Origin of the sequence: Absicoccus porci, from assembly GCF_003725415.1 — a bacterium.
Lineage (GTDB): Bacteria > Bacillota_I > Bacilli_A > Erysipelotrichales > Erysipelotrichaceae > Absicoccus > Absicoccus porci.
Map to the genome: position 1 here is coordinate 1 of NZ_RJQC01000005.1, position 57,671 is coordinate 57,671.

Annotated in this window: 62 protein-coding genes and 1 pseudogene (1 of these 63 running past the window's edge); 13 read left to right on the forward strand and 50 right to left on the reverse strand. The window is 39.7% G+C overall.

Features of this window, described 5'->3' with window-relative positions; genetic code table 11:
• Positions 1 to 7: 7 nt before the first annotated feature.
• Positions 8 to 523, reverse strand: a complete 516-nt coding sequence (locus EDX97_RS10705) for an NAD(P)-dependent oxidoreductase (protein WP_128521154.1) — start codon at positions 521 to 523, stop codon at positions 8 to 10.
• A gap of 91 nt (positions 524 to 614) precedes the next feature.
• Here EDX97_RS10705 and EDX97_RS10710 point away from each other — a divergent pair, with 91 nt between their 5' ends.
• Positions 615 to 1,532: an AEC family transporter gene (locus tag EDX97_RS10710; protein WP_183164347.1), complete on the forward strand. Its 918-nt coding sequence runs from the start codon at positions 615 to 617 to the stop codon at positions 1,530 to 1,532.
• Here EDX97_RS10710 and EDX97_RS10715 read toward each other — a convergent pair.
• The 28 genes and pseudogenes from EDX97_RS10715 to EDX97_RS10855 form a co-directional block, all read right to left on the reverse strand.
• Positions 1,514 to 2,002 carry a hypothetical protein gene (locus EDX97_RS10715; RefSeq protein ID WP_128521156.1) on the reverse strand — a complete coding sequence of 163 codons (489 nt, stop codon included), beginning with the start codon at positions 2,000 to 2,002 and terminating at the stop codon, positions 1,514 to 1,516. The genes EDX97_RS10710 and EDX97_RS10715 overlap by 19 nt on opposite strands.
• Positions 1,999 to 2,826 carry a carbon-nitrogen hydrolase family protein gene (locus tag EDX97_RS10720; protein ID WP_221175949.1) on the reverse strand — a complete coding sequence of 276 codons (828 nt, stop codon included), beginning with the start codon at positions 2,824 to 2,826 and terminating at the stop codon, positions 1,999 to 2,001. Before EDX97_RS10720 ends, EDX97_RS10715 begins: the two co-directional genes overlap by 4 nt.
• A gap of 34 nt (positions 2,827 to 2,860) precedes the next feature.
• Positions 2,861 to 3,463: a PIN domain-containing protein gene (locus tag EDX97_RS10725; protein WP_128521158.1), complete on the reverse strand. Its 603-nt coding sequence runs from the start codon at positions 3,461 to 3,463 to the stop codon at positions 2,861 to 2,863.
• Positions 3,463 to 4,251 carry a hypothetical protein gene (locus EDX97_RS10730; protein ID WP_128521159.1) on the reverse strand — a complete coding sequence of 263 codons (789 nt, stop codon included), beginning with the start codon at positions 4,249 to 4,251 and terminating at the stop codon, positions 3,463 to 3,465. Before EDX97_RS10730 ends, EDX97_RS10725 begins: the two co-directional genes overlap by 1 nt.
• Positions 4,252 to 4,260: 9 nt before the next feature.
• A complete protein-coding gene (recG, locus tag EDX97_RS10735) occupies positions 4,261 to 6,240 on the reverse strand; it encodes an ATP-dependent DNA helicase RecG (RefSeq protein ID WP_128521160.1) in 1,980 nt (659 codons plus the stop codon).
• Positions 6,209 to 6,895 carry a hypothetical protein gene (locus EDX97_RS10740; protein WP_128521161.1) on the reverse strand — a complete coding sequence of 229 codons (687 nt, stop codon included), beginning with the start codon at positions 6,893 to 6,895 and terminating at the stop codon, positions 6,209 to 6,211. The genes recG and EDX97_RS10740 overlap by 32 nt, the downstream gene beginning before the upstream one ends.
• Before the next feature lies 1 nt (position 6,896).
• Positions 6,897 to 7,706: an LD-carboxypeptidase gene (locus EDX97_RS10745; protein WP_183164348.1), complete on the reverse strand. Its 810-nt coding sequence runs from the start codon at positions 7,704 to 7,706 to the stop codon at positions 6,897 to 6,899.
• A gap of 132 nt (positions 7,707 to 7,838) precedes the next feature.
• Positions 7,839 to 8,573, reverse strand: a complete 735-nt coding sequence (locus tag EDX97_RS10755) for a hypothetical protein (protein ID WP_128521164.1) — start codon at positions 8,571 to 8,573, stop codon at positions 7,839 to 7,841.
• Positions 8,574 to 8,699: 126 nt separating this feature from the next.
• The gene (locus tag EDX97_RS10760) at positions 8,700 to 9,461 is read right to left on the reverse strand and encodes a hypothetical protein (protein ID WP_128521165.1); all 762 of its coding nucleotides are present in this window, start codon (positions 9,459 to 9,461) and stop codon (positions 8,700 to 8,702) included.
• Positions 9,452 to 10,156, reverse strand: coding sequence for an ABC transporter ATP-binding protein (locus tag EDX97_RS10765; RefSeq protein ID WP_128521166.1), 705 nt, complete (start codon positions 10,154 to 10,156; stop codon positions 9,452 to 9,454). Before EDX97_RS10765 ends, EDX97_RS10760 begins: the two co-directional genes overlap by 10 nt.
• Entirely contained in the window at positions 10,149 to 10,520 is a 372-nt protein-coding gene (locus EDX97_RS10770; RefSeq protein ID WP_128521167.1) for a GntR family transcriptional regulator, read from the reverse strand. The genes EDX97_RS10765 and EDX97_RS10770 overlap by 8 nt, the downstream gene beginning before the upstream one ends.
• Before the next feature lie 88 nt (positions 10,521 to 10,608).
• Positions 10,609 to 11,073, reverse strand: coding sequence for a MarR family winged helix-turn-helix transcriptional regulator (locus tag EDX97_RS10775; protein WP_128521168.1), 465 nt, complete (start codon positions 11,071 to 11,073; stop codon positions 10,609 to 10,611).
• A gap of 2 nt (positions 11,074 to 11,075) precedes the next feature.
• Positions 11,076 to 11,651, reverse strand: coding sequence for a histidine phosphatase family protein (locus tag EDX97_RS10780; RefSeq protein WP_128521169.1), 576 nt, complete (start codon positions 11,649 to 11,651; stop codon positions 11,076 to 11,078).
• A complete protein-coding gene (locus EDX97_RS10785) occupies positions 11,648 to 12,202 on the reverse strand; it encodes a histidine phosphatase family protein (protein ID WP_128521170.1) in 555 nt (184 codons plus the stop codon). Before EDX97_RS10785 ends, EDX97_RS10780 begins: the two co-directional genes overlap by 4 nt.
• A gap of 901 nt (positions 12,203 to 13,103) precedes the next feature.
• Positions 13,104 to 13,475, reverse strand: a complete 372-nt coding sequence (locus tag EDX97_RS10790; RefSeq protein WP_128521171.1) for a hypothetical protein — start codon at positions 13,473 to 13,475, stop codon at positions 13,104 to 13,106.
• 137 nt (positions 13,476 to 13,612) lie between these two features.
• Positions 13,613 to 14,641 carry a hypothetical protein gene (locus tag EDX97_RS10795; protein ID WP_128521172.1) on the reverse strand — a complete coding sequence of 343 codons (1,029 nt, stop codon included), beginning with the start codon at positions 14,639 to 14,641 and terminating at the stop codon, positions 13,613 to 13,615.
• Positions 14,642 to 14,772: 131 nt separating this feature from the next.
• Entirely contained in the window at positions 14,773 to 14,985 is a 213-nt protein-coding gene (locus EDX97_RS10800) for a hypothetical protein (RefSeq protein WP_128521173.1), read from the reverse strand.
• Positions 14,976 to 15,209: transketolase C-terminal domain-containing protein (locus EDX97_RS10805; RefSeq protein WP_276330017.1), on the reverse strand; the 234-nt coding region annotated here is incomplete at its 5' end. The genes EDX97_RS10800 and EDX97_RS10805, both read right to left, overlap by 10 nt.
• 1 nt (position 15,210) lies before the next feature.
• Positions 15,211 to 16,006 (reverse strand): annotated as a pseudogene (locus tag EDX97_RS10810) (transketolase family protein); the annotation flags it as partial.
• Positions 16,006 to 16,824 carry a transketolase gene (locus tag EDX97_RS10815; protein WP_128521174.1) on the reverse strand — a complete coding sequence of 273 codons (819 nt, stop codon included), beginning with the start codon at positions 16,822 to 16,824 and terminating at the stop codon, positions 16,006 to 16,008. The gene EDX97_RS10815 and the pseudogene EDX97_RS10810, both read right to left, overlap by 1 nt.
• A 103-nt stretch (positions 16,825 to 16,927) precedes the next feature.
• A complete protein-coding gene (gene nudC / locus EDX97_RS10820) occupies positions 16,928 to 17,755 on the reverse strand; it encodes an NAD(+) diphosphatase (RefSeq protein WP_128521175.1) in 828 nt (275 codons plus the stop codon).
• Between the two features lies 1 nt (position 17,756).
• Complete coding sequence (locus EDX97_RS10825; RefSeq protein WP_128521176.1) at positions 17,757 to 18,407, reverse strand: potassium channel family protein; 651 nt, start codon at positions 18,405 to 18,407, stop codon at positions 17,757 to 17,759.
• 1 nt (position 18,408) lies between these two features.
• A complete protein-coding gene (locus EDX97_RS10830; protein WP_128521177.1) occupies positions 18,409 to 19,731 on the reverse strand; it encodes a TrkH family potassium uptake protein in 1,323 nt (440 codons plus the stop codon).
• A 14-nt stretch (positions 19,732 to 19,745) separates the two neighbouring features.
• Entirely contained in the window at positions 19,746 to 21,365 is a 1,620-nt protein-coding gene (locus EDX97_RS10835; protein ID WP_128521178.1) for a putative manganese-dependent inorganic diphosphatase, read from the reverse strand.
• Between the two features lie 75 nt (positions 21,366 to 21,440).
• Positions 21,441 to 22,637 (reverse strand): Sapep family Mn(2+)-dependent dipeptidase, encoded by a 1,197-nt coding sequence (locus EDX97_RS10840; RefSeq protein WP_128521179.1) that lies wholly within the window; start codon positions 22,635 to 22,637, stop codon positions 21,441 to 21,443.
• Positions 22,634 to 23,002 carry a PTS glucitol/sorbitol transporter subunit IIA gene (locus EDX97_RS10845; RefSeq protein WP_173446994.1) on the reverse strand — a complete coding sequence of 123 codons (369 nt, stop codon included), beginning with the start codon at positions 23,000 to 23,002 and terminating at the stop codon, positions 22,634 to 22,636. Before EDX97_RS10845 ends, EDX97_RS10840 begins: the two co-directional genes overlap by 4 nt.
• Positions 22,999 to 23,655 carry an HAD family hydrolase gene (locus EDX97_RS10850; protein ID WP_128521181.1) on the reverse strand — a complete coding sequence of 219 codons (657 nt, stop codon included), beginning with the start codon at positions 23,653 to 23,655 and terminating at the stop codon, positions 22,999 to 23,001. The genes EDX97_RS10845 and EDX97_RS10850 overlap by 4 nt, the downstream gene beginning before the upstream one ends.
• Complete coding sequence (locus EDX97_RS10855) at positions 23,634 to 24,785, reverse strand: phosphopentomutase (protein ID WP_128521182.1); 1,152 nt, start codon at positions 24,783 to 24,785, stop codon at positions 23,634 to 23,636. Before EDX97_RS10855 ends, EDX97_RS10850 begins: the two co-directional genes overlap by 22 nt.
• An 81-nt stretch (positions 24,786 to 24,866) precedes the next feature.
• Here EDX97_RS10855 and EDX97_RS10860 point away from each other — a divergent pair, with 81 nt between their 5' ends.
• From EDX97_RS10860 to EDX97_RS10880, 5 genes are all read left to right on the forward strand, one after another.
• Positions 24,867 to 28,301, forward strand: a complete 3,435-nt coding sequence (locus tag EDX97_RS10860) for a pyruvate carboxylase (RefSeq protein ID WP_128521183.1) — start codon at positions 24,867 to 24,869, stop codon at positions 28,299 to 28,301.
• Positions 28,302 to 28,371: 70 nt separating this feature from the next.
• Positions 28,372 to 29,244: a DegV family protein gene (locus EDX97_RS10865; RefSeq protein ID WP_128521184.1), complete on the forward strand. Its 873-nt coding sequence runs from the start codon at positions 28,372 to 28,374 to the stop codon at positions 29,242 to 29,244.
• A gap of 189 nt (positions 29,245 to 29,433) precedes the next feature.
• Positions 29,434 to 29,652 carry a hypothetical protein gene (locus EDX97_RS10870; protein ID WP_128519420.1) on the forward strand — a complete coding sequence of 73 codons (219 nt, stop codon included), beginning with the start codon at positions 29,434 to 29,436 and terminating at the stop codon, positions 29,650 to 29,652.
• Between the two features lie 35 nt (positions 29,653 to 29,687).
• Positions 29,688 to 30,656 (forward strand): IS4 family transposase, encoded by a 969-nt coding sequence (locus EDX97_RS10875; RefSeq protein WP_183164349.1) that lies wholly within the window; start codon positions 29,688 to 29,690, stop codon positions 30,654 to 30,656.
• A gap of 202 nt (positions 30,657 to 30,858) precedes the next feature.
• Entirely contained in the window at positions 30,859 to 31,038 is a 180-nt protein-coding gene (locus EDX97_RS10880) for a hypothetical protein (RefSeq protein ID WP_128521186.1), read from the forward strand.
• A gap of 760 nt (positions 31,039 to 31,798) precedes the next feature.
• Here EDX97_RS10880 and EDX97_RS10885 read toward each other — a convergent pair.
• From EDX97_RS10885 to EDX97_RS10895, 3 genes are all read right to left on the reverse strand, one after another.
• Positions 31,799 to 32,287 carry a hypothetical protein gene (locus tag EDX97_RS10885; RefSeq protein ID WP_128521187.1) on the reverse strand — a complete coding sequence of 163 codons (489 nt, stop codon included), beginning with the start codon at positions 32,285 to 32,287 and terminating at the stop codon, positions 31,799 to 31,801.
• Between the two features lie 335 nt (positions 32,288 to 32,622).
• Positions 32,623 to 32,835, reverse strand: coding sequence for a TetR/AcrR family transcriptional regulator C-terminal domain-containing protein (locus EDX97_RS10890; RefSeq protein ID WP_338076169.1), 213 nt, complete (start codon positions 32,833 to 32,835; stop codon positions 32,623 to 32,625).
• The gene (locus EDX97_RS10895; RefSeq protein ID WP_128521189.1) at positions 32,836 to 33,153 is read right to left on the reverse strand and encodes a hypothetical protein; all 318 of its coding nucleotides are present in this window, start codon (positions 33,151 to 33,153) and stop codon (positions 32,836 to 32,838) included.
• A gap of 78 nt (positions 33,154 to 33,231) precedes the next feature.
• On the opposite strand from EDX97_RS10895, the gene EDX97_RS10900 reads away from it, so the two are divergent.
• Positions 33,232 to 33,855, forward strand: a complete 624-nt coding sequence (locus tag EDX97_RS10900) for an NAD-dependent epimerase/dehydratase family protein (protein ID WP_183164350.1) — start codon at positions 33,232 to 33,234, stop codon at positions 33,853 to 33,855.
• Position 33,856: 1 nt separating this feature from the next.
• Positions 33,857 to 34,249, forward strand: a complete 393-nt coding sequence (locus EDX97_RS10905) for a Rossmann-fold NAD(P)-binding domain-containing protein (RefSeq protein ID WP_148039811.1) — start codon at positions 33,857 to 33,859, stop codon at positions 34,247 to 34,249.
• Here the strand turns inward: EDX97_RS10905 and EDX97_RS10910 are convergent.
• Positions 34,242 to 35,591 carry an MATE family efflux transporter gene (locus EDX97_RS10910; protein WP_128521192.1) on the reverse strand — a complete coding sequence of 450 codons (1,350 nt, stop codon included), beginning with the start codon at positions 35,589 to 35,591 and terminating at the stop codon, positions 34,242 to 34,244. The two genes, EDX97_RS10905 and EDX97_RS10910, sit on opposite strands and share 8 nt — an antisense overlap.
• Before the next feature lie 38 nt (positions 35,592 to 35,629).
• The gene (locus tag EDX97_RS10915; protein WP_148039812.1) at positions 35,630 to 36,100 is read right to left on the reverse strand and encodes a GNAT family N-acetyltransferase; all 471 of its coding nucleotides are present in this window, start codon (positions 36,098 to 36,100) and stop codon (positions 35,630 to 35,632) included.
• Between the two features lie 77 nt (positions 36,101 to 36,177).
• On the opposite strand from EDX97_RS10915, the gene EDX97_RS10920 reads away from it, so the two are divergent.
• The 3 genes from EDX97_RS10920 to EDX97_RS10930 all read left to right on the forward strand — a co-directional run bounded on the left by EDX97_RS10920 (position 36,178) and on the right by EDX97_RS10930 (position 39,292).
• A complete protein-coding gene (locus EDX97_RS10920) occupies positions 36,178 to 37,134 on the forward strand; it encodes a sugar-binding transcriptional regulator (RefSeq protein ID WP_128521194.1) in 957 nt (318 codons plus the stop codon).
• A 12-nt stretch (positions 37,135 to 37,146) separates the two neighbouring features.
• Positions 37,147 to 37,626, forward strand: a complete 480-nt coding sequence (locus EDX97_RS10925) for a phosphatase PAP2 family protein (protein ID WP_128521195.1) — start codon at positions 37,147 to 37,149, stop codon at positions 37,624 to 37,626.
• A 292-nt stretch (positions 37,627 to 37,918) separates the two neighbouring features.
• A complete protein-coding gene (locus tag EDX97_RS10930; protein WP_128521196.1) occupies positions 37,919 to 39,292 on the forward strand; it encodes a transposase in 1,374 nt (457 codons plus the stop codon).
• Positions 39,293 to 39,470: 178 nt separating this feature from the next.
• Here EDX97_RS10930 and EDX97_RS10935 read toward each other — a convergent pair whose 3' ends face one another.
• The 9 genes from EDX97_RS10935 to EDX97_RS10975 all read right to left on the reverse strand — a co-directional run bounded on the left by EDX97_RS10935 (position 39,471) and on the right by EDX97_RS10975 (position 47,124).
• Positions 39,471 to 41,396, reverse strand: coding sequence for a DUF2207 domain-containing protein (locus EDX97_RS10935; RefSeq protein WP_128521197.1), 1,926 nt, complete (start codon positions 41,394 to 41,396; stop codon positions 39,471 to 39,473).
• Positions 41,359 to 41,901 (reverse strand): LemA family protein, encoded by a 543-nt coding sequence (locus tag EDX97_RS10940; protein ID WP_320853370.1) that lies wholly within the window; start codon positions 41,899 to 41,901, stop codon positions 41,359 to 41,361. The genes EDX97_RS10935 and EDX97_RS10940 overlap by 38 nt, the downstream gene beginning before the upstream one ends.
• A 339-nt stretch (positions 41,902 to 42,240) precedes the next feature.
• Positions 42,241 to 42,552 carry a glycine zipper domain-containing protein gene (locus EDX97_RS10945; protein ID WP_128521199.1) on the reverse strand — a complete coding sequence of 104 codons (312 nt, stop codon included), beginning with the start codon at positions 42,550 to 42,552 and terminating at the stop codon, positions 42,241 to 42,243.
• Positions 42,553 to 42,606: 54 nt separating this feature from the next.
• Positions 42,607 to 43,476, reverse strand: coding sequence for a YihY/virulence factor BrkB family protein (locus EDX97_RS10950; RefSeq protein ID WP_128521200.1), 870 nt, complete (start codon positions 43,474 to 43,476; stop codon positions 42,607 to 42,609).
• Between the two features lies 1 nt (position 43,477).
• Positions 43,478 to 44,233 carry a DeoR/GlpR family DNA-binding transcription regulator gene (locus EDX97_RS10955; RefSeq protein WP_128521201.1) on the reverse strand — a complete coding sequence of 252 codons (756 nt, stop codon included), beginning with the start codon at positions 44,231 to 44,233 and terminating at the stop codon, positions 43,478 to 43,480.
• Between the two features lie 41 nt (positions 44,234 to 44,274).
• Positions 44,275 to 44,988, reverse strand: a complete 714-nt coding sequence (locus EDX97_RS10960; RefSeq protein WP_128521202.1) for a tRNA threonylcarbamoyladenosine dehydratase — start codon at positions 44,986 to 44,988, stop codon at positions 44,275 to 44,277.
• A 57-nt stretch (positions 44,989 to 45,045) separates the two neighbouring features.
• A complete protein-coding gene (locus EDX97_RS10965) occupies positions 45,046 to 45,408 on the reverse strand; it encodes an Hsp20 family protein (RefSeq protein ID WP_128521203.1) in 363 nt (120 codons plus the stop codon).
• A 142-nt stretch (positions 45,409 to 45,550) separates the two neighbouring features.
• Positions 45,551 to 45,973, reverse strand: coding sequence for an Hsp20/alpha crystallin family protein (locus EDX97_RS10970; RefSeq protein WP_128521204.1), 423 nt, complete (start codon positions 45,971 to 45,973; stop codon positions 45,551 to 45,553).
• A gap of 146 nt (positions 45,974 to 46,119) precedes the next feature.
• On the reverse strand, positions 46,120 to 47,124 hold the full coding sequence (locus EDX97_RS10975) for a glycerol-3-phosphate dehydrogenase (protein WP_128521205.1): 1,005 nt from the start codon (positions 47,122 to 47,124) through the stop codon (positions 46,120 to 46,122).
• Positions 47,125 to 47,182: 58 nt separating this feature from the next.
• Here EDX97_RS10975 and EDX97_RS10980 point away from each other — a divergent pair, with 58 nt between their 5' ends.
• Complete coding sequence (locus EDX97_RS10980) at positions 47,183 to 47,998, forward strand: MurR/RpiR family transcriptional regulator (RefSeq protein WP_128521206.1); 816 nt, start codon at positions 47,183 to 47,185, stop codon at positions 47,996 to 47,998.
• On the opposite strand, the gene EDX97_RS10985 is transcribed toward EDX97_RS10980, so the two are convergent.
• Positions 47,943 to 49,136 carry an L-serine ammonia-lyase, iron-sulfur-dependent, subunit alpha gene (locus EDX97_RS10985; RefSeq protein ID WP_128521207.1) on the reverse strand — a complete coding sequence of 398 codons (1,194 nt, stop codon included), beginning with the start codon at positions 49,134 to 49,136 and terminating at the stop codon, positions 47,943 to 47,945. The genes EDX97_RS10980 and EDX97_RS10985 overlap by 56 nt on opposite strands.
• Positions 49,137 to 49,191: 55 nt before the next feature.
• Between EDX97_RS10985 and EDX97_RS10990 the strand changes: the two genes are divergently transcribed.
• Positions 49,192 to 50,313, forward strand: a complete 1,122-nt coding sequence (locus EDX97_RS10990; RefSeq protein WP_128521208.1) for a PP-loop family protein — start codon at positions 49,192 to 49,194, stop codon at positions 50,311 to 50,313.
• 51 nt (positions 50,314 to 50,364) lie between these two features.
• Here the strand turns inward: EDX97_RS10990 and EDX97_RS10995 are convergent, their stop codons facing one another.
• From EDX97_RS10995 to EDX97_RS11020, 6 genes are all read right to left on the reverse strand, one after another.
• Positions 50,365 to 51,423 (reverse strand): zinc-binding dehydrogenase, encoded by a 1,059-nt coding sequence (locus tag EDX97_RS10995; RefSeq protein WP_183164351.1) that lies wholly within the window; start codon positions 51,421 to 51,423, stop codon positions 50,365 to 50,367.
• A 136-nt stretch (positions 51,424 to 51,559) separates the two neighbouring features.
• The gene (locus EDX97_RS11000; RefSeq protein ID WP_128521209.1) at positions 51,560 to 53,143 is read right to left on the reverse strand and encodes a xylulokinase; all 1,584 of its coding nucleotides are present in this window, start codon (positions 53,141 to 53,143) and stop codon (positions 51,560 to 51,562) included.
• Positions 53,144 to 53,155: 12 nt separating this feature from the next.
• Entirely contained in the window at positions 53,156 to 55,129 is a 1,974-nt protein-coding gene (locus EDX97_RS11005; protein WP_128521210.1) for an oxidoreductase, read from the reverse strand.
• Positions 55,130 to 55,295: 166 nt separating this feature from the next.
• Complete coding sequence (locus EDX97_RS11010) at positions 55,296 to 56,489, reverse strand: MFS transporter (protein WP_128521211.1); 1,194 nt, start codon at positions 56,487 to 56,489, stop codon at positions 55,296 to 55,298.
• Between the two features lie 14 nt (positions 56,490 to 56,503).
• On the reverse strand, positions 56,504 to 57,559 hold the full coding sequence (locus EDX97_RS11015; RefSeq protein WP_128521212.1) for a 2-hydroxyacid dehydrogenase: 1,056 nt from the start codon (positions 57,557 to 57,559) through the stop codon (positions 56,504 to 56,506).
• 10 nt (positions 57,560 to 57,569) lie between these two features.
• Positions 57,570 to 57,671, reverse strand: the 3' end of a protein-coding gene (locus tag EDX97_RS11020; RefSeq protein WP_128521213.1) for an iron-containing alcohol dehydrogenase family protein. Its footprint extends 1,056 nt past the window's final position; 102 of the gene's 1,158 nt are visible here — the last part of the coding sequence; its start codon lies beyond the right edge, outside the window — the gene reads right to left on this strand; its stop codon occupies positions 57,570 to 57,572.

Here is a 57,671-nt window from a genome sequence, read left to right on the forward strand (position 1 = left end):
CTATTTCTTAAATAAAACCACCTAAAATCTTAAATACAAAAAAAGAGTGGAATCCACAAATTAGTGAAATCCCACCCAAAATCTTAAATACTCTTAAATAGAACGAATCCAATGCTAATAATTCTTGTTGCCATCCTTCCTTTGTAGGCGGTTCATCTTCAAATACATCCGCTGCATAGGCTTTTATTCCCTTATATTTGAGGGCTTCCAATGCATCTTTATCTTTGACGATTCCCCCACGAGATGCATTGACAAGAATTGCGGATTCTTTCATTGTTTTCAATTCTTCCATGCCAATCAAGCCAGTTGTTTCTTTCGTTAAAGGGACATGAATGGTAATATAATCGGAGGTTTGGAGGAGGTCTGGTAATGTACATTGTTTAGCCTTACATGACTTCAGTACTTCTAACGGAATAGGGAAGGCTTTGATAAATGCAGCGCCTGCTTTTAACGCATCTAAGCTTTCTGAATATGTGGTGCAACCCGGACTATATGGAATTTGATACAAATTGGCAATTTTCATAACTTCTGGCTCATAATTGGGGGAGCACCATGCAAAGACATGCTTTTTTTATTACTTTCAAATGTTTATACTTATTGAAGAGAGAATCCTTATGTCTACAATCTTAGTTTTTGAACAAATGATGGTCATCTTGCTTCTGATGTTAGTGGGTGCTCTTACCCAAAAGATCAAGAAGATTGATCAATCTCAACAACAATTACTTTCGTGGCTGGTCGTCAATGTCTTCAATCCTGCATTGAGCATTTCCAGTGTCTTATCCAATGATGCACCAGGCAATCTTACATATATTGCCTATACCTTTTGGATTGCCATTTTGATGTATGGCAGTTTTATTCTGCTTGGAAAAATCGTTACACGATGGATCAAAGATCCCTATGAAAGCATCATCTGGCAATGCATGATCAACTTTCCCAATGTCGGCTTTATTGGCATACCCGTTGTACGCGGTCTTCTTGGGAGTGAATATGTGATTTATGTTGCTTGTTTTGGCTTGGTTTTCAATGTATTGTTTTATACCTATGGCTTATCGTTGATCAAAGATCGTGACCATTCCTACAAACAGATCTTTAATATTGGAACGCTTTCCTCTGTTTGTGCCTTAGTTCTTTTTCTTTTCAACATTCGCCTTCCTTATGTATGTGCACAAACCCTCAATTATTTAGGAGAAGTATCCATTGCCTTGCCTTTAATGATCACGGGGATGACACTTGCTCAAGAAAAGGATCTTAAAAAGATGTTGTTGGATGGAAAAATGTATGGATTTACCTTCGCAAAGATGGTCATTTTTCCACTCATCGCTGGTCTATTCATGATACTGGCCCATGTCCCACAAGATCTTCAAGTGGTATCCTTATTGATGTTTGGTATGCCCGTTGCCAATCTTCCTCTCATTGTACTATCTGAAAAAGGATGGCCAACCAAACTTTGTTCCGAAAGCATTATTCTAACGACCCTATTATCCGTCGTGACCATCCCTCTTGTATTTATGATTTATGATTGTTTATTATGAATCTGCATCAAATACATCATAGAAAGAATGCCATTGACCAACATGCCAAAGATACCAATGACCAATAAAATGATCATGTGATTCATCTTGGCTTGTTTAAGATCCATGATACTTAATAAATGCAACATCGTTGGATGGAGCAATACCTGATGAACCTGATTGAGGGTTGGCCAAGCCAAGGTACATACAACCAAACAAATCCATGTTAAACCAATAGGGATCCAATCCTTGATGGATTTTTTATGATCTGGCACCAAATGGATGATCCAAACCATGGACAAAATCAAAAGAGCCAAGATATTTGATTTGACTAACCACAAATAATTGGATACCTTGCTCATAGCACTAACGGTTGGTGCAGCACTTAATGTCGATAATAAATAAATCCCGACAAAACAAGTCGCAAGACCGAGTAAACCACCCACGACACAAGCCATCAAACTGTTGCGATAAGAAAATATCTTTTTCATTGTTTCACCCACTTTTTCAATTCATAGACATCCTCTCTTCGAGCCGTCATCAAAGGCAATTGTCGACGAATATTTTCGACTTCCCGCAAATCGATATCGATCACTTTGGCACATCCTTTCTCATCCATTTCACTGACGATACTGCCCCAAGGCGATACGACCATCGAATGGCCCCAAGATACATAGCTTGCCTTTTCATCTCTGGCATCGGATGTAGCCACTACAAAACATTGATTGTCCATACCACGAGAGCGCAACATTAATTCCCAATGAGCCGGGCCTGTGGTCATGTTGAAAGAGGCTGGAACTAAGATGACTTTGGCTCCTTCTAAAGCCATCAATCGCACAAACTCTGGAAAGCGGCAATCAAAACAAATACAAAGACCCATCTTACCAAATTCGGTATCAAAGGTCGTACATTCATTCCCGGCTGTCAAGGTGTCGGATTCATGAAAGTGTTGACCCCCATCGATATCCACATCGAAAAAGTGGACCTTTCGATGTTTCGCAATCTGTCGCCCCTGTCGATCAAATACATAGGCTGTATTGTATATATGTCCCTTATCATCTTTTTCCGGAACCGAACCGGCTGATAAATAAACCCCAAACTTTGCGGCAATCGAAGACAATCGCGCCCATGTCGCTTCTTTCTCTTTTTCCGCATATTTAGGAAAACAATCCGTTTGATACGGACAATCAAACATTTCCCCAATCGTCACCAAATCAATCTTTTGATCCTTGTATTCATTGATTTTCGCTTCCAATGCATCTAAATTCTTTTCTTTTTCTTTATATACATGTGCTTGAATTTGTAGAATTCGCATTTTTATCATTCCTCACTGTAAAAAAAGCCACTATTTAGTGGCAGACTTCATTTTGTTTGTCTTGTTGGGCAGCCAGTTTAATTTCTGGCTTTAACTGCTTGTACATGACACTTCCCTTTTTCATGCCAAAGGTTTGTACCAATTCATTGTGGATATCCAATAACTCCTCATGATTCCGGGCTAAAATGTCCCGGACAATTTTGGCATCTTGATCATCCATGGTAGTAAGTGAAGTGGTTTGTGCCTTTGATTTGGTTTCCTCTTTCTTTTGTTGCTCAAAAGAAACGGCATCCAATCGCTGAACACTATAGCCTTTCTCACTCCAAAAAGAAACCAAGGCATCATATCCTGTATCTTTGGAAAAAATACAATATTGCGTTTTCGGTGCACTCTTGACTAAAAAACCCAGATACGAAGCCAATTGAAAATCTAAAGCATTCTTACCTGTACAACAAGGAATCGCTTCAAACGCATTTGGATATTGTACGATTTCCAACATATCCGCATAAGAAATATGTGGAGAATTCTCCGTATAAAATAAATAAATCTTATCATTTTTCGTTTTCTTTTCTAATAAGATCTTCCAAGATGATCCGACATTTTCGGTATCGACTAAATAAATGATTCGTTGTGGCATTATTTGATCTCCTCTATGGTATAACCAGAACCATATACACGCGAAACATACTCGCTATATTGTTTATTCTTGATTTCATCCTCCGACATCGTTGCTTCTTCACCATAAATATCATCCGTGACCACTTCTTTGGAATCATTGATTCTTGGTACGATCACCGTATAGTAAATGGTATAGTCGGTATCATTAACACGATATTGTAGATTGTGCATCTCTAAAATACGATCGCTATTGCCCTTCTTTTTGGATTTTAAGAAAGCTCGATAGATCGTCTGATTGGAACGCAACTTCACATTCGCATTGGATTGATTCAATTCGATGCGGAAAATATCTTCTTCATGATCGTCAATATACGTATCTGCAGCCGCATAGATATCTTGTAAATAAGATTTGGGAATCTTGGATACCGTCGCATATTGATCCGGCAAACCCGAAACCTTGATAGTCGTTGTGGTATGCGTTGGATGAAAATTATATTGACGCGCTAGACTTTTATCATACGTAGCTGTGATTTTCACTCGATCCCCATTGGATAAATCTGTATTCGGATCGGCTTTATATTTTACCGACTCTAAAAACGTTCGTGTTCTTTCATTGATATTAGTTGCCGGATTGGTCACGACCAAAGACGCATTCCCATTTTCACCTGTATATTCGAGTTTCATATTTTGGGTGACATCCACATTCACTTGCCGCATGAAAAAAGCATAACCAATCAATGTCAAGATGGCGATCATCGCCCCCACACTCACAAAATACAATAGTTTTTTTCGAATTCTTTCGTTCATGACTCTATTTTAATCAAAATACTGGGCATTGGCTATAGCTTTAGAAATAAAATCCAACATCGGCTGATCAATCTTTTGCTGTAAGATTTCCTCGGCATTCTTTACACATTCGTCCATCATGGCTTTATCTTTTTCCAAATCACCCAAGACAAAATTCGGTAAACCACTCTGTCGAACGCCTAAAAAATCACCAGGCCCACGTAAGCGCAAGTCATATTCCGTAATCGCAAAACCATCCGTGATCGTTTCCAATTTCTTTAAACGCTCGATGGCTTGGGAATCTTTCGAATCCGACAATAACCAACAATACCCTTGTTCCTTACCACGTGCTACACGCCCACGCAACTGATGCAACGTACTTAACCCAAAACGATGTGCATCATAAATAACCATCAACGTCGCATTGGGCACATCAATACCCACCTCAATGACCGTTGTCGAAACCAATACATCCAATTCCTTATTCACAAATTGATTCATCATAGCTTCTTTTTCTTCACTGGTCATCTGTCCATGCAACAAACCAATTCGTTTATCTTTCAACGTTTTTTTCATGCCTTCGTACACTTTGGTGGCCGATCGCATCGAAACTTCTGTCGAATCTTCAATCGCTGCACATACCACATAACACTGCCGACCCTCCTGTAATCCTTGGAGAATATCTTTAAGAATTGGTTTCATCGAAGTGCCTTTGACATATTTGGTTATGACTGGCTTTCGATGGGGTGGCATTGTCTTGATATTGGAAATATCCATATTGCCATAAATAAAATGGGCATAGGTACGCGGAATTGGTGTCGCTGACATCATCAAAAAATCCACATTTTTTCCTTTTTCCAACATCGAACGTCGCTGACGCACACCAAACCGCTGCTGTTCATCCGCAATCACTAAACCTAACTTTGAAAAATGCACTTGGTCTTGGAATAAGGCATGAGTACCCACAAAAATCAACATTTCACCCGAAGCCATGCCATCTAAAATAGTTTGTTTCTCTTTGGCAGAAAGCGCCGATACATACAATTGGGCATCCAAACCAAGAGCCCTCATCTTTTCATAATGTTGACGGGCTAAGATTTCCGTAGGCGCTAAGAAAGCCGATTGATATCCCGCTAGATACGAAGCATAAATCGCTGCCATCGCCACTATGGTCTTGCCACAACCCACATCACCTTGTACCAAACGAAACATCGTTTTACTACTATGCAGATCTTCACACACATCATCAATGGCCTGGGCTTGATCTTTGGTCAATGGATATGGTAATTGATGGATCCATGCATCAATCAAACTTTCATCAAAGATCTTCGGATCTTTCGAAGCACTGGTTGCTTGATTTTGTGTAGCTTGCATGACACATTGAAAACATAAAAACTCCTCATATTTTAAAGTGCGTAGAGCATATCGCAAATGCTTCGAATCCTGGGGATGATGTACCCATAATAAAGCTTGTCCATGTTCCAATAAACGATATTTTTCACGATACCGATGCGGAATCACATCTTCCACTTCATAGCGAAAAGCTAAGGCTTGATCCATGATCTTTTGAAATTCTTTTTGATGCATACCTTGCGGTAAGGTATACACCGGATGCATGCCTAATTGTTTGGATAAAGGTTCAAAATTATAGTTGGTGGCCGTAAATTTATTCTTTCCTTTGTATTGACCAAATACCGTAATATCTTTGCCAAAGGTAAATTGTTGGGTCCACGGACGATTAAACAACGTCACTTCAATTTCTTGATCATACGAAATAACTGTAAATTTCGTCATGGAACGATTCTTCCCAAAACGAATGACTCGTGCCAGACTACAAATCAATCCTTCAAAACAAACATGATCATTTTCTTGCCATTGGGAATATGGAATGATTTCGATGGTTTCATAACGAAAGGGATAAGTCGACAAAAGATCTTCGACCGAATCAATTCCCATCTTAACCAATAAGCCATGCCGTCTACTTGTGAGCTTTAATACGCTTAAATCCATTCTCTTTACCTATTTGATTGACTACATATAACCAAATGCCACTTTCGAAAAGACTCAACACAAAATAAATGACAATCACGATCAAGGCCATACCAATCGCCGATGCAAAATGCACCTGCATCCAAGTGACCATGGTCCAACCAAACCACGTATTATTGGCCAAAGCCATAGATTTGGCCACACTTTCTAATGATGTCAACGCATAGACATTTCGCGTCAATGTATCCAAACCTACCAAAATGATCAAATAGGCGGTACAACCTTTCCACAATCCCATCTTTTGTGGTTTTTTCTGCTTCGCCAATCGATAGTTCACACCAATTTGTACTGGCATCCACAATAAAACGATCAAACCATATGCCACCTGTAAGACAATGGCAGCTACATCATTTTTAACGGAAATATTCAAACAAACTAACAGTACAAACTGAAAAAGAAATTGCACCAAGATGACGATCAAACCTTCGTTCCATTCGATCTTGCGATGAATGTCCCACAATTCCATACATAATTTATAAAGTCCTACGCTCCACAAGACCCCAATCAATAAGACCAAGGGAACATAGTTGGTGGCATGCGCAGCAATATAGAAATAAGCCAGATCATAGATCACGCTCATGCCAAAGTAATAAAGAAAATATTTTGCCTTTACCATATTACCCCTCCAATCGAACAGCTTTGGAATGCTTTCCATGACCAAAAGGTGCATGGAATGATACCGGTATCGGATACGAACTGGTAATCGTACACAATACATCATAGTCGTTTTCGGCTTCCAATTGTGTAAATTCTCCCAATGTCAAAGAAGCAATCTGATCGATCACACCCATATCTTCCAATTGGGCAAAGAACGAACGAATACGATAGGCATTGCCCGAACGACTTTCCAGATACAATGGAACACCTGTCAAGTTGGGAAAATATTGGGTTCCTGCCAATTTCAAGAAACACCGAATATTTCCACCCAAACCAGAACCAATCATTAAATCATTGGATCGATAAGAAAGATAATTCCTTAAATCCGTTTTATTTTGATTCTGCTTGATTTGAAACAATACACAAGGTCGATACGATGCCAATACATTCAATATACAAGTCAGATCACTATAGCCATGAAACAGAGCATGGCTGGTGCGATACGCCTCCAAATCCAAATAACGAATGGTCTCATTGGCAAGATCTCCACCCGATACATCAAAGATAAAATCAAATGGCTGAGTCATCCAATCATTAAAAATGGAAGCTCTTTGTTTCGGTGTAGCTGCTTGAAAAAGGAATGGAGATAGGCAAACCTTATGGCCCCATGCCCTCAGTTCAGTCAATGTAGAAACAAGAGATCCTTCTTTGACTGGATCGGATAATCCCAATAAGCCAATCGTTGCCATATCAATCTTGCTCTTTTCTAAATAGGATCCATACAACGATAAGGATGATCCAGACCCACCAATAATGAAAAAAGAGGCCAAGCAAAGCAAAGACAATAGAGAAAATAATCAAAAAGGGCAAGCTTACCAAAAAGATGGCTAAACCCGCCAAAATACATGCGATAACTAAAATAAATAATGCAGTTAACATACAATTTCCTTCCTATGTAGTTATTATACTACATCCACTTCTACAATCTGTTCCTGCTCTTTTAAGAGGGCATACCACAATTTCGACCCATCGTTTTCTTCTTCATCTTCCAACCGCACACCGACATACCCACGTTTTTCCAGGATGCTTTTGTTGCGCAATCGCGCAGGTTCATCTTTCATGGAATAATAATAGGGTTCAGGAGTGGTATCAGGACCGTAACAAGGAATGTCGGGATCCAAGGCAAAGACGGCATATAAAATACAAGAGGTTTTGATTTGCCGACAAACCATTTCTTTCGATATATCCAACATGGAGAAGAAAATGCCTTTTTGTCGATAGCTTTTTGTTACATAGGCATTGGTAAAAAAGATGACTTCACCAAAAAAGGTTTCTTCTTTTTTACTTTGACAATAGGGATAGGCCAAATCAGGGAAATAGTAGTGGCACAAGGTATAATACTCCAAATTGGACCAATCGGAATCCAGCGTAATGGCATCATACACACTTTCTTTTTTCAGGACATCATCCAGCGAACCATGCATAAAAGAAAGATCCGCAATGACTTGGTCTTGATCATACACCAACAAGATTCCTCGCTCCAACCCATTTACGATGGGATATAAGAGAAAGACATAGATCCATTCATCAATTTGTTCTATATGGACACTTGTCTTTTCACAAAATTCAACATAGGAACATTGTAAAAAAGAACGTAATAAGGTATAAGTTCGATTCATATATTCTTGTTTATTCATAAAACAACCTTAACATAAAAAGGCCACGAAAAACATGGCCGACACAATCGTCTTGTCGATAGGTGGTGATTTAGATGAACAAGACTCTCCGATCTTTAAAAATATTAGAATAATTTCAAAAGGATCCTAAACAATATCCGTATGTTTTGTGAGCAGATAGCGCGCACTCAGATAATTGATCACGATCAAACAAGCCGTTATGGCACATATGATCCATCCATACTGAAGGATATAGGGCCAAACTTTGGTGTTCGTTGCTTCAACGATCACAGAATCCATATGGTTGGTATACCACAATGTTGCACGCATCCACGCAAACAACATCACAAAGAAACAAGCAATATATTCAATGACCAAGACCAAGCGATCATGGTTTGGAAAATGATTGGCAATGGTTGTCGCAATTTGTGCCCAAGTTGAAAACCAAACAAACTCTAAGATCAAACCAACCATCAACAAGACCCATAATTGACCGGGCACTTGCGAAATGATTGTATGGAAATCAGACCAGTCGATCGAACCCGGATCAATGACCATGCCTGTAAATAGTATGACCACAAACAATACCACTTGATTGATCAAGCCCCAAATCACATATCCCAACGTATGTGACAACATCAAACTATCCACAGTAACTGGCAATGAATGATAGACATAACTTTCTTTCTCAAAAGTTCGTGCTTTGAATCGTTTGATAAAACTGATATGGACCATGAATTGGGAAATGACCAATACGACACCAAATATAAAATATAAGATATCCGATAAAATCGGCATGATATTTTCAAAACCACGAGCAACCAAAATCAACACAAACAAAGAAAGATGCAACAGCCCCAAATTCCAACTGACACTTTTCATGTCATATTTAAAAAGTTTTAGTAACATTTGAATACCTCCTTGAAATATTCATTGACCGATTGACCATGTCCTTCGCGAATCGCGTCAACGCTTTCAGCCGTTACGATCTTTCCTTCATTGATCATGATCACATCATCCAAGATGCTTTCCACATCCGTGATCAAATGCGTTGAAATCAATAACGATGATTTTTCCGTATCAAAATTAGAAAGAATGGTATGCAGGATATAATCACGAGTAGCTGGATCAACACCGCCAATTGGCTCATCCAAAATATAGAGTTTTGCATTTCTTGCCATACACAAGATCAAAGCCACCTTTTCTTTATTTCCCTTGGATAAAGCTTGCATACGCATATCTTGATCAATGTGCAATTCACTCATCATTTCTAAGGCACGATCCAAATCAAAATCCATATAAAAATCATCATAGAAATTCACTAAATCTCTGACTTTCATCTTAGGATCATAACACTCCACATCCGGTAAATACGAAACAAAAGCTTTCGTTTCTACACCTGGCTCCAATCCATCGATTTCAATGGAACCACTTGTTGGCATCAATAAGGTTTGCATTAGTTTCATCAACGTGGTCTTACCCGAACCATTGGGACCCAATAAACCAACGATTCGCCCATTTTCACACGTAAAATTTATATGATCCAAAGCCACCTTATGACTCGAATATATTTTTGTTAGATCTTTACATACAATTTTACTCATCTTTCTCTCCCTCAACTTTCTGAATCGCTTCGATCACTGCTTGGGTATCTAAACCCAAATCAGCCATATGCGATAAAAATGTTTGAATTTCTGCTTGTGCATATTCCCTTTTCATTTGTTGGATCCTTTCTTGATCATCTGTTATAAATCGACCATTTGTACGTTGTGAAACAACCAATCCCTTTCGTTCCAATTCCGCCATGGCACGTTGTACCGTATTGGGATTGACTCCAATCGCCAATGCCAAGGCACGTACCGAAGGCAATTGCGATTGCGGCGGATATTTTCCCTTCATGATATCCTTTTCTATATGCTCAACAATCTGAAGATAAATCGGACGATCCGTGTCCAACTTCCATTTCATGTCATCACCTCCTGTATTAGTGTATTAATCTCTTAGTACACTAATACAATAACACAACAGGCAGAAAAGTCAACAAAAAAGAAGAAGATCATTCATCCTCTTCTTCTGCATGTAAGATCTTGTCCAAGTCTTCCAACATTCGTAACAATTGAACCAATCGATCCTTACCAAACTGTTCTACGACATGTCGATATTTTTTGACCACAGCACATCGTTGTTTATCACATGCCGCTTTCCCATGTTCGGTCAAATAGACATAGGTTCCTTCCGAACCATCCCCTTCATATGCACGATCTACTAGTTCTTGTTCTTGCAGTTCATCAACGATCTTTGCGGTTTCCATCATAGAAATGGTCAAATGATCCGATAAATCACGTACAAAGACCTTATCTTGATCGTCTAGGCGCGTTTCTTCTTCAATATAAAATAACGCCACATACGCCGGAACCGAGAGTCCCATCATACGATGAATCAAAGATGTACGATCCACCGCAAATTTTTGAAACATCAATTCATTGAAAAGATCCAACGTGTCCATGTCTTTTTTATGCATAGTTAAACCTCCTTTTGGGGTAATTGAATCAATTGCCATTGGTTATCTTGATAATCAAAAATCGTTAATGAACAATTGGGGACCAACTGAGAAATATGTGGACGAGTCTTGGCAATATCCGGTCGTAAATATTCGATCGTACGAGCAATGACCGCGCCATGACTCACAACCAAAACATTGTCTTGGTCCGCATATTTTTCCAATGTATGCATGAAACGGGCTCTTGCATCATCACGATTTTCTCCGCCACAAAATGCAAACCCAATCCAATCTTGTTCAGGATCCGGTCGTGATACCGCAAATGGATCTCCCTCTTTTTTGCCAAAAAAGACTTCTCGTAAACCCTTTTCATACTTATAAGGAATGCCCCGATTGGCAATGATATAGTGCATCGTATCCATCGCTCGCTCCGAAGTCGAAGATAGCGCCAACGAAAAAGACTTGTCCATCAACTTGGCACCAATTTCCTTGGCTTGTTGGATACCTTCTGGCTGCAAGGGGCTATCACACCACCCTTGATATAAGCCTTTCTTATTAAATAACGTCTTGCCATGACGAACGACATAAAATCTTGTCATATCAAAACCTCCGGATAGCTGACCAAGGACAACTGTCCATCTTCACACGCAATCTTCATCATGGAACAATTGGGCATGATATCATTGTAGTTTGGATCTAAATCATGGATCACCTCTCGCAAGACCGTACCATGACTGACCACCAATACATTTCGATTGCCAACATGTTTGGCAATGGTGATCAAACGGCGTTCCACACGCAGACCTGCTTCATCAAAGTTTTCGCCACCCCAAGCAGTATAATCCCGTCGTGGACTTTCTAATAGAGGACGACGATCTCCCCCTTCTAAACTACCAAACCCAACTTCTTTTAGATCTTTGTAGAAAAGGACGGGAAAACGCTCTTGCGTGATGGTCAATAACGTATCTCTAGCTCGCTCACTCGTACTGGAAACCCCTAAAATAAATTCAATCGGACTGATCTTTTCAGCCATTAATTGCGCTTGATGTACGCCCAAAGGGGTCAAAGGCGAATCCGACCATCCTTGTATCAACTCTTTGACATTAAATAACGTCTGTCCATGTCGGACAATATAAAACATTGTTTTCATAATTGTATTGTAACATAGTTTATAAAATAGCGTTTCATACAATTCAATATAATGTTGCTAGTGTGCTTTATATAAAGGAGATATTGAATTACATCTATATTAGCAATTCATACAACTACATTAAAAAACCTAGCCAAAACCTAACCAAAATCTAACTAAGAAAGAGAGATAAAAACAATGACAATCAAACAAATCAGAACAAAAAAAAGGATACACATCAAAAGACTTTGCCCATTTAATTGGTACATCTGAATGCACCTATCTTAAAAAAGAAAATGGACAATCCAAATTTACATCTATAGAAATTATAAAGATTTTTAATTTATGTGATGTGGCATTAGATTCTATTCAACTTTGAAACAAATAGATAAAGCAAAGAGGCAAAACAAGCCTCTTTTTTTACTGATTCCCATTTTTGGGATGTGATCCCGTTTTAGGATTGTACTTGAATCCTATGTATAACGTGTGATTTTTGCATAATTTATTGGTCTATGTCCTAGTTTGCTCTTGCTTTTAAAAATACCTCTTATTTTCCTTGTTTCAAGGTGCTAGGAGGAGGAAAACCGACATGGGAAAATTAAAAGAGCTTGTTAAACTGCTCAAGTTAATTAACAAGCTCTTAAGAGAATTAATAATCATGGTTTTATATATAGCTGTGATCATAAAAATAATTGAGGCTTTATTATAAAGCCTCTTTTATTATAGCATGTCGAAAAATATATGAAAGAAAAAAAGAATTGATCATGACATTCATCATATATTTATTATAACATGTATATCATTGAATGCCACTTTGGTTATTTTTTCGTATCTTTACAAAGTTGATTCTATCCGCTTTGTAAGGCAAAAAAAGAAAAGCCTGTTTCACAAGGAAACAAGCCATTATATAGATAGGCATCGATCATTCATTCTGTTTTTTGATGATAGCTTGAAAGACTTTTTTGATCTTTTCCGCTTCGGTACGATCCGCAAAATAGGCATCGGTATTGAAATAAACGGATTTTGTGGATACATAAATCGCTAAAGTTTCATTTGATTTTGTGATGATGCGTAAACCTACATAAAAACTTGGTTCACCCATTATCGTAAAGAAGGCAGTTCCACCTAAAACCTGATGAAAAAAAGGTTCCGTTTTCCCTCTATATTTTGCCTCTTCATTCAATATCGAACATTTCTTCACATCACCAAATGGATAGATTCCAATTGTCCCATCTTTGATCTCATACTTTTTATTCTCTGAATCAAAGACAACACTTCGATATTCTTTTTGCATGTGTTTCTCCGTTTCTAGGATCGACGCTCTTTCTACGTATAGAATATCATAGACATATGCTTCATATAGATTTAACTTTTTAGTATGGCAAAACAAGTAAAAAAATTGTCTTTCATTGAAAGACAACCTCATACTGATTATTGATTTCGTTTCTTCAAGATTGGCAGACCAAGCGCTCCCATTGCCGAAGCCAAAGCTGCAACAAACCATGTACCACTATGACTCGAAACCCCTGTATCGACACTCGAAGTCGTTGTCGATTTTTCTTCTTTTATTGGTGTAGCTGTAGCTGCATTTGTGGAAGTTCCCTTCTTGTTGGTGTTCACAGATACTGTATTTGTTCCATTGGCATTGGTCGTATTCGTTCCATTCACGCTCTGGGCAGCAACAATCGTTAAAGTACCATCCATTTCACAATGCGTATGGAATCCGATACTCATGACTTCATCATCAGGTCCATAAACAATATGTACTTTTAATGCTTGTCCAACTGGCAGACTTTCCAAATACGATGGCATGACTTGAATGATCGTTCCATTATTATAATAAGAAGATAAATATTGTTCACCGACATCCACATAGGTGATTTTATAGTCATTTTCATTTAATGGCTTACCATTCATCAGGATCTTATCAAAATCGCCAAGTGAACTATTGATCTTCAGTGTCAATGGCGTTTGTGAACCTTTGGTCCATGTTGCATCTTTTCCATTTGTGATGCGATAATCTGCATTCCAGACTGTGAAAAATTTTAACTCTCCGGTTATATTGGCGGGAATACTGTGTTGAGGCCCCATCAAGTTGCTATTATTAACACAAATCCAGCCTCCAAACGTTAACCCATCCTTTTTCAATTCAGGAAGCGGGGTTTCCACACCAGATGTGTAACTGGTCATTTCTGGTACGGATACGCCAGGCATCTTATTACTTAACGTAAGCGAATACGTTTGTTGTTCCTGGGCTTGTACCGGTGTCGCACTCACATTTGGATCTTCTTGTACGACGGGTGTTGCTTCCTGTGTTGTTGTTTCTTGTGTCGTTTGCTCTGTTGTTGTTTCATCGATTGGGCTTGCTTCATCCGCTAACACCTTGGTAGCTGGTGTAAAACCAAATACAAGTGCTGCGGCTGCAGCTGCATATAATGCATGATACGTTTTCTCTCTCATTTAATAAATCTCCTTAAACAATTTACTTTTCTTTAGTATAATCCATATACTTCTCTTTCACAAGTCCATTGAAGATATTTAATATGTATATCCTGCATACATAAAAAAAGAAGCATGTTTGACCATGCTTCTTATAAGAAATCATCCAAATTTTGGTCAGCCAATGCCAGCCAATCCATTCCGTCTGCATCACCCGATAGAATGGATGCTACACTTGATTTAACCTTGGGTGGACACAACCGACCAATCACCTTTCCATTTTTGGTGATTTCAATTTCTTCTTGATGTGCTTTTTTTATGAAACCTTCTAAATCTGCTTGAACATCTTTCAGATCTACTTGCATAAATTCTTAACATATTCAGCAATATGTTTTGCGTTTAATCCATAGTGATCCAACAATTCAGCTGGTGTACCACTTTGTCCGAATGTATCCTGTACACCCAACATATATTGTGGACAACGATTGGTTTCTGAAGCCAATACTTCCGCTACCGCTCCGCCTAAGCCGCCGATCACATTGTGTTCTTCAACCGTTACGATCGCATCATGGGTCTTGGCCAATTCTTTNTGGTTTCTGAAGCCAATACTTCCGCTACCGCTCCGCCTAAGCCGCCGATCACATTGTGTTCTTCAACCGTTACGATCGCATCATGGGTCTTGGCCAATTCTTTGATCAAATCCGCATCGATTGGTTTGATCGTATTGATATTGACTACCGTTGGATCAAAATCCAATTCTTTTGCAGCTTCCAAAGCTTCCTGTACCATCATACCAGTTGCGACAATAGCGACTTTTTCACCTTTTTGCATGACGATACCTTTACCATATTCATATGTATAGGTCTCTGGATCATTGACCGATTCAACCGCCAATCTTCCTAGACGGACATAACATGGTCCATCAATATTGGCTACGGCCTTAACGATAGCTTTAGCTTCTGGTCCATCACATGGTTGGAAGACATGCATATTTGGGATGGCACGCATCAAAGCAATATCTTCCAATGCCTGGTGCGATGCACCATCTTCACCAACGGTGATACCTGCATGCGTTGCACAAATCTTTACATTCAAGTTTGGATAGCAGATACTGTTGCGCACCTGGTCATAGGCACGTCCAGTTGCGAATACCGCAAAGGTCGATGCATACGCGATCTTGCCGCTGGCTGCCAGTCCAGCTGCTACTGCCATCATATTGCCTTCGGCAATTCCCATATCAAAATGACGTTCGGGACATACTTTCTTGGCTTCGCCTGATTTCGTACTGCCTGCTAAGTCTGCATCCAATACGACAACATTTTTATTTTCTTGCACTAATTCTGCAATTGCCTCTCCATAGGCTGCACGGGTTGCCTGTTTTGCCATTATTCATTGCCCTCCAATTCTGCCATTGCTTGTTCATATTGTTCTTTGTTTGGTGCCTTACCATGCCATCCGGCCTGGTCTTCCATGAAGCTGACACCTTTTCCTTTGGTCGTGTTCCACAAAATACATGCTGGTTTGCGCTTTACGCTCAAGGCATAATCAAATGCTGCCTTGATATCTTCAAAATCATGACCATAAGCTTTCACAACTTCAAAACCAAACGCTTCAAATTTCTTGTCCAATGGATAGACATTCATGACATCTTCCACTTTTCCATCGATCTGCAAGTGGTTGCAGTCAACCATGAATGTGATATTGTCCAGGCCATAATGGCTCGCTGCCATAGCAGCTTCCCATACTTCACCTTCCTGGCATTCACCATCACCTAATAAAGTGAAGATATGATGTTTATTGTTGTCTAACTTATTGGCGATAGCCATTCCAACAGCCGTGGATACACCTTGACCCAATGATCCCGTTGACATATCGACGGCATCGATATAGTTCATATTTGGATGTCCCTGCAATTTGGAACCAAATTTACGGAACGTCTTGATATCATCCTCTGTCAAAAAGCCTTTTTCTGCCAAAACACTGTATAAAGCAGGTGTAACATGTCCCTTGCTCAATACGAAACGATCACGATCGATTCCTTTGACATTGTCTTTGTTGATGTCCATCACTTCAAAATACAGATACGTCAAGACATCCGCTGCTGATAAGGATCCACCTGGATGGCCAGATTGACCTGAATAGACAGCAGTCAAGATATTCTTGCGAACATTGTTTGCATGTTTCTTTAATTCTTCTACTTGCATATGCGTCTCCTTTTCCTTAAATTTCGTACGTTTGCCAATTCAAATTATACATCATTTTTAAATGAAATAAACAATATTTCTATACTTATACATTTGTTCCGTATTACTTCGAATCTAGACAATCCAAAACATGGGCACCATGTTCTTTAAAGAACATCATCATATCGTTCGTTAAGGATAAATCATCTGGTTCATCATTCAATTCATCCTGAGCAATAAAACGAGCTTTGGCCAATTCTTCTTGTTCCAAAGTGATGTTTGGATCGCCATCCAATTCACAAAAGAACCCCAACAATAAATTCAAATCAAATCCCCAAGGCTGCGATTTATAATACTGAATATTTTTCACATGTAAGCCCACTTCTTCCATGACCTCACGACGTACGGTATCTTCTGGGGTTTCTCCAATTTCACAAAAACCCGCAATCAAAGCATGACCCTTATACGTTCGATGCGCATATCGTGTCACTAAGATCGAATTCTTATATAACACACCAACAATCACGGCCGGCATGATATTTGGATACACCCGATTATGACAAGAAGGACAACGCATCGCCCGTTCACTATGGGCAGGAATCATCGGTTGGCCACATATGCCACAATACCGATTCTTCGAATACCATACATATAAATGATACGCGGTAACCGCCGCAAACTGCGTTTTCTTTGGTTTTTGATGACGCAACGCATGAATATCCTGATACGATAGATGATCTTGTTTTTCTAAAGCCAAGAAATAATGCGTTTCATCAATGGCGAATAAATACTGTACTGGACCATGAATCTCTCGATACGTAGGAAGCAGTAATGGATCCATGCCTTTTAAGGCAATCTTTTTGCCATCAAAGACCAAGACGGGATCTTCATCTTCGGGATCCAAATGCAAATAACTTAAATCAAATGTACTTGGTTGAATATCTTGAATCATACTACATCTTAAAACACTTGCGAATATCTTCCGTTTTTCCTAATACCAACAAGCGTTGTCCTTTCGCAAATTTTGTTTCCGAAGCCACCATCACATTCAATCGACCATCAGCTTCTTTGATGGCTAAAATATTTAAATGATATTTTTTACGAATATTGAGATCAACAATCGTTTTATTTTGCCAATTATCTGGTACGGACACTTCATAAATCGCAAAGCCATCACTCAATTCAAAATAATCAAAGACAGTATCCAAGGTATAACGAAGTGCGGTCCAATGGGCCACTTGTTTTTCCGGATACACTATGATATCTGCCCCAATCTTTTTCAATAGTTTCTCTTGGATATCGCTGCAAGCACGCGAAATGACTTTCGGCGCACCCATTTCTTTGACCGTATTCGTGGTGATCATCGCACTTTCAAAATCATGCGCAATCGCAACGATCACAATATCAAAGTTACGAACCCCCAACGATTCTAAAAATTCACGATCGGTCGTATCGCCAATTTGTGCATTGGTCACAAATGGCAACGCATCATTGACACGCTCTTCATTGATATCGATGGCCATCACTTCATGACCCAATTCATTCAATTTATGAACCAGATTCATGCCAAACCGACCCAAACCAATCAATAACACACTTTTCATATTATCCTACCGAAATCCTTTCTTCTGGCATACTCTTCACAAAACGACTCTTGGACGCTACCGCATAGGCCAAAGTCAAACCGCCTACACGACCAAAATACATCAATAAAATCAACAAGATATGACTGACAGCACATAAATGCGGTGTGATACCCATCGTACAACCCACTGTACCAATGGCTGAAGCGGCTTCAAACAAACAAGCCATCATCGGAATACCTTCGATCCGGGAAATGATCATGGCCACACCAACGCATAACGTAATATACATCGTAAAGATGGTAGCCGCACTACGCACCGTATCGTTATCAATACGTCGATGGAACATATGGACATTATCCCGATGAAAGATTGCTGTTACATTGGCTAACATCACCGCAAACGTCGTGGTTTTCATACCACCAGCCGTGGATCCAGGTGAACCACCAATCAACATCAAAAGTGTCATGACCATGGCTCCGGTCTGGGTCATGGTATTAAAGTCCACCGAGTTAAAACCGGCCGTTCGCGCGGTGACCGATTGAAAAGCCGACAAGAAGAAACGCGTTGACAGATCATGGACATTTTGAAATTCACCAAAGAAAAAATAAACCGTTGGCAACACCAACAAAAGAAACGTTGTCAATAGGACCACTTTGGCATGTAAACTATATTTTCGAAAATGCCACTTGTGCACTAAGATATTATTCCATACAAAGAAACCTAGACCACCAATAATGATCAACAACATGATGGTCCAATTGATAATGGGATTTGATCGCATCGTCATGATGGAAGAATACGGCTTGATTACGCCCATCAAATCAAATCCTGCATTACAGAAGGCCGAGATCGAATGAAAAATGGCATACCAAATCCCTTGGCCCCAACCAAACTTGGGCACAAACACAAAAGACAGCGATACCGCGCCTAATCCTTCTAATAAGACCACACCCTTGATGATAAATTTGACCATGCGCATGATTCCACCCATTTGAAAAGCACCAATGGAATCTTGCATCGTTGCTCGTTGGAGAATGCCAATCTTTCGTCCCGAAAGAATGGCCAAGGCACACGCAATGGTCACAACACCCATACCACCAATTTGGATCAGCAACAAAATAATGAATTGACCAAAGCTAGTCCAATAGGTCGCTGTATCATGAACGATCAATCCGGTTACACAAACAGCCGAAGTCGATGTGAATAAACAATCCAAAAATGGCGTAACAACATGTTTTTGTGAAGAAATCGGCAACATCAACAACAAGGCTCCCAATAAGATCACACCCGCAAAGCCAAGGATGATGATGCGAGCCGATGTGAATCGTTTTTTAAAGCTCATAAAATCCCTCGAATCTAATGATGACTAAAGACATCCATCAACATCGGTACGATCTGATTTTTTCTTGATAGGATGCCTGCTTGGATCGTTCCCTCATTTGGGAAAGCTTCTTCGATCCAGTCTTTACATTCTCCTTGTGCATAGATGATGGATCCACCATCCGTAATACTGGTAAAAGCCACACAGAATGTCTTAGCTTCTAGATGCAGCAACAATTCATCCAAAGCCTCCTTGATTTCCTTTTCACGACCTTTTATATCTTCAAAATTATAGATAATTACCTGACTGATTGCAACTTTCTGTTCCTCCAAATCGAATGTCTTCAAATCGATATGCATGATATCGATCATGGATTTATCCGCAATATTGGTCGAAACACTAAACATATCTTTCGCAAAATCATCAATATTCACCTGCGCAATCTGTGCTAACACATTGGCCATAAAGATATCTTTTTGCGTGGTCGTTGGCGAACGGAACTTTAACGTATCACTTAAGATGGCTCCCAATAATAAACCCGCTAAGTTTTTCGGAATGGCTACTTGTCGCTCCTGGAAAATACCCGTCAAAATGGTTGCTGTTGATCCCACAATCTCATTACGGAAAGCCACAGGCATCCGCGTGGAAAAATCACTGATGCGATGATGATCGATGACCTCGATCAATTCTGCTTTTTCAATGGCTCGCACGGACTGTGAAAATTCATTATGATCCACCATGACGATGGATTTATTCTTCGAATTCAAGATATGATACCGCGATACATAACCCACTAATGCATCGTTTTCATCCAAGACTGGATACGAACGGAACCGACTCTTCGCCATTTTCTTAGAAGCATCTTCGGCCAATTCCCAATAATGGAAACTCACCGGATTGGGATGCATCAATAACGAAGTGACCGGTGCAAAATAAAGATAACGCGATGTATTCATCGCTCCATGTCCGGAAATAATGATGGGACAATGATACTGCTTGGCCTGTTCGATCACGTCTGGATCCACACTCTTGGCCCAAACCACGATCAAGATACCAGCACCTTTTTGAATCGCTTGAATCTGCGCATCCTTATCATCTCCCAACATAACGATGCGAGATTGCACATCATAGTTGGTCAATCCTTGTTTCGCTAGAGCGATGATACTGACCTTTCCATTCAAATGAAATTGTTCATCGTTGTAGACAATCGTTCCATCCAAAGTTTTGGCAATGTTTTCTACACTGGTCACTTTCAATAAATCAATGCCCAAAGAGGTATCACCCATTCCAATCTTGGAAATATCTTGATTGGCAATGATACCTAATACTTTGCCTGTATCATCGGTAACGGCAATGGATGGCTTATTTTCGTTTTCCATCAATTGTAACGTTTCATAAATCGTGGTATCGGGATGTACACAAAGTGGATCATCCAACGCAATATCCGAAAGCGAAACGCGTGCATCTTTTAAATAATATGGCGCCACAAAGCCAAATCGATCCAATAAATATTTGGTTTCATCGTTTAATTCGCCCAAACGACAAGCCACACAATCCACACCCTGTTGATTTTTTAAATACGCATATGCAATTGCCGAAGCAACCGAATCCGTATCCGGATGTTTATGACCTGTCACATAAATAGTTTGACTCATATTAACCCCTTTACTCTATAGTATCGTTGTACGATATTTTATTCGCTTTTTCAACCCATACAAAAAGACGGATGCCTAATCCGTCGCTAGTTTTTCAATCGTCAAGCGATAAATCTTGCGCGCTTTTTCTAAATCAGCGATATTGATTCGTTCATTCGCTTGGTGTTCCGTCAATTCGACGCCTGGGAAGACCGGTCCAAACGCCACAATATGATCCATCGCACGTGCATACGTACCACCACCAATGACCAAAGGCTCCGCATTATCATGGGTAATTTCACGATACGCTTCTAACATCTTTGTGATGATGGGACCATTCTTATCCATATATATAGGTCCTCTGCCACCGATGCGAACAATATGCATCCCTGGTTCCACTTCTTGTTTCAAGATTTTCATGACATCGGCCTCTTTGTACGTAACCGGATAACGAATATCGACCGATAAGACGACATCTTTTCCTTTCACTTCTACCTTGCCCACATTCAAGGTCAAAGCCCCACTTTGTTCATCCCAAAGATCTAGATGCAGCTTGTTTCCATGCATGTCGATCTTTTCTCGATAGAAATCGGCCAATGGACCTGTAGCTTGTTCCATCAATTTGGTGATCGCATTGACTCCATCTTCGGGTGTCGATCCATGCGCACTCTTGCCTTTGGCTTCGATCACAGTACCATCATCCAATTGCGCCTTTGCCCAGGCCGGTACCATATTTGGTGCTTCACCACCTGAAACGGATTGAAAACCCGATTTTTTCAAAGGTGTGTGCCATTCGGTCTGCAACAAGCCTTTTTCGCCATAGATGGCAGGAAAATCCGCATCCGGTGTAAACCCAAAGGTTGGTAATTCTTCCTTTTCTTTGTAGGCTTCGATATCTTCCCATTCACCCACTTCTTCACACGTACCAAAAATAATGCGTACACGCTTATTCAAGTGCTTGTCGCCTTCTTTGACATCTTTCATCGCATAGATAGCGGCCATCATCGGTCCTTTATCATCCATGACACCTCGTCCAATGATTTGTCCATCTTTGATGGTAGCCGTAAACGGATCGGTATCCCATCCAAGACCAGCAGGTACCACATCCAAATGACCAATGATCCCCATCATTTCTTCACCTTCGCCGATTTCGGCATAGCCATACGATCCACCATCAAATACGCGAAAGCCAAAACCTTTACATAATGTCAACACATAGCGCAAAGCATCTTTTGTATATTCGGTTTGCGAAACACTCGGAATCGCAATGAGTTGTTTTAAAGCATCAATCATGCATCTACCTCCTCAATTTCAATGGATGATCCCACTTGTAACGAAGGAACATCTTTCTTTTCTACATAGATGGTTCCAGGCATTTGGGCTTTTGTGGCCCCATTGAATCGAATCGTACAATGTCCCATGGTTTGCAGGGTATCCATAACTTCCGAGCCAATGGCTGTAATTCGATAGGAAATGCCATCGATCATTAGAATTTGTCCAGGTTGGATCGGATTTGCTTTTTCGATATCAATAATATAACTATACGCTTTTAATTCATCGGGCACATCCATCCCAAACAAAATGATAAAATCCCCATTTTGAAACGAAGATACTTGAGCTCCTACTTGGAGTACATGCGTTGTATAGATTGTTTTCATTTCCATACCTCCTGGATATATTTTTGCACGGCATACATGTTTCTTAAACATACATCATATTTTTCCTTGGCCATCTCTTTACTAAAGGTCATTTCGGGGACCATGATCGTAAAACAACCAGCCGCTTTGGCTGCAAAGACGCCATTGGGACTATCTTCCACGACAATACAATGGTCAGGAGCTACATTCAATTGACGAGCAGCTTCTTCAAAAACATCGGGATATGGCTTACTTCTAGGTACTTCCATACCGGATACAAAAACCGAAAAATACGGATATAGACCGACTTCTTTCAAATTCTTTTTGATCAAGGCCAATGGTCCGCCACTCGCACAGGCACAAGGAATGCCTTGAGCATGTAGCTTTTCCAATAAAGAATGAACACCGGGTTTAAGATCAATCGTGCTTTCCATTTGTTTCTCTGCATAATTCATAAAGATATCCACAAATAACTGCGCATCAATTTGTGGACAAACTTTATGTAGACTTTCGACTTGATCATGGCCCGAACGACCATAGATAGCTCTTTTCATTGTTTCGGTCAATGGTACGCCCAAATGTTTGGCAGCTACTTCCCATCCTTCTTGGTAATATTTTTCGGTATCTAATAATGTGCCATCTTTATCAAAGATCACAGCTTGAAAATGTCCCATATTGGTTCTCCTATCATATAAGTGGGTTGTACTATCCCAAAGTTATAAAGAATGGTCGATCCGACATCCCCAAACGATCCAATCGGCAAGGTTTCTCTTCGTGAAAGCTGTGGACTATAACACAAACAAGGTACATTCTCACGGGTATGATCCGTTCCTTTCCACGTGGGATCATTGCCATGATCGGCCGTCAGGATCAAAAGATCATCCTTTTTCATCTTTTTAAGACATTCTCCCAATAATACATCAAATTGTTCTAATTCATGGCCATAGCCTTCAACATCACGACGATGTCCCCATTTCGCATCAAAATCCACTAAATTGGTAAAACAAAGTCCTCGAAACTCTTTTTCCAGCATGGCGATGGTTTGTTTCATTCCATGGACCGAACTGGTCGAATGATAGCTTTCGGAAATACCTTGTCCGGAAAAGATATCGGATATCTTCCCAATCCCAATCGTATAGGGTAAATAATCCAATACAGTGGGCTGAATCGGTGCTACGGCATAATCTTTACGATGATCGGTACGAATATATTGGCCATTACGTATAATATAAGGACGCGCAATCACACGGCCAACTTTCCATTGCGGCTGCATCGTTATCTCTCGAGCTGTCTGGCATACTCGATACAATTCTTCCAAACCAATGATTTCTTCATTGCCGCATATTTGGAGAACCGAATCCGCCGATGTATACAAGATCAATGTAGATCCGTTGGTTTCGGTTTCCACATGACCCAGTTCAGCTAAGATCTGGGTTCCGGAAGCGGCTTTATTCCCAATAAAAGTATGATTGGTTGCTTGTTCTAATGTTTCAATCAATGCATCCGGAAAAGAAGAAAAAACTTGAAAGGGTGAATCCACAACAACACCCATCAATTCCCAATGTCCAGAAAGGGTATCTTTACTCGCCCCATGCTCGGCTAAACGCAAGGCAATGCCTTGATGGTCTTGGGGTGTATATAAGGCATCCAATCCGAGTTTTCGTAAGTTGGGAATGTGTAAGGACATATGAGCTTGGATATGGCCATACGTATCGGCACCGAAATCCCCAAATTGATTGGCATCTTGTGCTTGTCCTACGCCAAAAGAGTCCAAAACGATCGTAAATATTCGTTGATATCGCATATTCTTAGTTTAGCACACTTTATTTTGGCTTTAGTAATAAAGTGTCCTATAATATTTATATCATTAGAAAGAGGACATAGAATGAGTATCCATAATTTTAATAAAGTCTTGGTTGCCAATCGTGGTGAAATTGCCATTCGGATCTTTCGTGCTTGTTACGATTTAGGAATCCATACCGTAGCCATGTACTCCAAAGAAGACATCGACTCCCAATTCCGTATTCGTGCGGATGAGGCTTATCTCATCGGTGAAAATGATAGTCCAGTTGGTGCCTATCTTGATATTCCTGCCATTATTAGTTTAGCCAAACGTCGTGGTGTGGATGCGATCCATCCAGGTTATGGCTTTTTAAGTGAAAATGCGGAATTTGCGAAAGCCTGTGAAGAGGCAGGTATCGTATTTATTGGTCCCCCAAGCCATATTTTAGCGAAGATGGGAGATAAATTAAGTGCTAAAGAAATCGCCATCAAAGCGGGTGTACCTATCATTCCCGGCTCAACCGAACCATTAAAAGATGCCGATGAAGCCTTAGCCTTAGCGGAATCGTTTGGTTTTCCAATCATCTTAAAAGCAGCTGCTGGTGGTGGTGGTCGTGGTATGCGTCGTTGTGACACACCCGAAGAAGTCAAACCAGCCTTTGAATTGGTGAAGGCCGAAGCCCAGAAAGCATTTGGAAATGATGATATTTTTATTGAAAAGTTCTTGGTCAATCCAAAACACATTGAGGTGCAGATATTAGCCGATCAAAATGGACATACCTATCATATCTTAGAGCGTGATTGTTCCTTACAGCGTCGTTACCAAAAGGTCATTGAATATGCACCGGCTTGGTCGGTGGATGAATCCGTCTTAGAAAAACTGCGTGCGGATGCGGTACGCATTGCGAAAACCGTGGGCTATGTGAATGCCGGTACCGAAGAATTCTTGGTCGATGCTCAAGGCAATTACTACTTTATCGAAATGAATCCACGTATTCAGGTCGAACATACGGTTACCGAATGTGTCACAGGCATTGATTTGGTGCGTGCCCAGATTTTAATTGCGGAAGGCTATTCTTTGAATGTGCCAGAAATTGGTATCTCCAAACAATCGGATGTCAAAGCCCGCAATTATGCGATCCAATGTCGTGTTACAACGGAAGATCCACAAAATAATTTTGCGCCTGATCATGGTAAGATCATTGCCTATCGTACTGGTGGTGGTTTTGGCGTTCGTTTGGATGGTGGTAATGCCACGACCGGAACGGATATTTCCCCTTATTATGATTCTTTATTGGTTAAAGTCACGGCCTTTGATAATACGTTTGAAGGCGCTTGCCACCGAGCTTTGCGTGCCATCAGTGAAGTGCATGTACGTGGTGTGAAAACCAATATTCCATTCATCACCAATATTTTGACCCATCCCACTTTTATTGCGGGACAGTGTTATACAAAGTTTATCGACGATACACCGGAATTGTTTGATGTGGTTGGTTCGAAAGATAGAGCCACACGTATTTTACGTTACATTGCCAATATTCAAGTCAGTGCACCAAATGCCGAGCGGAAACAATACGATAAGCCTCGCTTTCCAAAACATACTGGTAATCCTGAACCAGGCTTGAAACAAAAATTGGATCAATTAGGTCCTCGTGATTTTTCAAAGTGGGTACGCGATCAAAAGAAATTATTGATTACCGATACCACGATGCGAGATGCGCATCAAAGTTTATTATCCACGCGTATGCGTACCAGAGATATGGTCTTGGGTGCACCAGGTACTGCTGAAATATTGAAAGATTGTTTCTCATTAGAGATGTGGGGTGGTGCTACTTTTGATGTAGCTTTCCGTTTCTTGCATGAAAATCCATGGGAACGATTGACTTTATTGCGATCTTTGATTCCGAATATTCCGTTCCAGATGTTGTTGCGTGGTAGCTCCTGTGTGGGTTATGCCAATTATCCAGATAATGTCGTGCGTGAATTTATTCATCAAAGTGCAACCAATGGAATCGATGTATTCCGTATCTTTGATTCCTTGAATTATCTTCCAGGTATGGAAGTGGCCATTGATGAAGTATTGAACCAAGGTAAATTCTGTGAAGGTACGATTTGTTATACGGGGGATATCTTAGATCCAAGCAATGATACGTTCACATTGGATTACTATATTAAATTAGCGAAAGAATTAGAAAAACTTGGTGTGCATTCGATTGGTATCAAGGATATGGCTGGTTTATTAAAGCCATATGCAGCCAAAGAATTGATACATGCCTTGCGTAATGAAGTGTCATTGCCAATCCATCTACATACTCATGACACTTCAGGTAACCAGGTCGCAACGTATTTAATGGCAGCCGAAGCCGGTGTCGATATTGTCGATACAGCAGTAGCTTCCATGGCTGGTATGACTTCCCAACCTTCGATGAATGCGATCGTAGCTGCGTTACATGGACAAGAGCGCGATACTGGATTTGATTTGGATCGTGTGGAAGAATTATCGAATTACTATGCCGATGTGCGTTTGCGTTATGAAAAATTTGATCAGGGTCTAAAGACAACGGATACAGATATCTATAAATATGAAATTCCGGGTGGTCAATATACGAACTTGCGTCCACAAGTCAATTCGGTTGGTTTAGGCGATCGTTTTGAAGATATCAAGAAAATGTATAAAGTGGTCGATACGATGTTAGGTGGTATCACCAAGGTTACACCTTCCAGCAAGATGGTTGGTGATATGGCTATTTTCATGGTTCAAAACGATTTGACCCCAGAAAATATATTGGAAAAAGGCAAAAACTTAAACTTCCCGGATTCCGTCATTGATTACTTCAAAGGTATGATGGGACAACCGCCACATGGTTTCCCAAAAAATCTACAAAGAGTGGTATTAAAAGGAGAAGAGCCAATCACTTGTCGTCCAGGAAAATTATTGCCACCGGCCGATTTTGAAAAAGCGAAAAAAGAAGTGGCGGAGTTATGTCCGCATCCATTCAATATGCGTCAGGTCATTTCCTATGTCATGTATCCAAAAGTAGTCAAAGAATATTGGCAACATGAAGTGGAATATGGTTATTTGATGCGTATGGGATCACATGTCTTCTTTAATGGTTTGGCCAAAGGCGAACGAAACTTGATCACCATTGATCAAGGTAAGACATTAGTCATTCGTTTCATCGAATTGGGTGATATCAATGAAGAAGATGGAACGCGTGATGTCATTTTTGAATTGAATGGACAGAGACGTGTCATTGCGGTACCTGATCCACATGTCCATGTTGAAGGTAAAGAAACAGTCATGGTCGACCCACAAGATAAATCCCAAGCGGGTGCTTCCATTCCAGGTCTTGTCACGAAAATCAATGTGAAGGTTGGCGACGAAGTAAAAGAAAACGATACGTTAGGTATCATTGAAGCCATGAAGATGGAAACCGCTGTCGTCGCACGTATGCACGGAACCATTAAAGAGATCTTGGTCAAAGAAGGAGATACGGTCAAAGCGGGTCAATTGTTGTTTACGTTGGATGTTAAGTAATGCTTGGTTTTATTTTCGCATCACTCGTGTTAGAATATGTGAATACTAAAAGAGAAGAAGGATAGAAAATATGACAGTAGCAATTATGACAGATAATCAATCCGGCATTTTTCCTGAGGAAGGAAAGAAGTTGGGTGTATATATTTTGCGTATGCCTTTTTTCCTTGATGGCAAACAATATTATGAAAATGAAACCATTACGGCACAAGAATTCTTTGATCGTATGGAACACAATCCCGATATGGAATTTTCCACTTCCATGCCGCCCGCTGGTGAAGTGTTATCCATGTGGAAGGAAGCTTTAAAAACCCATGATGAAGTAGTATATATTCCCATGTCGAGTGGTCTATCGAGTTCTTGTGAAACAGCTACTTTATTAGCGCAACAATTTGATGGCAAAGTACAGGTAGTGAATAATCAACGAATTTCTTTGACGCAGCGACAATCCGTTTATGATGCGATGACACTTCGTGATCAAGGAAAATCGGCCAAAGAAATCAAAGACATCTTGGAAGCCGAAAAATTCAATTCCAGCATCTATATCATGGTGGGTAGTTTGGATTATTTAAAGCGTGGTGGTCGTGTCACACCGGCAGCTGCTTTATTGGGTGGTTTGCTTCGTATTCGTCCTATCCTACAAATTCAAGGAGAAAAGTTGGATGCGTTTGCGAAAGCCCGGAGCTTAAAAGCAGCAAAGAAGATCATGTTTGATGCGTTGCATAAAGATCTCGATGGTCGGTTTAAACCTTTCGTAGATAAAAAGGAAATGGAAGTTTACATTTCTTATACCCATGGTCAACCAGAACAAGTCAAACAGTGGTTTGAAGAAGTCAAAACGGAATTTTCGGATTTCAACGTAACTCAGGATCCTTTATCATTAAGTATTTCTTGTCATACAGGACCTGGTTGTCTAGGTATTGGATGTGCTCGAAAAGTCGTATAATAATGTATACGGCCAATGGTGTCAACCTAAGAATGATTAGTTTGACACCATTTTTTATTTCCTTCTAGTTTTTAAACAATTAAAAGAAATGTCTAAAATATATATTTGTAGTTAAGTATATAGACTATAAATATTTATATATAAGCCTTTATAATTTATAATATAGTTAAGTATAAAGGAGGGCTTTCTATGTTTGTACGGGTTATTCCAAACAATAAGGGTAAGAAAATGACCTATTTCTGTGACCTTGTCGAATCTTTCCGTGATGAAAATGGTGTCTCTAAACATCGTGTTGTAGTTAAGCTCGGTCAATTTGATGCAAAACATCTTCCTTATCTTCGTGCGGCTTTTGCCAAGGACCCTGAAGCAACTTTTTTAAAAGAGAAGGTGAAATACACAAAACAATAAAGAATCTATTGATTCTTNAAGAATCTATTGCTTCTTTGTTCTCCTGGTTTGGTCGTTTTATCAAATCCGAACAAGTACGTGAGGCAGCTCGTAAATCTCCCCATGATTTTATTCGCAGATACAAGTTTCCGTGGTATGACGTTCTTCTCTTCCTCATCTTTCGTAACCGGGATTGTATTGGTTCAGAATTAAGTCATTATTATTCCTGTATCGGGTTGCCGGCTCGCCGAATCAGCCGTCAAGCTGCTTTCAAAGCTATTCGTAAAGTAGATCCATCTGTCTTTAAACTTCTGATCCATAAATTGGCGGAACGTTTTTATCAATCGAAATTGGTGAAGACTTATAAAGGGTATCTTCTGTTGGCAGAAGATGGGACAACGTTGAATCTCTATAAAACGGATGAATCTCTTCAACGGTATGGATTCGTCAAGAATCAAAATGCACGCAATGCATTCCAAGCAGCAAAATCGACATCCCGTTCAGCTGCTCTTTATGATGTGACGAATGGATTGATCGTCGATTTCCAGATGAAAAGATTTAAAGATTCGGAGATACCTATTGCCATCGAACAATTGAAATATTTATCTCTGATGAATGGATATCCAGGCATTTATCTGGCAGACCGGTATTATGACAGTGTCGAATTATTTTCTATTTTAGAAAGTCATGGCCTGAAATATTGTATACGGGCCAAATCCAATTTCTTTAAGCATTATATCGAGAAGATGAAATCAAATGATGAATGGATCAAAGTAAAGGTTGATAAGGTCTGGCAGAAACGATTGAAATATGAGCAGCCAAGAGAACGGTTTTCGAAAGATCCCTATATAAAGATTCGCGTGGTGAGGTATCACTATATCGTGAACAAAAACAATCAGACGACCACTGTCGATCTAATGTATTTTACCAACCTAAGTAAAGACGAGTTTTCTTCAAGTGACATCGTTTATCTTTACAACAGGCGTTGGGATATTGAGAATAGTTACAAGATTTTGAAAGATTGATTCGCTTTAGACACGCAACAGTACTGTTTCATAATTTAAGTGGTATCGTACAAAAAGAGATGGATAAAGAATTGTATGAAAATCATCCAAAAAAACCAAATATGGTTATAAGATCAACCGAAAACAGCTCAATAATTTGCTTCGGGACGAAAAAATATTGAGATGGATGCGCAATGAGAATCAGAAAAAGATACAAAAAATCATGGAACTGATAAGTAAGATCATTAATAAGATCAAAGTACCTGTCCGTCCCGGCAGGCACTATAAGAGGTGGGGCAGGGTCATCTCTCAGAGCAAGCCGATGCGTTTTCGATTGGATGGACGAGAATGGCCAAATACCATATCATGGAACGGCAGACTGATGACGATCAAGCCCCGTTAAGAATATGATATCTTATATGTGAAAAAATGCCAATCAGGTATGAGTTTTCATATACGCTTTTTTTCGCTGATCAGCAAGAATCGTGTGGTTAAGTCAGTCACAGAAAAAGATGCCAACCTAATCATTCTTAGGTTGACACCATTGGTCGTATAATAATGTATACGGCTTTTTTTATGCTCATATAAAAATGGAGAATAATACGTGTTCTCCATCATTATTTATTTTTCTGTTATCTCTCTTAATATAGCAATGATTATATCTATATCTTTCAAAAACTTTCACATCAATGTCCATTACATTTGTTTATCAACGATTTCAGCTTTGGTTTCCTTGTAATCGATTTCTTAAATTAGAGATGATTATATACTCAATAGACTATTTTAATCACAAATTCTTCAGAGGTAGTCGTCAAAAACTACCGATTCTTAAATAAGGATGTTTTGTAATTCTGAATCCATCCTGTACATGCTTTTTCATTTTTATCCATCCAAGTAACTTCAATCCACTTTTTATATTTATTTTTTTACCCTAACCACCATTCCTTCTACTTTTGATGAACAATCCGGTTTCTGCCGAGCAAGAGTTTGCCTATTTACTAACCGAATTCCCATATCGTTGAGAGAACTTGCAGTATAACCATCACTGATATAATAATTGTTCACATATTGAACCATACTGATGTTATTTTGAAATGTAGGTTTGATATTGAATTCCGAGCAGATAGACGAGACAGTCTGGCAAAAGGTAAGAATTAACGAAATTAATGCAATAATATATTCTTTTTCTTGTATAGACCGCTTTTTTTATGACTTGCTTTTTGTATTCCTGATAAAGTCTCCTCTTCCTGTTCTGTTTCAATTTCATAATAATCAGTGATTGAATCTGTTAATGATTCAATCGATATCTCTGTATCTGGTGAAATCTCTTCTAATGAATCATACAGTGCATTTTTGAATTTGAGAATTTCGAGCGAAGAAATTATGTTGTCAACATTATCCCCATCTATCAAATTTATGACAGATGATATGGAACTTAGTACTTTTGAAGCTATATTTACTACACGTTCTGATTGTTGCATAACAACTTTTATCTGCTCTATACTCTCTGACACAAACATATCTTCACATATTTTTTTCATCTGTTCTTGTTGTTCCAATATAGGTTTGCATATTGATGTAAAATCTACGGCAGCTAATGTGTCTTGGATTTGTTGTGATAAGGTCATTAAAGATGGATCAATTATTTTCATACTTTGTGAAATAATTTGACGAACTTCTGTTGATATGATCCCCTAAAAGTAGACAGTACAAATACACAAAATGTACTGCCTTACCTTAGGGGATCATATCAAAGTCTCCTTTCGAAATTGTTTAGGCACAATTATTCTACAAAGATTGACTTCCTTTTTCTATGCAAACGGAACTCTTACGTTTACACAAAATATTTTATGCTATCTTGAAACTCCCAAATAAATGACAACTTTGATTCTATCTTTTCATTCAGAAAGAATCTTAACGTTTTTGAACATCCAATAAATATTTCTAATTAGGAGCTATCACATATAAAATGGCTTTCTAGACCATGTTATTGATACTGTTTCTCTACGATGCCATAGAGGATATTACCAAATTCTTCTGGACTTTCTTGACAACCACGATCCACCCAATCATGAATCGCTCCAACAGCACCATAGTAATTGTATTGATACAAGATACGGAAGCTTTGTTCATCATACGTGCCACGATTGATTAAGAGTTGTTTCATTTCATCGCACATCTTTTGAATGGTCTTTTTGATTTACCGACTTTCTAATCGAGAATCAAAGAATTCACGATAAAATGTCTGATTTTCATAGATTAGTTCTAATAACTTATAGCGATCTTTTTGAATATCCCCATCCGCAAAGGCCTGTTCAGTGAGTTCTTCTTCCAATTGTTCATACAAATCATAGATATCCATATAATTCCGATAAAAAGTGGTTCGATTGATATCGGCTTGCGCACACAATTCTTTCACGGTAATTTCGGATAGATGTTTCTTTTCCAACAATTTATATAACGATTCTTTGATGACCATTCTGGTATATGCGGTTCTTCGATCCAATTTTTTTGTCATAGTCTTCCTTTCTGCAACACAACTGATTTTGATGTTGCATATTGTTCATATCACAAGATGCACATGGAGGAAAATAAAATGAAAGATACAAATAAATCAACAAACGTATTAGTGACTGGTGGTACTGGTTTTCTAGCTGGTTGGACCATTCGTAAACTTTTAGAAAAAGGCTATTCCGTAGGCACAACCGTACGATCGATGAAAAAAAGTGAAAAGATCGTAAATATGCTGCAATATGAAAATGTAGATACTTCGGCCCTATCCTTTGCGGTTGCGGATTTGACCAAAGCCGATGGTTGGGCTGAAGTCATGAAAGGAATCGATTATGTACTGCATGTCGCATCGCCATTGGGCGGAAATAACCATGAAGATTTCACATTGATTCCAATCGCAAAAAGTGGTGTTGAAAATGTATTTTCAGCTGCCATTCGTGTCGGTGTGAAGAAGATTGTCATGACCTCGAATGAAGCAGCCAACTATCCGGACAAAAAGGATACCAATCCATCCATTGATGAAACATTCTGGACCGATATGGACAACAAATGGATCACCAATTATCAACGTTCGAAGATCATTGACGAAAAGACCGCTTGGGAAATGATTGGTAAACAAAGTCACACCAAACTTGCAACGATCCTACCAGGCGCTATTCTTGGTCCTTATATGAATAAAAAAACGCAGCAGTACGGATCAGATTTTTGAAATGTTGATGAAAGGAACACCAAGTCCGAATGTGATTTATCCCGTTGGCGATGTTCATGATTTAGCGGATTTACACATCTTGGCCATGGAAAAGGAAGTGGCCGATGGGCAACGATTCATTGCCGAATCTGAAGAAATGACCATGCCACAAATGGCTCGTCTTCTGAAAGAACAATATCCAAATTATAAAGTTCGTACAATGGTGATTCCGAATTTCGTGATTGGGATCATGGCACATTTCCAGGCACCAATGAAAGTGCTGAATACGATAATTGGTCTAAAATATCATCAAAATAACACCAAAGCACGTACATTGTTGAGATGGAATCCTCGTCCAGCCAAAGAGACGGTATTAGATACTGTTAATTATATGATTGCCAGTCATATCATCTAGCCCATTCTTTGGGTAAGATGTGTTTCTTAAAATAGAAATACGCCAGGATCAAAGCAATCGCCGTAACGCCCCAGCTAACCGGATATGACAACATCAATATCGCAAAGGAATGATGAATTTGAAAGATTGTATAGGTCCAAGTAACACGAACGCCACAAATACTGACCAACGTAATGATGGCAGGCACAAACGAATAACCATAGCCACGCATACAACCGGAAATCACTTCTAGGATCGCATTGATGCATTCAAATCCAGCAATGTACCATAGACGAATGACACCATAATGAATGACTTGTGGATCGGTCGTAAATAAGGAAAGCAATAAGCTGGATAATCCACATAAAACCAAAGTACAAAGACCGGCTGCGATCCAGGCAAGGATCATCGACCAACGAGCCACTTTCACACATCGTTCCGGTTGACGAGCCCCATAGTTTTGGGAAGTAAAGGTCGTACATCCTTGGCCAAAGGCATTGATCACATAGTAAGCGATGATTTCAAGATTGAACGCAGCAGAACTTGCCGCCATGACCGTTGCACCTAAAGAATTGATAGCGGATTGTATGATCAAATTCGAGATGGAAAAAACACAGCTCTGCAGACCGGCAGGTAAACCAATTCGAAATATCTCTTTTAAGATGGGCTCATCAAAGTGGAAGGCTTGCCAATCTATTTGGGTCGGTCCTTCCGTTTTCTTTAATATCCAAAACAAAATGGTTGAACTCATCACATTGGATGTAACCGTCGCAATGGCTACGCCATCCACACTACGACCAAACCCAACCACAAATACTAGATTTAAGACCACATTGGTACAACCTGATAGAATCAAGACGATCAATGGGGTTTTCGTATTGCCTTGACTGCGAAATATCGCCGATTCAAAGTTATACAATAGAATCACTGGCATCCCAATAAAGTAAATACGTAAATATAAAAGAGCCAGTGGAAAGATATTGGATGGTACGCCTAATATACCTAATAATGGGCGAGCAAGTAATTCACCGATAGCTAATAAAAGAAAACCACCAATGATGGCAATCAATATCGCATTGTGTACACCCGCTTTGATGGTTTCTTCATCTTTTCTTCCGGTTGCCCGTGCAATCACCACATTTGCCCCTAAGGAAACGCCAATAAATAAATTCACCAACAAGCCGATAAAAGCACCGTTGCTGCCAACCGCAGCCATCGCTTCACTCCCTACAAAGCGACCAACAACCATGACATCGGCTGCATTGAACAATTGTTGAAGAATGCCTGTACAAGCCAATGGGACCGCAAACAACAATAATTTAGGTGCAATGCTTCCAGTGGTCATCTCCATTTGATTTTTCATACTGATTCCTTCTTCCCTAAAAAAAGATGGATGTACTACTACCCATCTTTGTGTTTGATATACATACGAATCGAACCTTCTTGGATACATTGAAAATGATTTTTTTCAAGTACCCTACAACTCGCGACATTCGCTCGAAAGACACGACCGATAATGGCTTTGATATCCAGATGATCAAAAGCCATTTCACAGATTTGTTCACAAGCTTTGGTCATGATACCTTGATTTTGGAAATCTTCAATCAGACAATATTGAATTTCACCAATTGTGGGATCATCTTCCTTTTTGGTGACACAAATATGTCCCACTTGTTGACCATCCACGATCACGATCCGATAAATCCCTTTTTCTCCTTCTTGTTTCTGTACCGACTGCAACCACCAATGCGCAATAATCTCCGGGTACGGATAGGGAATGGTCTCTCCCATATAGCTGTGATCGACATGATTCAATATGTTGGTGATGATATGGCTATCCGTTGGATGCCAATATCCTAATTCTAAAACCATAGGTACTGCTTCTTTCAAGCCTATTGTATCATTGAAAGCGTTTTTTATCTGCCCATTTTATGTTATTTTATTAATATATGAAACCAGAAGAAGAACAACAATTGATACAGATCGCGCAAATGTACTATATGGAAAACAAAACGCAATCCGAAATCGCGAAAGAACTCCATATTCATCGAAGCACGATATCTCGTTTACTCAAATTATCTCGTCAAGAAGGCATCGTAGAAATTACGATTCATGGTCTACATGATCAAAATTTCCCTTTAGAAAATCGTTTAAAAGAACGATACCATCTCAAATATGTAGGGGTCGTTACATGCACAGAAGGATTGACTCGTGATCAAAGATCGATCATTCTCGCCAATAAGACCAATGCCTATTTTCAAACGATATTAGAAGATCATATGGTCTTAGGTTTTTCCTGGGGTGCGACCCTTCGTCAAGTTGCCAATCATTTGACCAATCTGGCCCAACATACCCCTTTGATGTGTGTACCCTTAATGGGTGGTTCTTCCGGACGTATTCGCAGTGATTATCATGTCAATGCCGTAACGTATGAAGCTAGCCGCAATCTCGATTGTGGTGCCATTTTGGTGGATGCTCCTGCCTATGTCGAATCCGCCTCTTTAAAAGACAGTTTTATGACGAGTGATTTTATGAAATCCATTACTGAATATTGGCATAAAGTAGATATCGCATTTTTAGGGGTTGGATCTCCCAATGTCACCATGAATAAATGGCGCTATTTCTATGGCAATGATTTCTTTAAAGAAGTCGAACAAGGTAAGGTAGCGGGTGATATTGCTGGACATTATTTTGATATCCATGGTACCTATTTATCCGATACCTTGGACACGCACTTGATCAGTATTAATAAGACGGACTTGGCTCGTATTCCCTATCGCATCGGGATTGCCGAATCCTTAGAGAAAGTTGATGCCATTCGTGGTGCTTTGCAGGGACGTTACATCAATTGTTTGATTACCACCCAAGAAACCGCAAAAGCCCTTCTCAATTCTGCTAACTTATAATACACTTTACGTATGTCTTGGTATGAAAAAAAATATAACTATTTAAGAAAACACCAAACTCTTTCCAACTGTATCCTATTCGTATCGACTTGGTTGACTCGTTTGGTGTATGTCAGTTATGGTCTTTTAGTGATTTATGCCTGTATCCATCAACGATGGAAATGCATATGGGTACCTGCCATTGGATTTGGCTTAGAAACATGGATTCGTGCCACACTCAATCAGCCCCGTCCCTATGAAGTGTTGGATTTTCCTGCTTTAAAGCCCAAAGCCACCAAAGGAAAAAGCTTTCCGAGTCGTCATTGTTTCAGTGTTGCGATCATCAGTATGGCCATGGCCTATGTGAATCTTTGGCTTGGTGTATTGTTTATCTTATTTACCCTTGTATTGATGATTTGTCGGGTATGTATTGGTGTCCATTGGATCAAAGATGTTGTGGTCGGTGCCTTGTTGGGATGGTTATTGGGTTGGATTGGTTTTTTCATTCTATAAGAAGGAGCTGTAACGAGTAATCGTTAATCAGCTCATCAAAAAAAGGACCGATGGTTTTGAACTGTTGTTCATCGCCATCGGCCTTTTTGGTATAATTTTGTTGTGTCAAAATACCTTCTAACGCAATTCAACCGTCATTTCAATTCCCTTTGCGTTTTGTTTACGAAGATTCTATCCCTGATGATGATATTTCCAGAACCGTGAAAGAGGTCGTAGAAACAATCAATCCATTAAAATATTTCGATCTCTCTCATCGAAATTCATATGGGTATGACAGTGTGAATATGCTCCAATGTGTGGCTATGTCTATTTGCGAAAGCTTGCTTCTCTTTGCCGCTATGACATCCGTTTTCAATTTATCATGGATGGTCAGACACCTTCCCATATGGCTTTTCATCGTTTCATCCATGATGACCTCAAGATTCCCATCGAAGAGATCTTCTATGATCTGAACCGCTATTTTGAAAAGAACGATACCATCGATGCGGACATTCTTTATATTGATGGCACCAAGTTCGAAGCCAATGCGAACAAGATGACCTTCGTATGGATGAAGGCCACAAAAAAATTCCGGGAAAAACGATGGATCCGGATCATGGACCGTCTGCAAAGCCTCAATCGATACTGTAAAAAAGAAGAACTGCCTTACCGCTTCTCCATCCTCAAGGAATTTTCCTTTGAATATCTGGCAGAGATAACCGATACCCTGGACAGGATCATGAGATCGAAGCATATCGAAGAACAGCATGGCAGAGGACATGCGAAACATCCTTTGCAGCGCTATAAGGAAGGATTTGTAGAAGACGCAGAAAAGATACTGAAATATTCCATTTACTATAAGCTGGCAAAAGGACGGAACAGTTTTTCGAAGACCGATCCGGATGCCACCTTCATGCATATGAAATACGACTATTATAATCATACCAATGTATTCAAGCCCGGATACAATGTGCAGATGGGCAGCAGCAACGGCTACATCCGCCATATCTATGTATCCGGTGATGCCTATGACCTGAATACATGCATTCCTTTTATGGAAGGATATCACAGAGCCTATGGATGCTTTCCCAGAAAGACGCCGGCCGATGCCGGATATGGCAGCTATGACAATTACTGTTACTGCAAGGAACATGATATCGAACTGTATATGAAATACAATACCATGCACAAAGAACAGGAAAAGGTCACGGATAAGAACCGATTCAAGAGCTGTATGATGAAGCCGGATGAAGAAGGCAATATCTATTGTCCGCAGGGACATGCATTCACGCTGGAACAGACAAAAGAATCTGTCAAAGGCAGATATCCGAGAACGATCCAGTTCTATCACAATGAACATTGTGAAGGATGTCCTTTGCGGTCACAGTGTACGCGATCCAAACACGGAAGAACCCTGCAGAGGACTGACAAGCTGGCCGAGATGCAGATCGAGGTCAGAGAAAATCTGCTGACGGAGACCGGTCAGGTATTGATGAAGCAGCGGAGCATCCAGGCAGAAGGGATATTCGGACAGATCAAGCAGGACCAGGAATATGACAGACTATGGCGTCGGAAAGAAACCATGGTCAAATTGGAGCTTCTGCTGGTTTCAATCGGTCATAATCTGCGCAAATATCATACACATAAAATGCAGAAACTGAAAACCAATCAAAAAAACCATTCCTAACATCTACTATACAAACAAAAAAATGCCAAATATGAGCACGTCGTTTTAATGCGCTCAAAAATTGGCATTTTTTCTTTATTGTATAAAAAGCATAAGCAAGCAGATCGTCAAAATGAAAAAGGAGCCGTTCGCTCCTAGATAAATCCGAAAATTCACCTACTCGTTACAGCTCCTTTGTTTACCAGGCGCCTCCGCCGCCACCACCGGCACCACCACCTGAAAAGCCACCAAAACTACCAGAGCCGGAACCGGCTTGTTGCGCGGCTTGAGCCGCATTGTAGCTTCTGACAGAGTTATCGACAGGTGTTTGAATGCCATGATTCATCATGGAATAGAAATACATTGTATTCCAGAATGTATAATCATTGGCTACATACCAGTCTGGCTGTGGAATTTGGATATTTGTGAATTTCTTGGCCCATGTTTTGGCAAGCCCAAAAACCATCGCATAAGGAATCACATCGTAGAAATAACTTGGATTTTCGGCGGACAGTTTCTCCAATTGATCCACTTCGGCTTTTTGAATAAAGTCTTTGAATCCCATCAATGGTCCAGCTTTTTCTTTCCAATAGGCACTCATTTTATGCATTCGATACGAAAAGAAGAAACATAGATAAATCAATATGGATACACCATACAATACCCAAGATGGTAAGATTTGATCTGTTTGCGTTCCTTGTGTATAGATAAAGAACAACCATACACCGAAACAAACCAAGCTCAATAGAGACTTCCATACACTGTGATGTTGTTTATCAAAAGAGTCTTTGATGTCTTTATTTAAGCACCACGCACAAATCACAAAAAGAGCCACAAAGATAATAGCCACATACCAATGATAGAAATACCCCACATAAGAAGAAGTAAATAGAGCTAAGGCAAATACGATCAATCCAACAAGACTGAAATATTCAAAAAAATCGGTTTCTTCGAGTTTCCGCTCATCCAAAAACGATTGATGCAACGCTTCTTTAGCCGCTACAAACTTTTCTCCAAATTTCTTATTCATATGTGTAAAGTCACAAGATTTATCTTTTTTAAACATGGCTTTAAACAACATGGTTTGGTATGGATCTTTGGTCGGCAGTGCATCCACTTTGGCATGAACAATAATATGTGGATGTTTTTCGGATTGCGACTGGTCTTCAATATCTACATAGCCTTTTTCGGCCCAATACGGAATCAAAGCCATCATATCGACATCATCGGCTTTTCCATCCACAATATATCCAACGGCAGCTGGATCTAGATCTTCCGGTGGATCAAACGTAATCACTGGCGTAATGTCATCATCATGATTTTGAAGTTCTTTGATCAAAACAAGCAGGGCAAAAATCGCTGCCAACAAGGCACAAAGCCATGTCATCCAAGTGGATCGTTGATACGCATCCACAAAATAATTCTTGCGCAAACGACTTAAAATGGTGATGGCCGATCCGGCAGCTAATTGATTGACTTGACCACTCACGCCATTTTTGGTTACTTGATACTCTACATTGGCTGCATTGGTTGTTTGTCGGCTTGGACCACTAAACAAATGAAATCCATTGACTTCTTTTTGGGTCAGTGGCTTTTCAAAATGGAGATCAAACGAAACATGATTCATCGCACATTCCCAATCATTACCAATCAATGAATAGTACATAAAATCATAATTCGACCGATAATCTTTAGGTAAAACCAATGTATATTGGATCGTATAGGTTTTTGATCCTGTTACATACGTATCGGCATCGCCAATCTTTATTTGATAGGTTCCATCTTCGGATGATGTTTCATAGGAAGCACCCTTCACCGAAACATCCTCTACCTGAATGGCATAGGTATCCACTTGTCCAGCTTTTTCTTCACCGTCTTTATAACCGACATAAAAATGCAGAGGGATATATTGATAAATACCATGTTTGGGTGTTGAATAGTTGACTTGAATGGTTTCCGTTTGGGTGATGGTGTTATTTTTATGATAAGTAGCATCAATATGGAAATCTTCAATCGAATAATCGGTGGTATTAGCTTTTACAGGTGTAAAACAAAATCCCAGACAAAGTAAAATGGCAAGAAACCACTTAAAACTCGACCTTAACATTTTGACGTTCGTTTTCATTATCGACCTCAAACATTTGGCGCTTCTCAAAATGGAACAAGCCCGCAATGATATTTGTTGGTACCGTCATGATGGCATCGTTGTATTCACGAACCACAGCATTGTAGTATTTTCGCGCATTGGCAATGTCTTCTTCCACTTTTTTCAATTGTCCTTGTAGATCCATAAAGTTTTGATTGGCTTTTAAATCGGGATACGACTCAGCAACCGCAAATAAATTACGGATAGCACCGGTAATCGCTCTTTCACTATCGAGAATTTCACCGGTACCATGGGCATTTCCTCGTTGGGCCACGACTTTTTCCAAAGTATCCGCTTCGTGTTTGGCATATCCTTTGACCGTAGCGACTAAATTCGGAATCAAATCAAAACGTTTTTTTAGATAGACATCCATTGTGGCATAACTTTCATCCACTTTATTGCGCATGCGAATTAATTTATTGTAGGCTGAGATCACGATCAAAACGATCACCACAACAATAATTAGAATAATAATCCATTTCATCATAAATAAATCCTTTCTTTATTCATTTTTATCTTACCATATTAAGCTTCATTTAATGTAGCCTGATTATTATATGGTCATTCAAAGGAGGTAATAGTCAAAGAGTTGTTTTATTTACTAGAAAATCCCTTTCTCTCTCTACAAATTCATATTGCTTACTAGTAAATAAAACGAATGGAAGGACCAAAAATCCTTTCTTTTTTAAACTTCATTTAAAGTAAGCGCGACAAAATAAAAACATCCAAGGAGGTAATATCAATATTGTCTATTTCATATCCCTTTCTCTCTCTAAAATACTTCGAAATAGACAAGAAATAGAAGGCCAACCACCTTCTTTTTTTATATCTTCTCAATCGTATTGTTTTCTTGTAGATATACCGTATCGCCAATTTTTACATCCGGAATATAATTGACTTCTTTGGTTCGTTTCGCCTTATTTTGGATGGTGATATGATCATGGATGGCAATGACTTTCCATCCTTCCGATGTCAATTGTTGATTGATCTTCTTATCCTTTCGATTCCCTACGCAGATGCCAATCGCTAATCCAAACATAATGCCAACGGCCAACTGATCGGTCCAACATCCAAAAGCGACGCCCAAACACATACCAACAGCACCGTATGTATCTGTGTATTTAGTCGTTTTCATAATTTGTTTATATCATATGTAAGTCAAATGAAAATAAAAGGTTTGTAACATTTCTTACTTATGATGAACCAGCTTATGCAGTCGTAACAACCAGACCCGGAAAACATAGCGAAAATACCAATTGATATAGCCACCAATCAATAAAATATAGATGCACCAATAGAGCCAGAATAAGAAAATCACCAATACGGATAAAGATCCATAATAGATACTATACGTACTGATCTTGGTAAAAAATGTAAAGATCTTGGTGAAAATGACCCAGGCCAATAAGGTACAGACTGCGCCCGGCACTTGTTCGATCAATGGTTGATTTTCCATCGAAGCTAACTTATAGGTCAAACTCAGAATGAGGATACCACTCACAAAAACGATGATATAACGGAATTGATAGATGGTCTGAAATAAAATGGCCGGCCCGATCCAGTGTTGACGAATCAAGTGCATGATGTCATCACCAAATCCCAAAAGGATGATCATCAACGCCAACAAAACAATCAATAATAACGTATACACACAGGCTAATGCGCGTAAATAAAGATATCCTCGTTTGATTTTGACATCATAAACGGCTTGTAGTCCGCGCATAAGTTCCATCATGGCCCGTGAACAAGTAAACAATAAGATCACCAAAGAAACCGGGAAAATAGCACCCGACATATTGTAGGCTTCGGAAATCAATGCAGCGATAAAACTAGTCGAAGAAGCCGGAACGATGGACGTAAAGAAAACGGTAAAGTCATTTTGGTTGATGCCCATTGCTGGAATAAACAACGAAAACAATACCAAAAGCGGGATACTGGAAAGCACGAGAAAAAAGGCGATGCTTCCGGCATACCCGGTAATATTGCGTTTTTGCATTTCATCGGAAAACGAACTAAAAAATTGTACCAATGGTTTCAGTCGCATTAAAAATCGTTCCATATTATACTAAAATGTAATTTTCAGGTAAATCATCCACTTGTAAGCCTTTATCGCATATGACACGATCGATTTTATCCGTCATCGAATAACTACAAAATCCTTTCACAGAAGCTTTAGAAGAATCGGTCAACAAAAAAGTTTGAGAACTTTGCGCAATCGCGATTTCTTTGATGGCCAAGGTTTCCGATTCGGCCGTATATAACAGATTATTTTCTACATCAAATCCAGCCGATCCAATAAAGGCATAATCAAAATTAAACGAAGACAACATACGTTGTGCCCAAGGACCAACGATCATTTTATATTCGGGAATTTCCGTTCCGCCCAAACCAATCAATTCTGCTTTTCCACCTTCAAAGGCATGTTCAATCAAAACATTATTGGTCACGATCTTGATTTGAAGATGTTCAATGCATTGTAAAAGAGGAAGAATACTGGTACCTCCATCTAAAAAGATGCAGTCGCCATCATGAAGGTAAGTAGCCGCTTTTTGGCAAACATGTAATTTTTGATTATAGTGTACACTCAATCGATCCAACATCCTGGTTTCATTGGTTGGTGATAAAATCGATGTGGTCCCTAATTCTTTGGCACCACCATGCACACGCTTTAACATTTTCTTTTTGTCCAATGTTTCCAGATCACGACGAATGGTCACTTCCGTAACATGTAACTGTTGGGCCAATTCCTTTACAGTCACTGTTTTCTTCAAGTGAACTTGTTCTAAGATCATATCATATCGTCGTTGTGCTAGCATTTTCCTACCCTCGTTTTCTATGGCCTAATTATACACCACAATTATTCATAGTTAACTAAATCTTTTACAATTTCGCTAGCCATGATCAATCCCATGACGCCTGGGGTAAAGGCCATACTGCCTGGTACATGTTTTTTGGTGGTATTTTCTTCACAAGGCCATTTGGGTTGCATCGGCTTTTCTTTGGAATAAACCACTTTCAAATGTTTGATGTGTCGCTTTTTCATTTCGCGTCGCATGACTTTTGCCAAAGGACAATAACTGGTTTGATAGATATCAGCCACTTCCATTTTGGCTGGGTCCATTTTATTGCCTGCCCCCATCGCACTAATAATAGGAATGTTTTGTGCTTTGGCTTTCATGATAATCTCAATTTTAGCGGTTACGGTATCAACACAATCCACGACATAATCGTATTGAGAAAAATCAAATTGGTCACTTGTTTCTGGCAAAAAGAAACAAGCGTGTTTTGTGACTTCAATTTGGGGATTGATGGCATGGATCCTTTTTTCCATCACATCAACTTTCAATTGACCAATCGTATCGTCAAGGGCAATAATTTGACGATTGATATTGGTGATACTGACAGTATCATTATCAATAATATCCAAATGACCGACACCCGAACGTGCCAAGGCTTCTACGACATAGCCACCAACACCACCAATGCCAAACACGGCTACATGGGCTTGGTTTAATTTTTCCATGGTTTCTTTGCCAAGTAACATTTCTGTTCGCGCATATCGATTGATCATATCTACACCTCACGGCATAATCATACCATAAAAAAAGCGGTCGATTTCTCGACCGTACTAATCAATCTTGATTTCTCTTGGTTTTTCTTGATCTTCTGTCTTTTTATCAGGAAAGACAATGGTTAAAATACCATTTTCAAAATGGGCTTTAAAATCGTTTTCGTTATATCCATCACCAACATAATATCGTCTTGAATATCGATTAGAACGTTCTCTTTGAATGATTGTTCCTTTTTTATGTTCTGTATCGGGTTTTTCTGCTCGTACATACAAATAATCATTGACCAATTCGGCATGGATTTCCGCTTTTTCAAAGCCAGGAATTTCCACTTTCATGATGTAGTTGCCGTCTTTTTCGACAATATCGGTTTTCATCGTATTGGATTCGTGGAATAAATCCAAATTTCGCTCTCGCTTCATTCTATCGCCTCCAAACGAAACTTTTCACCTTTATTATATAACAAAATGCGGTCGATTTCTCGACCGTTGTTGTTGAGTTTTTACGCTAGATTCCGATCTTTCGGGTCGGCGACCGTTAGGAAAGCATTCCTTCTATAAATGTCTAGTGGATCTCAATTTGTTTTGTTTCATTGCGTTGTTCTTGACTCATGCAAGGGAATGTAATCGTTAATTCACCATTCTTGAAGCTTGCTTTGAAGTCTTCCTGTTTGTAGCCTTCACCAACATAGAATCGACGCGAGCAACTATCGCCACAACGCTCTTGACGAATGATTGTTCCTTTATCGTCTTTTTCATTGGTTTCGCTGGTCTTATTGGCACTTACGCAAAGATAACCATCCACCAACTCAATCTGGATGTCCTTCTTGTCAAAGCCAGGCACTTCCATCTTCATTTCGTAATTGTCGTCTTTCTTGACTACATCGGTTTTCATCGATCGACGATCATTGAAGAAGTTGGCATCCCAATCATCAAATAAATGTGGAAATACTGGAAAATCGTTCCAATTTCTTAGTTCACGTTTCATGATATCGCCTCCCAAGTTTTCAATTCAGAAACATGAATTGATCTCGGATAGGAACGAGATATCTGATTACTTGATCTATTTGGTATCCTATTTCTATCTTCAATTATGTTATAGCACTAGTTTTTAGCACTGTCAATACTTAAGTGCTAAAATGTTGTTTCAAATTCCTTCCATGGCATGGTAGCCGGTTTGCCTTCATTGATCACACCATCCATATGGATCAATAAAGGAAATTCCGCTTCTTTATGCAACGTTTTGATGGCGCGTGCCACACGACTCGCAATCACTACAGACTCTAATGTTTCTCCTTGTAGTTTTTCCATGGCTTGCTCCAAGCTATAACCTTCTCCTAAAAGGATTCCGATCTTGCGGGAACGACCCCCAAACACCGTCACATATAAATCACCAATCCCAACCATGGAACTTTCCAATTGGCCACCAGCTACTACGATCAACCGTTCCATTTCGCGAACGGCTTGACCAAAAGCAGCAGCTTGCGCATTGTAGTTGCCTGTGTCTTTTCCGCCTTGTAAACCAATCGTCAAAGCGACTCCCAAGGCATAGCCATTCTTTAAGGCCACTGCGGTTTCTACCCCCGCTACATCCGTTGATAACGAAATATGATAGTAGGATGTTTCAAATAACGAACGTAACCACACCAGATCTTTTTTATTCTTGCCACAATACGTGACACAAGATGGTTCATGATCTGCGAGTTCTCGCGTGACACAGGGCCCGCCAATCGCATAGATCGAAAGGTCGGGGGCTTTTTGTTGCCAATACGCTGGAAATGTTAAAAGTGCGCCATTGGGTTGGTCCAACAACCCTTTTGTGACCGATAAGATCCGTACTTTTGGGGGAATTTTCGGTAATACCTTTTCGGTAAACCAATCCACGCCAAAACTGGATACCCCACATACCACGACATCAGCGCCTTCTAAAGCCACGTCTAAGTCTTCTACTTGATAATAAGTAATGCCTGTGTGTAACACGCGTTTTAAGCGCATATGATAATTGTCTTTTTGGAGTTGATCAATGATAGTTCGATCCAATGGTGTACCTACCATGCGAATGGTATGGCCATTCTCAAATGCGGGAAATGTCAAGCCACTGGCCATCACACCCGCACCGATATATGTAATTGTTGTCATGTTTTACACCTCTTTCTGAATATATTATAATGAAGGCAGAAACAAAAACGTGCCCAGCATGTCAACATACGATGAAAGGATTCCCAATATGATCATCCCTATGAGTCCGGCTTTACTGGAAGAATTATCCTCATCTGAAAAGTGTGTCATTGATTTTATCAATGTCCATGAAACCAAAATTCCCACTTTATCGATCAATGAAATTGCGGAGCAGACATATACCTCTTCCTCTACCGTTTCTCGTGCCATTCAAAAGGCCGGCTTTTCCGGCATTGCCCAACTGAAATTCAAGATCAGTGAGCCCCAACAGAGAAACACACCCCTTGCTCATGAGATCTTAGCCAAGTGTTATCGAGAAAGTGTAGAAACCATCCAACATCTTTCGGTATCTGATATTCGAAAAGTTGTTCAAGCCATTCAAAAAAGCCCACGTATCTTTGTGTTTGCGAAAGGTCTTTCGACCTATTGTGGCATGGAGTTTTGTCATTATTTAGAAATCTTAGGCTACCATGCCATCTTGGTGGATGATTCTGTGCTCTTGCTCAACATCAAACAACGCATTCAACCAACCGATCTGGCCATTTTTTTAACGTTGCAGAATACCTCTTCCGAAATAGCCATTGCGGCTAGTCAATGTCAAAAAGTCGGTACACCCATTGTTGTTTGTTGCGGCAAAAAAGATACGGTCCTTTATGATCTAGCCGATTGGTATTTTCTCGTGTATACCGAAAAAGTCATCGATGATAGCTATTATCCTTTTTTTAGTCGCCTTCCTTTATCGATCTTTACACGTATCTTGATTGAATTCTTATATCATGCTACGACTTCACAACCACAGCCAAACCGCCCAAAGCACTCTCTTTCAGTTCGATAGGTAATTTCTTACCTGTAAGATTCATGGTCTTGACGACCATATCAAAACTCACTCGATTCTTTTTGACATTGCGCAAATATTTAGCTAGGCGAGCTGCATCCAAACTACGCTGGGCAGCCACGGCATTGCGTTCAATACATGGGATCATCACATACCCGCCAACAGGATCACAAGTCAATCCGAGATGGTGTTCCAAACCAATTTCTGCTGCACATTCGATTTGTTCGTTGGTCTGCATTTCTAAACTGGCCACAAAGGCGGCGCCCATGGCACAAGCAGCACCAACTTCGGCTTGGCAACCTCCTTCTGCTCCCGATATCGTCGCATTTTCTTGAATCAGACAACCAATCAAACCAGCCACTTTTAAGGCTTGGATGATATGTCTCTTTTGATAGCCTCGATCTTTATAAGTATGATAAACCAAAGCTGGTAATACGCCGGCACTGCCCATCGTTGGTGCAGTCACCACTAAATGACCACTCGCATTTTGTTCACTGGCTGCATAAGCATAACTGGATAGTAATAAGAAATTACGATCTTCTTGCGTATCACAGCTTGATGCCGATTGATATAAGGCATGGGCAATCCGATCCAACTTTAATGCCCCTGGCAATTTCCCTGTGGTTTTTAAACCTTTGGTAACACAATGTATCATGGCTTTAAAGATCTTTTCCATATAGGGATTGATCTTTTCTTCAAATTCATCCACATATTCATCCAAACGAATGTGATGTTGACTACAATAGGTTTGAATTTCATCCAATGAATGATGGATATATGGTTCTTCAATTGTATGATTGGCTTGGCCATCAATGGTGATCATGCCACCACCAATGGATTCAAACGTATGTTTTCCTAAGCTATGGACAGCATCAAAAGCTTCAATCGTCATCGTATTGGGATGGGGATATTGGGTTTTATAGTCAAATTGAATGGTACAATGTTTTAATGTTTTTTTGATGATTTGATCGGTCAAATGGCCTTTTCCGGTAAAGGCCAATGAGCCAAATAAAACAACTTCAAATTGGTTTGCTTGGGGATAGGTTTCCAACATAAATTGACAAGCACGCATAGGACCAAAGGTATGCGAACTACTCGGTCCAGGTCCAATTTTGAATAATTCTTTTACACTTTCCATAAACAAGTTCCTCTTTTTGTATATCTATTATACACATATATGTTAAAATACGACTATGGAAATCACAATACAAGAATTGAAACAAATAGAAAATTATCTTTTGATCGATATGCGTGATAAAGAACAAGCGCAAAAGAATCCGATGGATGGAAGCATCCAACTCTCTCAAGAAGAGATTGAACAAACAGAATTTGATAAAACAAAACCTATTGTGGTGGTTTGTGCCCAAGGACAATTAAGCATTCCGGTTGTGGCGTATTTACGTGAAAAGGGATATGAAGCCTATTCATTGCAGGGTGGCTATATATCGTTTGTGATGGAACAGCTCAAACAAAATCGATCCGATGATTTTTGTCGTCAAGTAGAGCGTAGCATCATCAAAACCTATCGTAAAAAGATCTGGTCAAAATTCACCAAAGCCATCAAAACCTATGAACTGGTCCAAGAAGGCGATTCCATTGCCGTTTGTATTTCCGGTGGAAAAGACTCCATGTTGATGGCCAAATGTTTTCAAGAGTTACATAAGCATGGCCCAATCCATTTTGATGTGAAATATATCGTGATGGATCCAGGGTATTCGCCTGCCAATCGCCATGTCATTGAAGAAAATGCGAAAAAGTTACAAATCCCCATTCAGATCTTTACTTCGGATATTTTTGAGAATGTCTTCCATATTGAGAAGAATCCTTGTTACATCTGTGCTCGTATGCGTCGAGGGCATTTGTATAACTATGCCCAACAGTTGGGATGCAATAAGATTGCTTTAGGTCATCATTATGATGATGTGATTGAAACCATTTTGATGTCGATGCTCTATGGTGGACAGATCCAAACGATGATGCCTAAGTTACATTCTAACCATTTTGAAGGCATGGAAGTCATTCGCCCTCTCTATTTGATTCATGAAGAGGATATCAAGGCATGGGCAAAGCACAATGGTCTGTACTTTATTCAATGTGCTTGTAAGTTCACAGATACTTGTAGCAGTGAGGCTTGTTTGACACGTCCTAAATCGAAACGAATGGAAGTCAAACAATTGATTCGTCAAATGAAACAGACAAATCCATTTGTGGAACAAAATATCTTTAAAAGCGTAGAGAATGTCAGTTTAAAAACAATCATTGCGTATAAGGATGATGATAAGAAACATCATTTCTTAGATGATTATGATAAATAAAAAAAGAAACCGAAGTATCAGACATAAATCCGATATTTCGGTTTTTGTTTCTTAGTCCCAAGGATGAAGAACGACCTTGATAGCTTCTCCTGTCTTGGTTAATTCAATACCATGATTGATTTCATCCAATGGTAGGATGTGCGTAATGAATTTTTCAGCTGGGAAGTTTGGTGAAGTAGCCAAATGGAATGCACGTTTGGATTGATCATACGATGCTCCAAAGTGTCCTTTGATCCAAATGTTGTTGTAGTGAATCAAGTTTGTATCCAATTCTGTTTTGGATCCTTTTGGTACACCACCGAAGAACACAACCAAGCCACCTTTTTTAACCATATATAAAGCTTGTGCTTGTGTCGCATTGGCTGGTGTTGCGGAAATGACTTTATCGGCACCTTTGCCATTTGTCAATTCTAATACCCGATCGATTGCATATTGCGGATCATCTAGTTTACTTACGATGACTTCATCGACACCAAATTGTTTTGCCATTTCCAAACGATGTTCATTCAAATCGATCATGATGATTTTTTGTGCACCACGAATCTTTGAAATTTGCGCCATGAAATCACCAATTGGACCAGCCCCGATGATCACAATGGTGTCGGCATATCCAACTTTCGCATTTTCTAAACAAGCAAATACAGATGTTAATGGTTCACCTAAGCTAGCGGCTTCATAAGAAACGCCATCGGGAATTTCATAAATACCACCATAATGAATCTTTTCACCACCAACAGCGATATATTGAGCAAATCCACCGGTTCCAGCTAATTTCGCTACATGTTCGTTTTCACAGTTTTCACTGTGTCCACTGATACAGTTATCACATTCCATACAATAGGTACCTGGGAATAGGAACAAACGTTGACCCACATGATATTTGGTTTCTTCTGGACCTACTTCATCGACACATCCCACAATTTCATGACCGTAGATAAATGGGTAGTTGCCTTTTCTGGAATCGGAAGTCAAATTACGAATATCCGATCCACACAGACCAACAGCCATAATCTTTAAGATCATACCATCTTTTGGACAAGCTGGTTTTTCGGTCATTTCTACCCGAATATCATTGGGACCATACATTAATGCTGCTTTCATTTTTGTCATATCTGTAATCTCCTTTAACTGTTTTGTTAAGGATAGTATAGGTAGAATATGCATTCTTATCCAATCATTTTCTTCCTCTTTAAAGTGGAAGTTTCACGTCATAAAATTCAAAAAAAAAGGAGTTTTTCAACTCCTTCTATCGATATTCGGGATGGAGGTCTTTTTGAATATCGGTTACGGTTTGGCGAAGTGCACGAAGATTTGCATCTAATGATTGATACATATTTACATAATATGGATACAATTGATCATATACTTTGGCCCATTCTTCATTTGGTTGAATAACTTCATCCACCTTCACGACTGATTTTACCGCTTCGGTTAAATCTGGGAATACCCCCACTTTATGACCAACGATCAAGGCATCCCCAACCGGAACGTCGCCAGAATCTTCATTTAATAAATAGACAGGGCAATGCAACATGGACGCTTTGATCTTCGACCACGTTTTACTTTTGGCACCGCCACCACAAATACGTAATGCATCACATCTTCCACCAGATTCTTTGACAGTGGTAATGACATGTCGTAATGCATAGGCAGTTCCTTCAAAGATAGAACGGGTCAGATCTTCTCGTGTTGTTGTCATGGATAAACCAATGAACATACTGCGACAGTATTCGTTCCAGATAGGGGCTCGTTCACCGAGCAAGTAAGGAAAGAAGAATAATCCATTGGATCCCGGATCCGTATGCAGTGCTTGTTCATTTAAATAATTATAAATATTTAAATGATGTTCATCACAATAGGCTCTTTCTTCGGCTGCAAATTTATCTATATACCACTTCAAAGCGGCACCGCTTGTTTGAATAGGCGCGTCAAAGATCCAAGGCATGCCATCAATGGAGCATGGACGCGTCACAACCGGTATATCCAATGGGCTCTTTTCTTTACTTCCGACAAATACCAATGAGGTAGTTCCAGAAGATTCACCGGCTTCTCCTAATTTGGACATGCCGGTCGCATATAAACTTGCCATCGCATCCGAGCATCCAGCTACAACTGGAATTCCAGCTTTCAAGCCCGTTTCTGCTGCGGCTTGATCGGTTACATAACCAATGATTTCATCTACTGATTGTGGCTCTGGCAAGTATTTATCTAAATCGATACCAATGATATCGCCAATTTCTTTTGACCATTTCATCGTGTTCATATCTAAACACTGTGTTCGTGTAGCTTGATCCACATCTTGAGTCATTTTTCCTGTCAATTTAAAATTAATGAAGGAACTAGCTTGTAAAAATTTATACGTACGTGCAAATAGTTCAGGTTCATGTCTTTTGAACCACAATAATTTACAAGGTAAGAAAGATACCGATGGTTGTCCACCCACTGTATTGACAAAATGATCAAATCCCATCTTTGTCAAAATTTGATACAATTCACGAGCAGAACGACCATCTTGGTAAGTCATCGCATTTCGTAAAGGCAATCCATTCTCATCCACAGGCAATAGGGTAACCGTATGTGAACTAATCGATATACCACGAATTCGATCCACCACTTCTTGTCCTGCCTGTGCAACTAGAGATTGAAATATTTCTTTGGATTGACGCCACCAATCATTGGCATCTTGTTCCTGCATATTGGGACCGGGAGTCAAAAACTTGCTAGGTCGACTTGCTTCAGCCACTTTCTTGCCATCTTGACCTAAAATGATGGCTTTAATGTTCGTGGTTCCACAATCCATTCCTAAAACATAATTATCTAATACATTCATAATTTTTTCCTCTTAAACTCGACATGCCGCATAATAGGCTGTACTCATCGCATCATATACTTTACCAACTTTTTGGCAATCACCAATGATGTAATATTCATCAACAATATCGCTCAATGCATCTACTTTTTCATATTCAGATTTGAAACCTAATGCACAAACGACTGAATCGGCTTCAATAACGGATTCTTTTCCATCGGCATCGCAAACCAATACACCTTCTTCAGTTACTGCTTTTACCGATGTATTGCACATAACGGTAGCTGCATCATAAATTCTTGGCAACAAGCCACCACGATAGAAACTATTGCATTCCATGGCGACTTCCGGTTTCATTTCAATGATCGTACAATCATGGCCTTCATGGTGCCAACCAATCGCACCTTCACAACCAACAAGGCCACCACCCATGATGACAACTTTTTTACCTAATTTTTCTGGATGCAATTCAGCATCAATGGCCATAATGACTTTATCCGAATCTAAGCCTGGAATCGGTGGCTTGCATTCTTTGGAGCCAATGGCAACGAAAACCGCATCGGGATCAAAACCTTGAATGAAAGAAGATGTAACTTCTGTGTTCAATTGCACATGAACACCGTTTTCATAGACTCGTTTTTCTAATACTTTTGCTAATTCTAGATAATCGCCTTTAAAGTAAGCCGAACCAGCAGGAATCAAATTGCCACCTAAGTGATCTTGTTTTTCTACCAAAGTAACGTCATGACCACGTTGGGCAGCGGTAATGGCTGCTTCCATACCAGCAGGCCCTCCGCCAACGACTAACACCTTTTTCTTTTCTTGGGCTGGTTCCACACCAAAGCGTGCTTGCATTTCTTGACCAATGATAGGATTAGCAGAACATTTGACCATTTCTAATTCTCCGGTTGCCCCGAAGCACTCATAACAACGTAAACAAGGTGTAATATCATCGGCTTGTCCGAGCAAGGCTTTCTTTGGCAAGTCTGGATCTGCTAAAGATTCACGAGCAATTTCAACCACATCGGCTTGTCCTGTCGCAATAATTTCTTCCATTTGTGCTGGGTCTTGTAAAGAACCAACCGTTGCGATTGGGGTTTTTACATGTTTCTTGATTTCGGCACCTAAGTAAACATTGACACCATGTGGAAAGAATGCTGATGGATGCGTTCTTTGAAACATGGATGGATCTTCATGATTACCGCAAGATACATTGATCAAATCGCATTTGCCATCCACCATTTTTGCGACTTCAATACAATCTTCTTGTGTTAAACCACCTTCTAAGAAGTCATCACCATTGATGCGAACTTCAATAGGGAATTTTGGTCCACAAGCTTTGCGTACAGCTTCAACAGATTTGATAAAGAAACGTGCACGATTTTCTAAGGAACCACCAAATTCGTCAGTACGTTTATTCCAAGTTGGGGATAGAAATTGTGAAAATAACCATCCATGTGCGGCATGTACTTGAACCATATCAAAGCCGACTTCTTTACAAAGCAATGCTCCTTTTCCATAGGATTCAATGATCTCATAGACCATTTCAGTTGGCATTTCTTTCACATGGCCTTGCGGCATTTCCATATCACTTACACCCCAAGCAACACCGGATTTGTCATGGCCGCCACCGACACTAGCCAATCCCCCATACATACCACCATGGGACAATTGAATATTTGCCAATGCACCTGCATCATGAATGGCACGTGTTGTTTCGGTCAAGCCTTGACGAACACCATAAGAATCCAATTGTAGTTGTTTATCATGGCTTTTTCCTGTTTTTGAATGCACAATGGATTCACCATACGTTACCACGGCAGCTCCACCTTGCGCTTTTCGTTCCAAATATGCGATCATTTCCGGTGTCATATGACCTTCGGTCGTGATCATGCTAGGACTAGTTGGCGCACAGATGATTCTATTTTTCATCTTGATATTGCCAATTCGTAATGGTGAAAAAAGATGAGGATATAATTGTTTTCCTTTATATTTGCAAATACCCATAAAATAACCTCCTATTTATTGCTTATTGTTAGTAATACGATAACTTGTAACCGGTTACGCTTCAAAAGCTCTATTTCCTCTTGAAAGTGGAAATTTATTGCTATTCTCAACAAAAAAAGACTCGATATAAATCGAGTCTACGATGTAATTAACAATTTGTATACAATTAGTTCTGTGAATCCAATGCTTGTTGATCGGTTGTTGGTGCTTTGATACAAGCTACAATACCTATGATCAATAAAGCGACAGCAGATAAAATGAAACGCATACTGATATTGGCACCAAGCATAGCAGCTACAGGGTTGACAATATAAGCACTCAAGAAGTTTCCTAAATTATATGTAGCCGATACGATAGCGATAGCCATAGATGCTTGAGAAGGGTCTACCATGTTGGCAGAGAAAGTGACTGCACCTGGATTACGAATCGCAAAACCAATACCCATCAAGATGGCTCCTACGCAGATAACTGGGAAACTTGTTGATAAACCTACCAAAGCCGTACCAATTGCCATCACAATGATAGCAGCGCCAATGGTAAAACGTTTGAACGTTTTAACAACATTACCTAAGATCAATCCACCAAGAATACCAATACCTTGCATGATGGCAGAAACAGTCCCGGCCGTACTCGCATCACCAATATGATTTCGGTCAATATACATAGCGATATTTGTATTAAATGTGGCAACAAAGATACCTGTGATCAAACATAAGATTCCGAAATAAACCATGCTTCCACTGATGGCGCTTTTTGATTCTGTCGATGCAGCTTGTTCCGGTACTTCACCTTTTGGTACCATAGCCCAAATACAAATAATAATTGGTACAGCGATCAAGAAAACCAAATATCCTTTTTCCCAACCCCAGTTAGCTGTAAACATACCAGAACCTTTAGCGATGATGGTACCACCAATAGATACGAAGATGGATTGGAATCCCATGACTCTAGATTTATCAATTCCCGTAAAATAATCCGAAATCAAGGATGAACTGGTGACAACGACAAAGGATAATCCTGTTCCAATGATGGCACTCACAATGTACAACATCCATAATTGGGTATTCATCACTTGTGGTAACAAGCCACCAACTAACATTAAGAAAGTTCCTAATAATGCGATGTTGCGTTTTGTCATACGACGTTCCAAAAGTGGTTCCAAGAGCATCATTGGTAAAGTCAATAAGTTGATCAATGTCAAGACAATCTGAATGGATGCATCACTTGCATCCGGGAAAGATTTTCCGACTTCAGCTAGAATAGGTGATAATGCGCTGTTACATGCCATTGTCAGTGACATGATCATTAATCCAGCAGCAATCACAAATTTGCTACGACCATTTGTTTTCGTGTTTTCCATTTCTCACTTTCCTCCTAGACACGTTTCCAAATATATTTGCGATCTTCTCCTTTTAAGTAAGCTAAGATCTCTTGAGACATCATTTCACCGGACCAATTATCAACATCGGTTGTCAATCCTGCCATATGTGGTGTACATACTACATTGCGCATCTTCAATAGTGGATGATTGGCTGGTACTGGTTCTTGCCAATATACATCAATAGCGGCTCCAGCAATGTCTCCATTTTGTAAAGCTTCAACAAAATCGCGTTGATCAATAACAGCTGCACGTGCAGTATTGACAACATAAGCTGTTTTCTTCATTTTTGAGAACCAATCTTTATTTACAATTCCTTTCGTTGAATCTAAGACTGGTAGATGGATACTTACGATATCAGCATTGGATAACATGGTATCTAGATCACAGGCTTTAGCACCGGTTGCTTCAATCTTTTCATCGTCTAAGTATGGATCATAGGCTAAGATTTCCATACCAAAGGCTTGTGCACGTTTGGCAACTTCACGACCAATGGCACCAAAACCAGCAATACCTAATTTCTTTCCATATAATTCAAATCCAATTCCATAATCGGTAAATGGATGATGTTCATCCAAAGGACCAAAAGTAACATTTTTTACATCAGGTACATCATAGATATCTGCTTTGGCTGGACTTGTATGTTCACCTTTATGCAATCCTTCAGCAGAAATCGTAATCTTTCGTGCCATGGCAATCATTAATCCCATTGTGAATTCAGCAACAGCTACACGGTTACGACCAGGTGTATATGACAACTGCAAGCCACGATCCATGATCGTTTTATTATCGACCGTAACGGGTGTTCCTTTGGCTACACCAATAAATTTCATACCTGAATCCGCCCAATCATTGATCGTATCTGTACCAGCATATTCATCGCCCAATACGACCAATTCATAGCCGCGACATTCTTCTCTGGTTTGGGCTTCGGTTACATTTCCTTTTCCGTGCTTTAATTCACCAGCAATGGTAATGTCGCAATATTCTTCAATTTCTTGCATACGCTTTTCAGGTAAACGCGTACATAATACCATTTTCTTTTTTGCCATTTTCGTCTCCTTAAAATGCTTTCCTTAATATTTCAATAATTGTTTCTTTTGTCACATCTTGACGTGGATTAAAATGTAACGGACCTTCCTTTAATGCATCCGTTGCGATGAT

What these genes read in the sequence shown, in the direction of transcription:
- EDX97_RS10705 (WP_128521154.1), bottom strand. Translation starts at nt 523, where the DNA reads ATGAAAATTGCCAATTTGTATCAAATTCCATATAGTCCGGGTTGCACC.
- EDX97_RS10710 (WP_183164347.1), top strand. Translation starts at nt 615, where the DNA reads ATGTCTACAATCTTAGTTTTTGAACAAATGATGGTCATCTTGCTTCTG.
- EDX97_RS10715 (WP_128521156.1), bottom strand. Translation starts at nt 2,002, where the DNA reads ATGAAAAAGATATTTTCTTATCGCAACAGTTTGATGGCTTGTGTCGTG.
- EDX97_RS10720 (WP_221175949.1), bottom strand. Translation starts at nt 2,826, where the DNA reads ATGCGAATTCTACAAATTCAAGCACATGTATATAAAGAAAAAGAAAAG.
- EDX97_RS10725 (WP_128521158.1), bottom strand. Translation starts at nt 3,463, where the DNA reads ATGCCACAACGAATCATTTATTTAGTCGATACCGAAAATGTCGGATCA.
- EDX97_RS10730 (WP_128521159.1), bottom strand. Translation starts at nt 4,251, where the DNA reads ATGAACGAAAGAATTCGAAAAAAACTATTGTATTTTGTGAGTGTGGGG.
- recG (WP_128521160.1), bottom strand. Translation starts at nt 6,240, where the DNA reads ATGGATTTAAGCGTATTAAAGCTCACAAGTAGACGGCATGGCTTATTG.
- EDX97_RS10740 (WP_128521161.1), bottom strand. Translation starts at nt 6,895, where the DNA reads ATGGTAAAGGCAAAATATTTTCTTTATTACTTTGGCATGAGCGTGATC.
- EDX97_RS10755 (WP_128521164.1), bottom strand. Translation starts at nt 8,573, where the DNA reads ATGAATAAACAAGAATATATGAATCGAACTTATACCTTATTACGTTCT.
- EDX97_RS10760 (WP_128521165.1), bottom strand. Translation starts at nt 9,461, where the DNA reads ATGTTACTAAAACTTTTTAAATATGACATGAAAAGTGTCAGTTGGAAT.
- EDX97_RS10765 (WP_128521166.1), bottom strand. Translation starts at nt 10,156, where the DNA reads ATGAGTAAAATTGTATGTAAAGATCTAACAAAAATATATTCGAGTCAT.
- EDX97_RS10770 (WP_128521167.1), bottom strand. Translation starts at nt 10,520, where the DNA reads ATGAAATGGAAGTTGGACACGGATCGTCCGATTTATCTTCAGATTGTT.
- EDX97_RS10775 (WP_128521168.1), bottom strand. Translation starts at nt 11,073, where the DNA reads ATGCATAAAAAAGACATGGACACGTTGGATCTTTTCAATGAATTGATG.
- EDX97_RS10780 (WP_128521169.1), bottom strand. Translation starts at nt 11,651, where the DNA reads ATGACAAGATTTTATGTCGTTCGTCATGGCAAGACGTTATTTAATAAG.
- EDX97_RS10785 (WP_128521170.1), bottom strand. Translation starts at nt 12,202, where the DNA reads ATGAAAACAATGTTTTATATTGTCCGACATGGACAGACGTTATTTAAT.
- EDX97_RS10790 (WP_128521171.1), bottom strand. Translation starts at nt 13,475, where the DNA reads ATGCAAAAAGAATATCGAAGTGTTGTCTTTGATTCAGAGAATAAAAAG.
- EDX97_RS10795 (WP_128521172.1), bottom strand. Translation starts at nt 14,641, where the DNA reads ATGAGAGAGAAAACGTATCATGCATTATATGCAGCTGCAGCCGCAGCA.
- EDX97_RS10800 (WP_128521173.1), bottom strand. Translation starts at nt 14,985, where the DNA reads ATGCAAGTAGATCTGAAAGATGTTCAAGCAGATTTAGAAGGTTTCATA.
- EDX97_RS10815 (WP_128521174.1), bottom strand. Translation starts at nt 16,824, where the DNA reads ATGCAAGTAGAAGAATTAAAGAAACATGCAAACAATGTTCGCAAGAAT.
- nudC (WP_128521175.1), bottom strand. Translation starts at nt 17,755, where the DNA reads ATGATTCAAGATATTCAACCAAGTACATTTGATTTAAGTTATTTGCAT.
- EDX97_RS10825 (WP_128521176.1), bottom strand. Translation starts at nt 18,407, where the DNA reads ATGAAAAGTGTGTTATTGATTGGTTTGGGTCGGTTTGGCATGAATCTG.
- EDX97_RS10830 (WP_128521177.1), bottom strand. Translation starts at nt 19,731, where the DNA reads ATGAGCTTTAAAAAACGATTCACATCGGCTCGCATCATCATCCTTGGC.
- EDX97_RS10835 (WP_128521178.1), bottom strand. Translation starts at nt 21,365, where the DNA reads ATGAGTCAAACTATTTATGTGACAGGTCATAAACATCCGGATACGGAT.
- EDX97_RS10840 (WP_128521179.1), bottom strand. Translation starts at nt 22,637, where the DNA reads ATGATTGATGCTTTAAAACAACTCATTGCGATTCCGAGTGTTTCGCAA.
- EDX97_RS10845 (WP_173446994.1), bottom strand. Translation starts at nt 23,002, where the DNA reads ATGAAAACAATCTATACAACGCATGTACTCCAAGTAGGAGCTCAAGTA.
- EDX97_RS10850 (WP_128521181.1), bottom strand. Translation starts at nt 23,655, where the DNA reads ATGGGACATTTTCAAGCTGTGATCTTTGATAAAGATGGCACATTATTA.
- EDX97_RS10855 (WP_128521182.1), bottom strand. Translation starts at nt 24,785, where the DNA reads ATGCGATATCAACGAATATTTACGATCGTTTTGGACTCTTTTGGCGTA.
- EDX97_RS10860 (WP_128521183.1), top strand. Translation starts at nt 24,867, where the DNA reads ATGAGTATCCATAATTTTAATAAAGTCTTGGTTGCCAATCGTGGTGAA.
- EDX97_RS10865 (WP_128521184.1), top strand. Translation starts at nt 28,372, where the DNA reads ATGACAGTAGCAATTATGACAGATAATCAATCCGGCATTTTTCCTGAG.
- EDX97_RS10870 (WP_128519420.1), top strand. Translation starts at nt 29,434, where the DNA reads ATGTTTGTACGGGTTATTCCAAACAATAAGGGTAAGAAAATGACCTAT.
- EDX97_RS10880 (WP_128521186.1), top strand. Translation starts at nt 30,859, where the DNA reads ATGGAACTGATAAGTAAGATCATTAATAAGATCAAAGTACCTGTCCGT.
- EDX97_RS10885 (WP_128521187.1), bottom strand. Translation starts at nt 32,287, where the DNA reads ATGAAAATAATTGATCCATCTTTAATGACCTTATCACAACAAATCCAA.
- EDX97_RS10895 (WP_128521189.1), bottom strand. Translation starts at nt 33,153, where the DNA reads ATGACAAAAAAATTGGATCGAAGAACCGCATATACCAGAATGGTCATC.
- EDX97_RS10900 (WP_183164350.1), top strand. Translation starts at nt 33,232, where the DNA reads ATGAAAGATACAAATAAATCAACAAACGTATTAGTGACTGGTGGTACT.
- EDX97_RS10905 (WP_148039811.1), top strand. Translation starts at nt 33,857, where the DNA reads ATGTTGATGAAAGGAACACCAAGTCCGAATGTGATTTATCCCGTTGGC.
- EDX97_RS10910 (WP_128521192.1), bottom strand. Translation starts at nt 35,591, where the DNA reads ATGAAAAATCAAATGGAGATGACCACTGGAAGCATTGCACCTAAATTA.
- EDX97_RS10915 (WP_148039812.1), bottom strand. Translation starts at nt 36,100, where the DNA reads ATGGTTTTAGAATTAGGATATTGGCATCCAACGGATAGCCATATCATC.
- EDX97_RS10920 (WP_128521194.1), top strand. Translation starts at nt 36,178, where the DNA reads ATGAAACCAGAAGAAGAACAACAATTGATACAGATCGCGCAAATGTAC.
- EDX97_RS10925 (WP_128521195.1), top strand. Translation starts at nt 37,147, where the DNA reads ATGTCTTGGTATGAAAAAAAATATAACTATTTAAGAAAACACCAAACT.
- EDX97_RS10930 (WP_128521196.1), top strand. Translation starts at nt 37,919, where the DNA reads ATGTGTGGCTATGTCTATTTGCGAAAGCTTGCTTCTCTTTGCCGCTAT.
- EDX97_RS10935 (WP_128521197.1), bottom strand. Translation starts at nt 41,396, where the DNA reads ATGAAAACGAACGTCAAAATGTTAAGGTCGAGTTTTAAGTGGTTTCTT.
- EDX97_RS10940 (WP_320853370.1), bottom strand. Translation starts at nt 41,901, where the DNA reads ATGAAATGGATTATTATTCTAATTATTGTTGTGGTGATCGTTTTGATC.
- EDX97_RS10945 (WP_128521199.1), bottom strand. Translation starts at nt 42,552, where the DNA reads ATGAAAACGACTAAATACACAGATACATACGGTGCTGTTGGTATGTGT.
- EDX97_RS10950 (WP_128521200.1), bottom strand. Translation starts at nt 43,476, where the DNA reads ATGGAACGATTTTTAATGCGACTGAAACCATTGGTACAATTTTTTAGT.
- EDX97_RS10955 (WP_128521201.1), bottom strand. Translation starts at nt 44,233, where the DNA reads ATGCTAGCACAACGACGATATGATATGATCTTAGAACAAGTTCACTTG.
- EDX97_RS10960 (WP_128521202.1), bottom strand. Translation starts at nt 44,988, where the DNA reads ATGATCAATCGATATGCGCGAACAGAAATGTTACTTGGCAAAGAAACC.
- EDX97_RS10965 (WP_128521203.1), bottom strand. Translation starts at nt 45,408, where the DNA reads ATGAAGCGAGAGCGAAATTTGGATTTATTCCACGAATCCAATACGATG.
- EDX97_RS10970 (WP_128521204.1), bottom strand. Translation starts at nt 45,973, where the DNA reads ATGAAACGTGAACTAAGAAATTGGAACGATTTTCCAGTATTTCCACAT.
- EDX97_RS10975 (WP_128521205.1), bottom strand. Translation starts at nt 47,124, where the DNA reads ATGACAACAATTACATATATCGGTGCGGGTGTGATGGCCAGTGGCTTG.
- EDX97_RS10980 (WP_128521206.1), top strand. Translation starts at nt 47,183, where the DNA reads ATGTCAACATACGATGAAAGGATTCCCAATATGATCATCCCTATGAGT.
- EDX97_RS10985 (WP_128521207.1), bottom strand. Translation starts at nt 49,136, where the DNA reads ATGGAAAGTGTAAAAGAATTATTCAAAATTGGACCTGGACCGAGTAGT.
- EDX97_RS10990 (WP_128521208.1), top strand. Translation starts at nt 49,192, where the DNA reads ATGGAAATCACAATACAAGAATTGAAACAAATAGAAAATTATCTTTTG.
- EDX97_RS10995 (WP_183164351.1), bottom strand. Translation starts at nt 51,423, where the DNA reads ATGACAAAAATGAAAGCAGCATTAATGTATGGTCCCAATGATATTCGG.
- EDX97_RS11000 (WP_128521209.1), bottom strand. Translation starts at nt 53,143, where the DNA reads ATGAATGTATTAGATAATTATGTTTTAGGAATGGATTGTGGAACCACG.
- EDX97_RS11005 (WP_128521210.1), bottom strand. Translation starts at nt 55,129, where the DNA reads ATGGGTATTTGCAAATATAAAGGAAAACAATTATATCCTCATCTTTTT.
- EDX97_RS11010 (WP_128521211.1), bottom strand. Translation starts at nt 56,489, where the DNA reads ATGGAAAACACGAAAACAAATGGTCGTAGCAAATTTGTGATTGCTGCT.
- EDX97_RS11015 (WP_128521212.1), bottom strand. Translation starts at nt 57,559, where the DNA reads ATGGCAAAAAAGAAAATGGTATTATGTACGCGTTTACCTGAAAAGCGT.